The organism is Acidiluteibacter sp. (genome assembly GCF_055129545.1).
In genome coordinates this window covers 115,343-162,566 of sequence record NZ_JBSRUB010000006.1, presented here as the reverse complement: position 1 = coordinate 162,566, position 47,224 = coordinate 115,343, and the positions used below count along the sequence as shown (strand labels likewise).

The 47,224-nt window shown below is 36.3% G+C and carries 35 protein-coding genes (1 of these 35 only partly in view); 17 read left to right on the top strand and 18 right to left on the bottom strand.

Translation table 11 applies throughout. The features are described from left to right. From ACTB0X_RS02660 to ACTB0X_RS02620, 9 genes are all read left to right on the top strand, one after another. The coding region (locus ACTB0X_RS02660; protein WP_463023436.1) for a TolC family protein at positions 1-1,549 on the top strand (1,549 nt) is incomplete at its 5' end. Between the two features lie 11 nt (positions 1,550-1,560). Further along, entirely contained in the window at positions 1,561-2,694 is a 1,134-nt protein-coding gene (locus ACTB0X_RS02655) for an efflux RND transporter periplasmic adaptor subunit (protein WP_463023435.1), read from the top strand. A 19-nt stretch (positions 2,695-2,713) separates the two neighbouring features. Beyond that, the gene (locus tag ACTB0X_RS02650; protein WP_463023434.1) at positions 2,714-3,160 is read left to right on the top strand and encodes a thioredoxin family protein; all 447 of its coding nucleotides are present in this window, start codon (positions 2,714-2,716) and stop codon (positions 3,158-3,160) included. Beyond that, on the top strand, positions 3,157-4,137 hold the full coding sequence (locus ACTB0X_RS02645; RefSeq protein WP_463023433.1) for an FAD:protein FMN transferase: 981 nt from the start codon (positions 3,157-3,159) through the stop codon (positions 4,135-4,137). Before ACTB0X_RS02650 ends, ACTB0X_RS02645 begins: the two co-directional genes overlap by 4 nt. Beyond that, positions 4,134-4,346: a DUF4266 domain-containing protein gene (locus ACTB0X_RS02640; RefSeq protein WP_463023432.1), complete on the top strand. Its 213-nt coding sequence runs from the start codon at positions 4,134-4,136 to the stop codon at positions 4,344-4,346. The genes ACTB0X_RS02645 and ACTB0X_RS02640 overlap by 4 nt, the downstream gene beginning before the upstream one ends. A gap of 11 nt (positions 4,347-4,357) precedes the next feature. Further along, a complete protein-coding gene (locus ACTB0X_RS02635) occupies positions 4,358-5,680 on the top strand; it encodes a DUF3570 domain-containing protein (RefSeq protein WP_463023431.1) in 1,323 nt (440 codons plus the stop codon). Between the two features lie 70 nt (positions 5,681-5,750). After that, positions 5,751-7,658, top strand: a complete 1,908-nt coding sequence (gene acs / locus ACTB0X_RS02630) for an acetate--CoA ligase (RefSeq protein ID WP_463023430.1) — start codon at positions 5,751-5,753, stop codon at positions 7,656-7,658. Between the two features lie 109 nt (positions 7,659-7,767). Continuing rightward, on the top strand, positions 7,768-8,508 hold the full coding sequence (locus tag ACTB0X_RS02625) for an MlaE family ABC transporter permease (protein WP_463023429.1): 741 nt from the start codon (positions 7,768-7,770) through the stop codon (positions 8,506-8,508). Next, complete coding sequence (locus ACTB0X_RS02620; RefSeq protein ID WP_463023428.1) at positions 8,509-9,264, top strand: ABC transporter ATP-binding protein; 756 nt, start codon at positions 8,509-8,511, stop codon at positions 9,262-9,264. A 7-nt stretch (positions 9,265-9,271) separates the two neighbouring features. Here ACTB0X_RS02620 and ACTB0X_RS02615 read toward each other — a convergent pair whose 3' ends face one another. From ACTB0X_RS02615 to gcvP, 8 genes are all read right to left on the bottom strand, one after another. Beyond that, on the bottom strand, positions 9,272-11,125 hold the full coding sequence (locus ACTB0X_RS02615; RefSeq protein ID WP_463023427.1) for a T9SS type A sorting domain-containing protein: 1,854 nt from the start codon (positions 11,123-11,125) through the stop codon (positions 9,272-9,274). Positions 11,126-11,132: 7 nt separating this feature from the next. Then, positions 11,133-13,028: a T9SS type A sorting domain-containing protein gene (locus ACTB0X_RS02610; protein WP_463023426.1), complete on the bottom strand. Its 1,896-nt coding sequence runs from the start codon at positions 13,026-13,028 to the stop codon at positions 11,133-11,135. A gap of 171 nt (positions 13,029-13,199) precedes the next feature. Further along, positions 13,200-15,092: a T9SS type A sorting domain-containing protein gene (locus ACTB0X_RS02605; RefSeq protein WP_463023425.1), complete on the bottom strand. Its 1,893-nt coding sequence runs from the start codon at positions 15,090-15,092 to the stop codon at positions 13,200-13,202. Positions 15,093-15,262: 170 nt separating this feature from the next. Then, a complete protein-coding gene (locus ACTB0X_RS02600; RefSeq protein WP_463023424.1) occupies positions 15,263-17,155 on the bottom strand; it encodes a T9SS type A sorting domain-containing protein in 1,893 nt (630 codons plus the stop codon). 161 nt (positions 17,156-17,316) lie between these two features. Further along, positions 17,317-19,230, bottom strand: a complete 1,914-nt coding sequence (locus ACTB0X_RS02595) for a T9SS type A sorting domain-containing protein (protein ID WP_463023423.1) — start codon at positions 19,228-19,230, stop codon at positions 17,317-17,319. A 186-nt stretch (positions 19,231-19,416) separates the two neighbouring features. Beyond that, positions 19,417-21,321: a T9SS type A sorting domain-containing protein gene (locus ACTB0X_RS02590; RefSeq protein WP_463023422.1), complete on the bottom strand. Its 1,905-nt coding sequence runs from the start codon at positions 21,319-21,321 to the stop codon at positions 19,417-19,419. Positions 21,322-21,506: 185 nt separating this feature from the next. Next, positions 21,507-23,405, bottom strand: coding sequence for a T9SS type A sorting domain-containing protein (locus ACTB0X_RS02585; RefSeq protein WP_463023421.1), 1,899 nt, complete (start codon positions 23,403-23,405; stop codon positions 21,507-21,509). Positions 23,406-23,516: 111 nt separating this feature from the next. Beyond that, positions 23,517-26,399, bottom strand: coding sequence for an aminomethyl-transferring glycine dehydrogenase (gene gcvP / locus ACTB0X_RS02580; protein ID WP_463023420.1), 2,883 nt, complete (start codon positions 26,397-26,399; stop codon positions 23,517-23,519). A gap of 286 nt (positions 26,400-26,685) precedes the next feature. On the opposite strand from gcvP, the gene ACTB0X_RS02575 reads away from it, so the two are divergent. From ACTB0X_RS02575 to ACTB0X_RS02560, 4 genes are read left to right on the top strand one after another with little or no spacing between them, the layout of a single operon-like run. Continuing rightward, the gene (locus ACTB0X_RS02575; protein WP_463023419.1) at positions 26,686-27,555 is read left to right on the top strand and encodes a UbiA prenyltransferase family protein; all 870 of its coding nucleotides are present in this window, start codon (positions 26,686-26,688) and stop codon (positions 27,553-27,555) included. 51 nt (positions 27,556-27,606) lie between these two features. Continuing rightward, positions 27,607-28,884: a kynureninase gene (kynU, locus tag ACTB0X_RS02570; protein ID WP_463023418.1), complete on the top strand. Its 1,278-nt coding sequence runs from the start codon at positions 27,607-27,609 to the stop codon at positions 28,882-28,884. 4 nt (positions 28,885-28,888) lie between these two features. Beyond that, complete coding sequence (locus ACTB0X_RS02565; protein WP_463023417.1) at positions 28,889-30,223, top strand: FAD-dependent oxidoreductase; 1,335 nt, start codon at positions 28,889-28,891, stop codon at positions 30,221-30,223. A 1-nt stretch (position 30,224) separates the two neighbouring features. Next, a complete protein-coding gene (locus ACTB0X_RS02560; protein ID WP_463023416.1) occupies positions 30,225-31,025 on the top strand; it encodes a hypothetical protein in 801 nt (266 codons plus the stop codon). On the opposite strand, the gene ACTB0X_RS02555 is transcribed toward ACTB0X_RS02560, so the two are convergent. Then, on the bottom strand, positions 31,026-31,667 hold the full coding sequence (locus tag ACTB0X_RS02555) for an MBL fold metallo-hydrolase (RefSeq protein WP_463023415.1): 642 nt from the start codon (positions 31,665-31,667) through the stop codon (positions 31,026-31,028). It lies immediately after the preceding gene. A gap of 70 nt (positions 31,668-31,737) precedes the next feature. On the opposite strand from ACTB0X_RS02555, the gene ACTB0X_RS02550 reads away from it, so the two are divergent. Both ACTB0X_RS02550 and ACTB0X_RS02545 read left to right on the top strand, forming a co-directional pair. Further along, complete coding sequence (locus ACTB0X_RS02550; RefSeq protein ID WP_463023414.1) at positions 31,738-34,998, top strand: hypothetical protein; 3,261 nt, start codon at positions 31,738-31,740, stop codon at positions 34,996-34,998. 11 nt (positions 34,999-35,009) lie between these two features. Continuing rightward, a complete protein-coding gene (locus ACTB0X_RS02545; protein WP_463023413.1) occupies positions 35,010-36,203 on the top strand; it encodes a M20 metallopeptidase family protein in 1,194 nt (397 codons plus the stop codon). A gap of 58 nt (positions 36,204-36,261) precedes the next feature. Here ACTB0X_RS02545 and ACTB0X_RS02540 read toward each other — a convergent pair whose 3' ends face one another. Both ACTB0X_RS02540 and ACTB0X_RS02535 read right to left on the bottom strand, forming a co-directional pair. Then, on the bottom strand, positions 36,262-37,116 hold the full coding sequence (locus tag ACTB0X_RS02540; RefSeq protein ID WP_463023412.1) for a Cbp1 family collagen-binding glycoprotein adhesin: 855 nt from the start codon (positions 37,114-37,116) through the stop codon (positions 36,262-36,264). A gap of 181 nt (positions 37,117-37,297) precedes the next feature. After that, entirely contained in the window at positions 37,298-37,870 is a 573-nt protein-coding gene (locus ACTB0X_RS02535) for a DNA-3-methyladenine glycosylase I (protein ID WP_463023411.1), read from the bottom strand. 102 nt (positions 37,871-37,972) lie between these two features. On the opposite strand from ACTB0X_RS02535, the gene ACTB0X_RS02530 reads away from it, so the two are divergent. Further along, a complete protein-coding gene (locus tag ACTB0X_RS02530; RefSeq protein WP_463023410.1) occupies positions 37,973-38,812 on the top strand; it encodes a transporter substrate-binding domain-containing protein in 840 nt (279 codons plus the stop codon). On the opposite strand, the gene ACTB0X_RS02525 is transcribed toward ACTB0X_RS02530, so the two are convergent. The 7 genes from ACTB0X_RS02525 to rlmN form a co-directional block, all read right to left on the bottom strand. Next, a complete protein-coding gene (locus ACTB0X_RS02525; protein WP_463023409.1) occupies positions 38,809-39,336 on the bottom strand; it encodes a hypothetical protein in 528 nt (175 codons plus the stop codon). The genes ACTB0X_RS02530 and ACTB0X_RS02525 overlap by 4 nt on opposite strands. Positions 39,337-39,386: 50 nt before the next feature. Beyond that, the gene (locus tag ACTB0X_RS02520; protein WP_463023408.1) at positions 39,387-41,087 is read right to left on the bottom strand and encodes a chloride channel protein; all 1,701 of its coding nucleotides are present in this window, start codon (positions 41,085-41,087) and stop codon (positions 39,387-39,389) included. A 120-nt stretch (positions 41,088-41,207) separates the two neighbouring features. Further along, positions 41,208-42,074 (bottom strand): mechanosensitive ion channel family protein, encoded by an 867-nt coding sequence (locus tag ACTB0X_RS02515; RefSeq protein WP_463023407.1) that lies wholly within the window; start codon positions 42,072-42,074, stop codon positions 41,208-41,210. 4 nt (positions 42,075-42,078) lie between these two features. Then, positions 42,079-44,037: a DNA primase gene (gene dnaG, locus ACTB0X_RS02510; protein ID WP_463023406.1), complete on the bottom strand. Its 1,959-nt coding sequence runs from the start codon at positions 44,035-44,037 to the stop codon at positions 42,079-42,081. A 47-nt stretch (positions 44,038-44,084) separates the two neighbouring features. Then, positions 44,085-44,495: a toxin-antitoxin system YwqK family antitoxin gene (locus ACTB0X_RS02505; protein WP_463023405.1), complete on the bottom strand. Its 411-nt coding sequence runs from the start codon at positions 44,493-44,495 to the stop codon at positions 44,085-44,087. Positions 44,496-44,497: 2 nt separating this feature from the next. Then, a complete protein-coding gene (locus tag ACTB0X_RS02500) occupies positions 44,498-45,475 on the bottom strand; it encodes a polyprenyl synthetase family protein (protein ID WP_463023404.1) in 978 nt (325 codons plus the stop codon). Positions 45,476-45,534: 59 nt separating this feature from the next. Continuing rightward, the gene (gene rlmN / locus ACTB0X_RS02495) at positions 45,535-46,605 is read right to left on the bottom strand and encodes a dual-specificity RNA methyltransferase RlmN (protein WP_463023403.1); all 1,071 of its coding nucleotides are present in this window, start codon (positions 46,603-46,605) and stop codon (positions 45,535-45,537) included. Positions 46,606-46,819: 214 nt separating this feature from the next. Between rlmN and ACTB0X_RS02490 the strand changes: the two genes are divergently transcribed. Next, a protein-coding gene (locus ACTB0X_RS02490) for an amidohydrolase family protein (RefSeq protein ID WP_463023402.1) crosses the window boundary here: on the top strand, positions 46,820-47,224 show its 5' portion. Its footprint extends 768 nt past the window's final position; the window shows 405 of its 1,173 coding nt (coding positions 1-405); its start codon is at positions 46,820-46,822; the stop codon falls past the right edge of the window.

Genomic DNA, 47,224 nt, shown 5'->3' with positions numbered 1-47,224 from the left:
TTTTAGTATTTCTGCAGGTATCGGTTTTATTGCATTGTTTGGAATTGCCGTTCTGAATGGAATTGTGCTCATCGAACACTTTAAGGAACTTAAAAAAGAAGGAGATTTCAAAGGAGATGAAATTATCATTCACGGATCTAAAGATCGACTGCGGGCAGTATTACTGACTGCTTCTGCAGCTGCATTGGGATTTTTACCAATGGCCATCTCCACTAACGCTGGTGCGGAGGTGCAACGACCATTAGCAACGGTTGTAATCGGAGGATTGATTACAGCGACCATATTAACATTGGTTGTTTTACCTATCCTTTACTCCCACTTTAGTTCCGGTAAAAAATTAAAGAAAATTAAAATGAAGAAAGCGTTTTTAACATTACTAGTCGGATTACTTATTGGTCTCTCTCCTGCAATGGCTCAATCGCCCACTTATGGCATTGGCCAACTAGAAAAGCTAATGCTGGAGAATAATAGTCAACTCAAGTCGGCTGCCTATACCGTAGATGAACGGAAAGCGCAGGTAAACACTGCTTATCAGTTTGAAAAAACAGGTATCTATTATGGTTATGACGAAAATAATTTAGCGTATAATAACCGGCCGCTTGATGTAATTGGAATTGACCAAAACTTTGCTTTCCCAACCATTTATGGAGCTGAGCGAAAACTTAATCAGGCAAGTCTTCAATTAGAAAAAAGTGGATTTGAGATTCAAAAGAATCAGTTGCAAAAAGCATTGTGGAGTGGATATTACCAATATCAATTTGAAATCAATCAGTTAACAGTTATTCAATCGTTGGATAGTTTGTATCAAAACTTTTCGCATTTAGCCAATCGTAGGTTTGAATTGGGGGAAACTTCCTACTTAGAAAAGGCGACTGCTCAATCCAAGCAACGGCAAGTAAATACGCTTTACAAACAGGCCAATGAAGATGTAAAAAGCGCTAAAGAACAGCTCATCAATATTGTTCAAGCTCCTGATTCATTTCAAATCGCAACCGAAAAGTTAACAGCGTTACAACCTCAAATTAATTCATTGGAAGAGAATATAACCAACCAATACTTTGAAAATAAAACGATGGTGTTGCATCGAAAGAACACATTGGCAAAACAACAGTTGCTTCCGGACATCTCGGTGAATTATTTTCAAGGAAAAAACAGTGGGTTAAATGAATCGCTTTACGGTTACCAAGTGGGACTTAAAGTTCCCTTACTTTTTGCAGGACAGAAAGCTAAAATAAAAGCCTCTAAAGTTGCATTTCAATCTACTGAGCAGGAGGCAATCGATTACCAATTTCGATTGAAATCAAAATACAATCAATTGATTAATCAACTCGCCAAGTATCAAGAAGCAATGAATTATTATGAATTGGAAGGAAATCGATTGGCACAAGAAATTACCAAAGCTGCTGAAATGAGCTATAAAACTGGTGAAATTGATTTCTTTCAATACATACAGAGTATTGAAAATGCACATCAGATTAAATTGACGTATCTAAAAAATTTAAATGGATACAACCAAACAGTTATTTCAATTAACTATTTAACACTTTAAAAATAAACCCAATGAAAAAATATATCATAACTATCGCTATCCTTTTTGCACTTGCATTGTTTCAATCTTGTGCCAATAAAGCTGAAGAAATAGTCACAACTGAAAGTACAGCAATAAACGAAATAGTGGTATCAAAGGAACAGTTTGAGTACAACAAAATGACTTTGAGCAAACCTGAAAAACAACCATTCAGTACAACTGTCCAAACGACTGGACAAATTGATGTACCGCCACAAAACAAAGTATTGGTGAATGCCAAAATGGGTGGATTCATTAAATCTACTCCACTGCTTTTAGGTGACTATGTGGAAAAAGGAGCTACTTTGGTAGTGATTGAAAATCCTGAATTTATTACTTTACAGCAGCAATATTTAGAACAGAAACAACAAATCAATTACCTTGAAGCAGAGTACAACCGACAAAAAACGTTGAACAATGAACAAATTGCTTCAGAGAAAAATTTCTTAAAAGCAGAAAGCGACTATAAAAGCACATTAGCCACTGTAAAAGGTCTTGAGAAAACATTGGGACTAATTGGAATTTCAACGGCTTCATTAAGTAAGGATAATATTAGTTCAACTTCAGTTATTACAGCTCCTATAAGTGGAAATATATCGGCACTAAATGTGACTACCGGGAGTTATGTTTCGGCGACAGATCCAATTTTGCAGATTACTAATTCGGACCACATGCACTTGGAGCTAGAAGTATTTGAAAAAGATGCCCTAAAAATTAAGAAAGGACAACGTTTGATTTTCTCTATTCCGGAAAGTGGCGAGACAGAATATTCTGCTGTAGTTCATTTAGTTTCCAATACCATCGATGCCAATAAACGAACTGTTAGAGTGCATGCACACGTCAATGACAGCTTACAAAAATATTTTGCTGTTGGAATGTATGTTTCCGCTCAAATTGACGTTTCAGAAAGAGAATTTAATGCACTTCCAATTACAAGTATTTCAGAATTTGGAGACAATAGTTATGTCTTAATGCTTAACAAAAGTGACAACGAAAACTATTACTTTTCAAAAAAGAAAGTTGATGTATTGGAAAAGTCCAGTAGATTCGCAGCTATTGATCTCCCAATTAATGACAATCAATATTTAACAAATGGAGTTTATTCCCTCATTCACGAAGAAGAATAAAACATATAAATCAAACATTATGAAAACATTCACCCTTACAATGGTTGCATTCTTTACACTCCTTGGTGGAGCATATGCACAAAACTGGAATACCAATTTTGAAACAGCAAAAGCGACTGCAAAATCAGAGAACAAGCCAATCATTCTTGTATTTCAAGGATCTGACTGGTGTGCTCCATGCATCAAACTAGACAAAGAAATCTGGAGTTCAGAAACGTTTAAAGCATATGCCGCTAAAAATTACGTCATGATGAAGGCAGACTTTCCGAGAAGGAAAGCCAACGCGCTTCCTGAAGAGCAACAAAAGCAAAACAATCAACTTGCTGAAAAGTATAACCTCAACGGATATTTTCCTTTTGTAGTGATCTTAGACGCGAATGGGAAAAAAGTTGGTGAAACGGGTTATAAAAAAATAACTCCTCAGGAATACATCGAATTGATTAATAAATTCACTGCAAAGAAATGAGAACAATTTTCATCCTTAGCTCATTATTGTTGGTTCAGTTCGCCAATGCTGCAGGCACTTTTAAGCGAACCTTAAAATTAATGGGTAGTCGATTTGAAATTACTGTAGTTGCAGAAAATGCGGAATTAGGCGACCAATACATTGATGATGCAGTAGCAGAGATCTCACGAATTGAGCGATTAATCTCCTCATGGGATCCACAATCACAAACGAGTGAAATCAATCGGCAAGCAGGAATAAAGCCAGTAAAAGTAGACCCTGAATTGTACCAACTTATTGAACGAGCAATTGGAATTTCAAAACTTTCAGATGGTGCTTTTGACATCAGCTATGCCTCCATGGATCGGATTTGGAAATTCGACGGAAGCATGACTGAGATCCCATCAGAAGAAGCGATTAAACAATCCGTTTCAAAAGTAGGCTACGAAAAAATCAAACTCAACCAGTCAGACACGACTGTGTTTTTAACTGAAGAAGGAATGAAAATTGGCTTTGGCGGCATTGGTAAAGGGTATGCCGCTGATCAAGCAAAAGCACTCTTGATTGAAAAAGGAGTCAAGGGAGGAATCATCAATGCTTCTGGAGATATGAATACTTGGGGAAAACAAACCAACGGAGACGATTGGAAAGTGGCGATTACCAATCCTTTGAACAAAGACAAAGCAATTGCACTTTTTCCTCTAAACAACAGTGCAGTGGTTACTTCGGGCGACTACGAAAAGTACATTGAATTGGAAGGAAGAAAATTTGCCCACATTATAGATCCAAGAACTGGTTATCCGACTTCAGGAATTATAAGTGCTACCGTTTTTGCCCCAAAAGCTGAGTTAGCTGACGCCTTGGCCACTTCCATTTTCGTAATGGGAATCACTGCAGGTATTGATCGAATGAACCAACTCCCAAACATAGAATGCATCATCATCAATGATGAAGGCAAAGTTTTTACTTCCGCTAATATTAAAATTGAAAACAAATGAAAAAGTATTGTATAGGACTCATTATGATTCTTGCTCTTTTCAGCAGTTGTACTGTAGTAAAGGAGTATGAAAAAGTCAACTTAAACGATCCAGATATGGCATTGACCACCAAAAAATCTGATCGATTCGAATCTAATTTTCATTCCTACAGAGAAGCTGCAACTGGTGCAAACGGTGGCAAAACTGGTGGAGGTTGTGGTTGCAATTAAATTTATAAATCATGAAAAAGATACTTTCAATCTTCACTTTTCTCTTGAGCCTAACTCTTTTTGCTCAAGACCCTCCTCCAGCAGATTCTTTAGTCGTTTATAAAAAACGTGTTTTGGAAACAACTGAGGTAGATTTCCTCATGAGTTATTACACCCAAGATGGAAAAAATGCTGCCGTTTCGGGTGGTATCGGCACTGAACAATTACAAGATGTCACTCCCACAATTGTAGTTTCTATGCCGTTGAATGATGACGATGTATTGACAATAGATGCAGGAATATCTGCCTACACATCTGCATCTTCTAGCAACATCAACCCATTTGACTCTAGGGATCCCGATGCATTTCAAGCTTCAACAGGAGCCTCAAGTGGAGATGTTTGGGTCAATGCTGTTATCTCCTATTCTCATAGCAGTGATGACCGAAATAAAATCTACTCAGGAAAACTATCAGTTGCGAATGAATTCGATTATTTCTCTGTTGGAGTTGGTGGGTCATACACTCAGTTATTCAATCAAAAGAATACAGAGTTAAGCTTAAGCGGTAATGTATACATTGATAAATGGAACGCCATCTACCCTTATGAATTAAGAGGTTTTGACACAGGTGGCCCAGGTTTAAATAGTCGTTTATTTCTTGTAAATCAAATTTCTGGAAATGCCAATTATGCGCCAGACTTTAAATCTTTTGATAGCGAAAATAGAAACTCATATTCTTTCGGTGCGAGTTTTTCTCAAATTCTGTCTAAACGCCTTCAAGGATTAATTGTCGCTGATGTCGTTTACCAAAGTGGATTACTGTCTACTCCTTTTCAGCGTGTTTACTTTGCAGATGTTGCAGACAGTTATATTGGAAATTTTCAATTGGCTGACAATAATGAACAACTGCCTGATCAACGATTCAAAACAGCCATTGGTGGTCGATTAAACTATTACCTTAACGAACGAATGGTTCTACGGACTTTTTATAGATACTATACGGATGATTGGGGAATCAATTCGCATACTGCAAGTTTAGAAGTGCCTGTCAAAATCAGTCAAAAATTTACGATTTATCCGTCTTATCGTTATTACTTCCAAAGTGCTGCCGATTACTTTGCAGGATATGAGCAACACCTTTCCACTGAGAAGTATTATACTTCAGATTATGATTTATCTAAGTATACGGCCAATCAGTATGGTTTTGGAATAGAATACACTGATATTCTGACTTCAAAAAAGATCGGAAAACTAGCGTTAAAATCGATTAATTTAAAATACAATTATTATGAACGAAACTCTGGTTTTAAAGCCAACTTAATTGCAGGAGGGGTAAAATTCATAATTGACAAATAAGCCAAGAATTTATTTTCAAATCCTTTACGAATAAAGTAATTTTAGGAATCTATTTTTAAGATCAACTACTATGAGTAACTATAGCATCAAGCATTTCGAGGAATACTTTCAAGTTTACCGTAAATCAATTAGAGACCCTGAATTATTTTGGGAAGAAATTGCGGAAGAGCATTTTGTATGGCGAAAGAGATGGAGTTCAGTGCTTAAATGGGATTTTAAAAAACCAGAAATTAAGTGGTTTGATGGTGCTCAATTGAATATTACGGAAAACTGCATAGATCGACACTTAAGAACTAAAGGAGACAAAACAGCAATCATTTTCGAACCGAACGATCCTACAGAAGAGGCATTACATATTTCTTACAAAGAGCTGCATGACAGAGTCGCTAGGATGAGTAATGTTCTTAAAGACAAAGGCGTTCAAAAAGGAGATCGAGTTTGTATTTACTTGCCGATGATTCCTGAATTGGCAGTTGCATTATTGGCCTGTGCACGAATCGGTGCGATACACTCCGTCGTTTTTGCAGGATTTTCTTCAACAGCATTGTCCACTCGAATAAATGACAGCGATTGTAAAGTAATCATTACCTCTGACGGCTCATACCGCGGCAATAAAACGATCGATTTAAAAGGAATAGTAGATGAAGCATTAGAGAAATGTCCGTGCATAGAAACCTCATTGGTGGTAAAACGAATCAATAGTGAGGTCTCCATGAAAAGTGGTCGTGACCATTGGATTCAACCGCTTTTGGATCAAGCAGTGCCTCACTGCGAACCAACGATTATGGAAGCAGAAGATCCATTATTCATCCTCTACACTTCAGGATCTACAGGAAAGCCTAAAGGAATGGTTCATTCTACAGCTGGATACATGATTTATTCAGCCTATACCTTTAAAAATATTTTCAATTATAAGGATCAAGACATCTATTGGTGCACAGCTGATATTGGCTGGATAACTGGGCATAGCTATATTGTATATGGCCCATTGGCGAACGGAGCCACAACGCTCATGTTTGAAGGGGTTCCATCTTATCCTGACTTTGGAAGATTTTGGGAAATTGTAGAAAAACACAAAGTCAATCAACTGTATACCGCACCAACTGCCATTCGTGCATTGGCGAAAGAAAATATTTCCTTCATCGAAAACCACGATTTATCCTCATTAAAAGTATTGGGCTCTGTAGGAGAACCAATTAATGAAGAAGCATGGCATTGGTACAACGACAACGTAGGAAAAAAGAAAAGTCCGATTGTGGACACTTGGTGGCAAACAGAAACTGGAGGTATTATGATTTCACCGATACCTTATTGCACTCCTACCAAACCAACCTATGCCACCCTTCCCTTTCCAGGAATTCAACCAGCTTTAATGGATGAAAAAGGAGTTGAAATAAAAGGCAATCAAGTCGATGGTCGATTATGTATTAAATTTCCATGGCCTTCCATTGCTCGTACCATTTGGGGCGATCATCAACGGTATAAAGAAACTTACTTTACGGCTTACGAGAACATGTATTTCACTGGAGACGGGGCTTTGCGTGATGAAGTAGGTTATTATAGAATTACAGGACGAGTAGACGATGTGATCATTGTATCAGGTCATAATTTGGGAACTGCACCGATTGAAGATGCGATCAATGAACATCCTGCAGTAGCAGAATCTGCCATTGTCGGTTTTCCACATGACGTGAAAGGAAATGCGTTATACGGATTTGTAACACTCAAAGAAGCTGGCGAATCAAGAGTTCATGACAATCTGAGAAAAGAAATTAATCAAATCATCACTGAACACATTGGCCCAATCGCTAAATTGGATAAGATTCAGTTCGTGACAGGTTTACCAAAAACACGTTCCGGCAAAATAATGCGTAGAATATTACGAAAAATAGCTGGGAAAGACATTAGCAACTTAGGCGATACTAGCACTTTATTGAATCCTGAAGTAGTGGATGATATTATTAAGGAGGGATTATAATAAAACATCCCGATTAAAATCATGATTTGGGTAATTTAGCCCAACTGAATTCTGATGATGTGAATTCAACATTTAAATAGCATTTCACTACTTTAGTAAAAAAAAGCAAATGAATTTACTTACCCACATGGGTCAATTCTCTATCCTGATGGTTAGAACATTTAAAAAGCCTGAAAAAATGAAAATTTTTTATCGGCAATTGATGTTCGAAATTGATTCCTTAGGAATAGGATCGTTAGGTATTATTACCATCATTTCTTTTTTTATGGGGGCTGTGATTACCATTCAAACTGCTTCAAATATTGACAGCGCTTTGATTCCTGCGTATACCGTAGGATTCACCGTTCGCGAATCCATGATTTTAGAATTTGCTCCAACTATTATTGCGTTGATATTAGCCGGAAAAGTAGGATCAAATATTGCTTCAGAAATCGGTACAATGCGGGTTTCTGAACAAATTGATGCGTTAGAGATTATGGGAATCAACTCCGCTTCTTACCTTATCTTACCTAAGATAACTGCTGCAATGTTGATTAATCCATTTTTGGTAATCATCAGCATGTTCATCGGTATGGGGGGTGGATATTTAGTTTCATGGGGAACAGGAATGATTCCAAGCTCTGAATATATCTACGGTTTAGAATATGGTTTCAAAATTTATAGTGTCTATTATGCCCTTGTTAAAACGGTCTTTTTTGCATTCATTATCACTGCCGTGCCTTCTTATTATGGTTATTATACCAAAGGTGGATCTCTAGCAGTTGGAACAGCTAGTACAAAAGCGGTTGTTGCTAGTAGCATTATCATCCTAACAATCAACTATATTCTGACACAACTTTTATTGGTATAAATGATTCGAATTGAAAATGTAAGCAAAGCCTTTAACGGCGAACAAATTCTTTCTGACATCAGTGTGACCTATGAAAGAGGTAAAACCAACTTAATCATAGGCGCCAGTGGATCAGGAAAGTCAGTATTGACCAAATGTACAGTCGGATTAATTAAGCCAGATTCAGGAAAAGTGTTTTTTGATGACCGTGAGTTTACTTCGTTGAATTTACAGGAGCGTCAAGAAGTGCGCACGGAAATAGGCATGCTTTTTCAAGGGAACGCACTATTTGATTCATTAACAATCGAACAGAATGTGATGTTTCCACTTCAAATGCACTCTGAGATGAGCCCTGAAGAAATGAAAGAGCGAGTAGACTTTTGTCTTAAACGAGTTCAATTAGAAGGAATAAATCACAAATACCCAGCTGAAATTAGTGGAGGAATGCAAAAACGAGTAGCGTTGGCAAGAGCTATAGCTATGAAGCCGAAATACCTTTTTTGTGATGAACCAAATTCAGGATTAGATCCTCAAACCTCCATTGTGATTGATCAATTAATCAGTGAAATCACTAAAGAAAATAACATGACAACTATTATTGTGACTCATGACATGAACTCTGTGATGGAAATCGGAGAAAAAGTAATCTTTATTCACAAAGGACAAAAATGGTGGGAAGGTGACAACGAAACTATCTTAACTACTGACAATCAAGAATTATCAGACTTCGTATTTGCTTCTAGTGTCATGAAAAGATTGGCTAGAACTAGCAAATAGCCTTTACCTATTTTAGAATTACTTTTTGAACACCCCTTCCATTTTCAGATTTCAAAACCATAAAATAGATTCCTTTATCTAAATGTGATAAATCTATATTGTGGGTGGACTCATTCGATAAAAACTGGCTCACAAACATGGTTTGACCAAGCATATTAATCACTTCCAACTGTTTAAACTTAGATTTATCGCTAAAATTGAATTGAACTACTCCATTCGTTGGATTCGGAAATACTTGAAAATAAATTTCATTTTCAATCTGCTTCTTTAATCCTACATTATTTTGTCCAAAATGCATGCGCATCATTGGTTGTCTGGCCATCCAACCCCAAGATGGATTGGATGTTTTTATAAAAACATAAGTTCCAAATTCATAATTTTCTGGATGAAACTTTTCTGTAATCAGTGATCTTCCAAGTGTCATTTCCCGGTTAATTGAATCCCCAAAAGTTTGTTTCATAGCTAAAATATACTGCCCCGAATCTAACAGAATGGGTGGATTAACTTTAAAATCTAACCAACTCTCTAAATCTGAACTGTCCAAGGTATATTCTTGACTCTCAAACTTCATCCCCGGTATCATAATCGCATCATTAATGGAAGCATATGAGGTATCAAATCCCCACACTTGTGCTTTTACACCTACTCCAATATTCCAAGTACTTGCGGAAATAAAGTAAGAGACAGTCGTTAATAAATTGGTTGAGTCGATGTGAAAACGAGTTCCTAATATTCCTTCATCTGTTGGCGTTCCAAAACCAAAAGCTCCGACAGATCCTATTGGTGAACCAATATCCTTTGCATAAACAGAATCTGTAATTTCATAATGAATAGTGTCCTCATCAAACAATTCGTTGATTGAGTCGGCAGACAGTGAATAAATCAATTGATATTTTCCAATTCCATCTTTATTGGCATAAATAGCACTTGATATCACAGTTACCGAATCTCTCTTTAGCGTATCTAATGGAACAGGTGGAACCGAATAAACAAGGACATTGTCTTTTAACACCCTCATATCTAGCCTTAAATTACTGGCTGACTCTCCGCCAGCATTTCTAACATCTGCTGTTAACTGAATAGGAGTTGACATCCCTTTAGGTACTTTAGTATAGTATTCAAATCGACCTGCTCCATCTGAAATTCCTACTTTATCGATTACTACTGCATTATTATAACCTTCTACTAACGCAATATCATCAATCATCCAATAGTAGTGAGATGCAGATTGAAAGAATCGGATGTAAATGGTGTCTTGATTGGCAGCAACTGAAGAAATATCTACTTCCATAAAAGTGTATGTTGCAGAATTGGGATTTCCATTTGGTTTTGCATTGAAGCTCGTCCAATTCAACTTATCAAGACTCACTTGTAATTCTAATTTCGAAGTAGTTGCATTGCAGCAATACCTGTAAGCTTGTTGCCACTGCAACTTCACACTCCTTTTTGGAGCAATGACAATTGCTCCTGATGTTAGATAAGCCTGCATATCCACGAATCCTGTACTAGGAGTTGGAGTATTGTACATATCAGCCGGCAAAGAAGCAAAACCATTGGAATCAGTTGTGGAATGTATTCGAGGAATAGTATTTGAATATTGTCCACCAGGCGCAGCTGTGGTATAAATCCAGTCAAAACCCAACCCAGTTAAGTCTGTGGAAACCCATCCATTCGGAACAAACCCACTCCCAAAATCTTCATACCACAAAGTATCCCCAGCAGATTTATCAAAACTAGTGCTAGATTTGATTTGCTCTTGATGAGACAATGACGACTCTATAGTGTAGCTAAATTCTTGGGCTTTTGCAAAAGCAGATATAAACAGAAAAACTAATACTATATGAATCTTTATATTACTCATCGTCTCTTTACTGTATGATTATTTTCTTTGTAACAACTCCTTTATTCGAATTCATTCGGATGAAATAAAGTCCTTTTGGGTGTTCGCTTAAATCCAAATTTATTTGACCCAAAGATTCTGAAATTTTTCTTTGCTCTACTGCTTTTCCATCAATTCCATAAACAGCAATTGATTGAATGGTACTATTTATTGGTAAGTCAATTACGAATTGTCCAAGAGAAGGATTGGGATAAACTTGAATCCCTGTATTTAACCCAGCTTCTTCAATTCCTACTGGCGAACAAATCCCACTAGTAGAAAGGTTTTTAACATTTAACCGGATCATAGGCATGGAGGTAATGAATCTCCAACTGGGTGCAAAACCACCATTTGCAAAAATAAATGAAATTAAATCTTTGTTAAAACTTTGATACGCTTCAGCTGATACATCTCGACCTAAACGCAATTCCCTATTGTTTTGAAAACCATTAGACTGCTCTACAACAGCAATGTATTTTCCTGCTGGAACTGACGTACTTGGCAACAATGGAATACTTATCCAACTTCCTAAATCTGTTGATTGAATGAGGTAAGGCACTGGATTTTGGGCAACTACATTAGCAAATGCTCCATTTAAATTACTAGCAGAAGTATCAAAACTACGAACACTCACCTTCACACTAGCTCCTAAATTTAAGGTGTTATTAGAAACATAAAAAGAGATGGAACTTAATGTTTCTGTGTTAAATAGATCATAAGCAAGTGCTATTCTTGAGCCATTCACATTGCCACCAACAAAACTGCCGGGACCAATGTCAGCAGTAGACTGACCATAATCTCGCGCATAAACAGTATCGGTAATACTAAATTGATAGCTCGCCGAATTAATATTTTGGCTCAACAAATCCGAACTCGTTTTATACACCACACGATAATCTCCTTGCGACAATTGACCATTAATGGGACTTTGCATGGACAGAATACTGTCTGCATTTTGATTCAATAGGGAAACATTTTTTGAGGCTCCCGTATAAAACACGCCAGCTCCTGAAACTAAAGCTGATTTTAGTTGTAAATTAGTAGCAGGTGCACTACTTTCATTCTTAACTATGGCAGCGGGATAGAGCGATTGACTAGCTGCACACGGAATCATAGTATATGACCCTCCCTGATTCGGATAATTGTACAAATAAGTCTGTGGAATTGTAATTCCATTTGAGCTTGATCCTACACCTTCAACTAGGGCAATATCGTCAACCATCCAATAATAGTGAGATACATCATTATAAAATCGAAGATAAATGGTCGTTTGGTTTGATGCAATAGCAGATATATCAACTTCTTTTAATTCAATATTAACTAATGCATTTGGTATTGTAACCCCTTTCACATCAAAAGAGATCCAGTTTAGGTTGTCTACACTAACCTGCAATTCCATGGTACTTGTTACAGCATTACAACAATATCGAAACGCTTGTTGCCATCGAACTAAAACAGAAGATTTGGGAGGAATAGTAATCGCCCCAGAGCTTAAATATTCTGAGATAATCGAAAACCCACCAGCTGGTGTCGGAGTGTTATAAAAATCTGACCGTAAAGAAGCAAAGCCATTAAAAGAGGTTGTGGACTGAATAGGAAGTGTATTGGCGGAATATTGTCCGCTAGGTGCCTGTGTAGTATAAATCCATGGAGTTGACCCTGAGGAAGTCCATTGATTAGTAGCAAAACCATTTCCAAAGTCCTCATACCATAATGTATCACCAGGTGCTTTATTTAAATTGGGCAAAACTTGTTTAGAAGTCAATTTTTGAGAAGCAGGCGTCAATTGAACTTTCGCTTCTTCTGCTGTTTTTACATTGACTTGACTCCATACTTGGGAACAGAGCATTACGGAAACAACTAAAAATGTGGAATTTTTTTTCATGGTGATGCATTTTGTTAAATCAAGAAAATCAGAATACTAAAGTTAATTAAAAATTATAGAAGAACTGAACTTCCCCATCTTAAAACTAAAATCTATTCTAGCAAGACACCCATAAATAGAAAAACTTCCTTGAAAAAAAATCAAGGAAGTTTTTACAGTATGTATTGTTTATTATTTTACAATAACTTTTTCAACTTTTCTAGTTGATCCATTGATCAATGTAATAAAATAAACTCCTTTATCAAATGAGGTTAAATCAAAATTTTTGGTAAATGTATTTGTAATAGATACATTATCAGTATACACTTCTTGTCCTAAGACATTCGCAACTGATAAAACATAGTTCCCTTGATCCGCTATAATATCCAATTTAAATTGTCCATTCGTTGGATTAGGAGAAATATTAAATTGATGAATTGACGATGAATTTTCATCGACTTTCGTGAATCTTTCAATATTCATACGAATCATTGGCTGAGCAAATATATTCCCCCAAGAAGGAGCTGCAGCACCATTTGCATAAACCATGGATGAATATTGAATCCCGTAGGGTTGAAATTCTTCTGAATCTCTAGCACGACCAATACGTAACTCTTGTGAATTAGCATTTCCACTTGACTGCTCAATAGCAGCTACATAATAACCTGCAGGAATTAAAGGCTTTGGTAGCATTGGTATGGTTAACCAAGTCCCTAAATCAGCCGCCTGAATAATGTATGGGATAGGGTTCTGACCAACAATACCTCTAGCATTAAGTGCTGCATCCAACGAAGTTTGTGAGGTATCCATCCCCCATACTTTTGCCTTTATTTCTATGCCTACATTGGCCGTAAGGTTGGAAATATAATATGATACTGATCCTAACTTCATTGGACTTTTTACATTAAATTTCGTTCCTATTCTTGATCCATCCACATCTCCATCTACATAAGATCCTGGCCCAATAGTGCCATCAGAAATGCCATAATCTTTTGCAAATACAGAATCTGAGACTTTATAAGGAATGGTATATACTGCCTTCACTTGATCAGCATTTACGGAATCTGATTTTGCAGTAAAAGAGATTGTGTAATCTCCCATCCCATCAGTATTTTGATAAACGGAAGGGATATCAAAGGTATCTGAAACTTGTTTTAAAAGTGAAGCAATTTTTACAGAAGAGTCTTGAAAAACAACTGTAGTTCCTTTCTCCACCTTAACCTTCAATCCAACATTTGCAGCATTAAAACCCCCGTCATTTTTAATAGATGCAGAGAAACCTAAAACATTTGTATGACTAACAGGCACTTGAGTATAAAACCCTTCTCTAGGATCAGTTCCAAACGTAGTAAACCCTTCTTCTGTGATTAACTGATTTCCTGAACCTTCCACTACAGCAATGTCATCAATCATCCAATAGTAGTTTCTAGATCCACCTTGGTACCATCTGATGTAAATGGTGTCTTGATTAGCTGCAACTGATGAAATATTAATTTCTGCTGACTCTACAACTGCGGTGTTTGCTCCTCTTCCGAATCGTGCATCAAAATTTGTCCAATTTAAATTATCAATACTAATTGAAAGTTCTAATGGGCTAGTGCTAGCACAACAAAAACGTTGAGATTGCTGCCACCTAACCAGAACATTAGAAACCGGAGTGATCACAATTGGACCTGATGTTAAATAAGCATCCATGTTGATCCACGATGGCGGTGTAGGCGTATTGTAAAAACTTGACGGCAATGAAGCAAATCCATTTGAACTGGTTGTTGAAGGAATTGCAGGAACATTAGTTGCATACTGCCCGCCTGGCGCCTGTGTAGTATAAATCCAATTAAATCCATTGCTTGCTGCATCAAAGGCAACCCAACCATTGGTTGAAAATCCTGTTCCAAAATCTTCGTAAAACAACGTATCTCCAGCAGCTTTTAATTGATTCTGATGAGTTAAAGCGAATTTCATTTCTTCAGCAGAAACAGCCTCCTCAACCATTTCTTGAGACTGATATTTTTGCTTACTTTCTTGAGCGAAGACTGGGCTAAGGCTTAAGAACAGTAGTGGCAATAAAAGGTAATTTTTTTTCATATTATTTAGATTAGTGTAAGTTAAATATAAGACATTGAAAGCAACTATCAATCAACTCGCATACAAATTATTACAATGTTTTTTTAAATAATTCATCCATTTCTGGAATTATAAAATTAAAAATGCCTCCAACACAAAGATTAGAGGCACTTCTTCAATTTATTTTATTTTTACTTCACAATCACTTTTTGAACTTCTTTATAAACTCCATTCTCAAGAATCACAAAATAGACTCCTTTGTCCAGATGAGACAAATCAATATTTTGAATTAAAGAATTGTTTACTAAAATAGCTTCATTATAAACTACTTGACCAACCATATTTCTAACAGAAAGTTTAAATTGGGAACTTTCTGCAATTACCTCAATTCTGAATTGACCATTATTAGGATTGGGAGATACTTTAAAATTACTTATGGCAACTTTCGATTCATTGATACCAACAGGCAGTAAGTCACCAAAATTCATTCTAATCATCGGTAATGCGTTAATGAAACCCCAGTTTGCAGCTGCTCCACCGGCAGTATAGACGAAGCTACTCAAGTAGGCTGTTTGAGCATTTGGCTGCAATGCTTCAGAAGCTCTAGATCTTCCCAATGTGAAATCAACAGCCGAGGTATTCGCTAAAGTTTGCTCTGCAACAGCGACGTACATTCCGGGAAGCAGCAAAGAATCTATTGGAATGGTTACCCATGTACCCAATTCTGAAGCTTGAATAGTATAAGAATTTTGATTTTGAGCGAACAGCACAATTGCTCCATTAAGTGTACTCTGAGATGTATCAAAATAATAAACTTTAGCCTTGAATTGTGCACCAACATTTAGTGTAGAATTGGAAATAAAATAGGATACTGAAGTCAATTTTGCCGCCTTATCAATGTTAAATCTAGTTCCAATCATTGAGCCTGCGGCATCTCCATCAACATAATTGCCTGAACCGATGGCACCGTTTGCAATGTTATAATCCTTACCAAAGATAGTATCTGTCACCTTATAATCAATTGAAGTCATTTCTAAAGTTGGGTTATAACTTGGAGTAATCCCTTTCGCAATATAATTAATGGTATAATCTCCAACCCCATTTGTATTATTATATGCATTTAACAAATTAAAGGTATCAGTAACTAAAGGAGCTATACTAGATACCATAGCAGAAGAATCATTAAACATTATTGCAGAGTTTTTACTAACGCCTACTTTTAACTTTACATTATTTGCAATCAATCCTCCACTATTCCTAATTTCTCCCCCAAAAGTTAACGGCTGAGTTAATGCCTTTGGCACCATCGTGTAAAACCCTTCTCTGTTTATTGGACCAAATGAATTTAGTCCCCTCACTAATTCCAGCTGATTCGCAGTTCCTTCCACCACAGCTATATCATCTACCATCCAATAGTAGTGACTCGCATTCATGTAAAACCGAATGTATACCACACTCTGATTCGCTGCCACTGATGATATATTCACTTGAAATGTCCCAGAAACACTTGTGCTTGGACTAACTCCCGGTTTCGCATTGAATGAAGTCCAATTCAAATTATCTGAACTCACTTGAACCTCCAAAAGAGCTGAACTCATGTTACAACAATAACGGTATGATTGCTGCCATTGAAGAATAATATCTCCCTTTGGATTCAAAGTGATCGGTCCTGAAGTTAGGTAGGAATCCATGTTAATGAATCCTCCTGCAGGTGTTGGGGTGTTATAAAAGTCAGCTCTCATAGAAGCAAACCCGTTCGATCCCGTTGTAGAACCAATTGGAGGAACAACAGTTGAATATTGCCCTCCGGGAGCTGCTGTGGTATAAATCCAATTAAATCCATTACTTGAAGCATTAAATGACACCCAGCCATTGGTAGAAAATCCACTCCCAAAGTCTTCGTACCACAAAGTATCTCCTGGCGACTTAGTAAGGGTTTCTATGTTGTTCAAATTCTTTAACTCTTCAATTGAAATTTGAGAGGGCTTCTCATCAATTATTTCGCCTATCATTTTATTTTGCTGCCCATGAATTAGGAAACAACCCAACAAGAAGACTACTGTTAAAAGATATTTCTTTTTCATACTGTGTCTGTTTAGATAATTTTTAATTGAATATTATAAAACCAAACTTAATACATCTTCTTTAGAGCAATAGTCTAAAGTTCACGAATAGGTATTAATTATTCATATTCGACTGAAGAATTGAATTGATATTTTTACTTCAGGTATTTATATTTTGAGCATTAATTTACAATCACTTTTTGAACTTCTCTGTTCACTCCGTTTTCAAGAATAACAAAATAGATTCCTTTATCTAAGCTTGACAGATCAATACTCTTTGTCAATGAATTACTAACTGAGATATTTTCATTATAAACTACCTGACCAATCATGTTTCTGATTGATAAATTGATTTTTGCATGAATGTTCATAAATTCCAATTTGAAATCACCATTATTAGGGTTTGGAATTATTTTGAAACTACTAAACAACTCTTCTGAATTATTGACTGATACAGTTTGACAGCTATTAAACATTGACGTGTTAATTCTTATCATTGGTAAAGCTGTTATCCATTTCCATTCTGGAGTGGTGGCTCCAGCGGGATAGACAAAACTACTATAACTGGCAGTTTGGTCATTAGGCTGTAAATGTTCTGAGGCAATTGAACGACCTAAACTCAATTCCACCAATGGAGCATTTGCATTTAACTGCTCAATCACTGCCACATACATACCTCCAGAAATTCTAATGTTATTACAAACATTCAAGGTTACCCAAGTTCCCAGGTCACTCGCTTGTATGGTATATGGCGATGAACTTTGTTTTAATCCTCCAACATTAAAGGCTCCATTTAATGTTGATTGCGATGGGTCAAAACCCCAAATTTTTCCACTAACCACAGCTCCAATATTTAAAGTAGAGGTGGATACATAAAAAGAAATAGTAGGAATAACAGTACTAGAGTTAAAACTATATCGAGTTCCTATACTAGAACCATCAGCATCTCCTCCTGTGTAGGAACCAGGTCCAATTGCACCGCCTGAAATTCCATAATCTTTTGCAAAAACAGTATCTGTGATAGAAAAAGGAATAGATTGAGAGGCAAGAGAGTCTGAAGTATTTAGAGAATCTGAAGCTGCAAAATAATTAATTATGTAATCTCCTGGTCCGTCAGTCAATGAATAAGGGTATAGGATACTCGTAGTATCAAATCCATTTTGATTTAGAATAGGCTTGGAAAAACTAGAGTCGGAATAAACGAGTGTACTCCCCTTATTTATATTGACTTTCAACTTTGAATTAGTAGATACAGCAGCACCTACATTCTTAATTTCTCCGCTAAAACTTAATGGCTGTGTTAAAGACAAAGGAATTTTTGTATAAAATCCTTCTCGATTAATAGTTCCAAAAGTGCTTAAACCTCTTACTAACTCCAATTGGTTATCAATTCCTTCTATAATAGCTATGTCATCTATCATCCAAAAATAATGACTTGCATTCTGGTAAAATCGAATGTAAAGTGTATCCTCATAAGAAGCAATTGATGTTAAATTGATTTGTTTCGTCTCATTAACTAGGACATTTTGCGCAAATCCCTCTTTTGCGTCAAAAGTGACCCAATTTAGACTGTCTGTACTTACTTGCACTTCCATTCGCTCTGTACCAGAATTACAACAATACCTAAACGACTGTTGCCATTGAAGCTTTACTACTTTAGTTGGAGTAATGACTATAGGACCAGAAGTCAAATAACTATCCATATTTACGAATCCTCCTATTGGCGTTGGTGTGTTGAAAAAATCAGATCGCAATGAAGCAAATCCATTGGCTGAAGTTGTGGATGGAATTGGTGTGGAAATTAATGAATATTGCCCTCCAGGTGCTGTAGTAGCATAAATCCAATCAAATCCATTATTGGAAGAATCCTTAGAAATCCAGCCATTTGCTGAAAATCCTCCACCAAAATCTTCATAGAACAAAGTGTCGCCTGCAGACTTGGCAAGGCTGTGCGTTATTGTATTCTTATTCAATTCCTCTATTGCAATTGGAGCCTGTTTCTGACTAATGATTTTTCCTATCATTTGGTTTTGCTGTGCCACAGAATAAACTGATATCAGAATTAGAAATATGGACAAAAAGTAGTTTTTTATCATAGTATTGAAGTTTAGTTCAATATAAATATAACACATTCCATTCAATTAGCAATCAACTTACAAACCCTTTCCTATATTGTAAAAGCAACATCTCTCTAAAAGAACCGTAAATGTTAACAATTTGAATTCAAAAAAATGTCTCAATGAGTAATCGTTGAGACATTTGATTATACATTCATAGGTAAATTATTGGATAATCACTTTTTGAACTTCTCTTTTCACTCCATTTTCTAGAGATATAAAATAGATTCCTTTATCTAAGTTTGTCAGATTAATACTCTTTGTCAATGAATTAATAACTGAGATATTTTCAATGTAAACTACTTGACCAATCATGTTTCTAACTGATAAAATCAATTGGGCACTTTCTGCAGTGATTTGAACATTAAACTGTCCAGAACTTGGGTTTGGAGAAACCACAAAGCTGTTGATCATTTCTTCCGTTTCATAAATACCAACAGGTAACAATTCACCAAAATTCATTCTAATCATCGGCAAAACAGTAATAGGACCCCAAGTAGGAGCAGCTGAACCAGCGGTATAAACATAAGAACTATAGTTACTATTTTCGCTATTGGGCTGTAATCCTTCAGAAGAAGTTGATCTACCTATAGTAAAATCAATTGTAGAAGAATTAGCATTATTTTGCTCTACTGCTGCCACATACATTCCCATTGGCAATAAAACAGGAGCTGGCAAAATATTAAAAGTCACCCAAGTTCCTAAATCGGATGCTTGAATAATGTAAGGTATTGGATTCTGTGCTTTTATACCAGGTACATTAATGGCATCATTCAATGATGCTTGTGAAGTATCAAATCCCCAAACTTTCGCTTTTATTTCAGCTCCAATATTCAAAGTAGAGGTAGAAATAAAATACGACACAGAAGTCAATTTAGCTCCTGCTTTAAGATTGTATCTTGTTCCAATTCTAGAACCAGCAGCGTCACCATCTACGAAAGAACCTGGCCCTATTCCTCCTCCTGACAAATTGTAATCTTTACCAAAAATAGTATCCGTTACTGTAAAGTCTATAGATCTTTTAGTTCTTGAAATATCAGCACTTGCAGTATTCGATTCTGCACTATAGTTGATTTCATAATCTCCTGTTCCATTGGTATTATTAAATGGTCGAACAATATCAACAACAACAGACTCCTGTGGAAGCAAAATCGGTTTAGTGGCAACAGAATCACTATAAACCATCGCATTATTTTTGGTTACGTTTACTTTCAACTTAGTATTGTTGGCAATCAAACCACCGTCATTTTTAATTTCCCCTCTAAAACTTAATGGCTGTGTCATCAGAGCAGGAACAAGTGTAAAAAAGCCTTCTCGATCAATTGGTCCAAATGAGCTTAATGATCGTGTTAATTCCAATTGATTCGGAGCACCTTCAACAATGGCAATATCATCAATCATCCAATAATAGTGGCTTGCATCTTGATAAAAACGAATGTAGAGCGTTCCTTGGTTTGCAGCTGCAGCAGAAATATTCACTTGAAAGGATCCTGTGGTTGCCGTATTGGCGTTTGCACTTGCTTTGGCTGAGTAGTTGGTCCAATTGATACTATCAGGACTCACCTGCACTTCTAGAGCAGCAGAAGTAGCGCAACAATACCTAAAAGACTGTTGCCATCTTAACAAAATATTGGATTTAGGTGAAATCACAATTGGCCCAGAGGTTAGGTAGGTATCCATATTAAAAAATCCTCCTGAGGGAGTGGGCGTATTGTAAAAATCTGATCGTAGTGAAGCAAAACCATTGGCACCAGTCGTCGATGCAATTGCTGCTATATTACCTGAATATTGACCACCTGGTGCAGCTGTGGTGTAAATCCAGTCGAATCCATTCTGAGAAACATTATTTGAGACCCAGCCGTTGGTAGAAAATCCAGTTCCGAAGTCTTCATAAAACAGCGTATCTCCCGGTGCTTTAATCAAAGAAGAATTTTCTATTAACTTCAATTCTTCTAATGAAGTTGTTTTTAATTTCAATTCAACTTCTCTTCCTGTCATTTTCTCTTGTTGAGCAAAGGTGAAAAAAGAAGCCAATGTAAATGTGATTGTAAGAACAAATTTAGATTCCATAATGAGTTGGGTTAAGGTGAGTACTAAATATCAGCCTCAAATTTAGTCTACCAAGCCCACTACATCTCACTAAAATTCACATATAGTAAAATATAATTCATAGTCAACCTATAAATGAAAGTTCAAAAAAAAAGCCTCCTTGATTTCTCAAGGAGGCTCCTAAAAATTTTAAGCAATTTTATCAATTACTTGATAACCACTTTTTGTACTTGTCTGTTTACTCCATTCTCAAGAGAAACAAAGTAGATACCTTTATCAAGGTTAGACAAATCGATAGTCTTAGTTAATGAATTACTAACTGAAATATTTTCATTGTAAACCACTTGACCAATCATGTTTCTAACAGAAAGGTCGAATCTTGCATTTTCTGCAAGTACTTCTACCTTAAATTGACCATTATTTGGGTTTGGAGAGATAACGAAGCTATTAATAGCTTCTTTAGTTTCTGTTATTCCTTTTAATAAACCAAAGTTCATTCTAATCATTGGTAAAGCAGTAATGTATCCCCATGATGGAGCGGCAGCACCAGCAGCATAAACAAAAGTACTCAAGTTGCTATTATCAAGATTAGGCTGTAAATTCTCAGAAACGGTTGCTCTACCTAACGTAAAATCAATGGCAGCAGTATTGGCATTACTTTGTTCCGCAGCAGGAACATACATTCCAACTGGTAACGCTACAGGTGGTAACATTTTAAATGTTACCCAAGTACCTAAATCCGAAGCTTGAATAATATATGGTATTGGGTTTTGAGCCTTAATACCAGGAACGTTCATTGCATCGTTCAAAGAGGCTTGAGATGTATCAAATCCCCAAACTTTAGATTTAATTTCTGCACCAGTGTTCAATGAAGAAGTACCGATAAAATAAGAAACAGAAGTTAATGTTGCAGGAGCTCCAAGATTGTATCTTGTACCTACTCTTGAACCAGCAGCGTCACCGTTAACGTATGAACCTGGTCCAACTGCACCACCTGAAACATTATAATCCTTACCTAGAATAGTATCCGTGATAGCAAAATCAATTGAAGTCATTGCTCTAGACATGTCTGAACTAGCTGCATTTGCCACAGCACTGTAATTCATTTTATAATCTCCTGTACCATCATTATTACCATAAGCAGTTACAATTTCTACTGTATCTCTCACTTGAGGAGAAAGAGACGCAACAGCACTAACTGAATCGCTGTATACTACAGTAGATCCTTTCGTTACATTTACTTTCAACTTTGTGTTTGAAGCAATTGAACCACCGTCATTCTTAATGATACCACCAAATGATAGTGGCTGTGTCAATTGAACTGGAACTTTAGTAAAGAAACCTTCTCTATCAATAGGACCAAAAGAACTGAATGCTTTAGATAATTCTAATTGATTAGATGCACCTTCTACTACTGCGATATCATCAACCATCCAATAGTAGTGACTCGCATTTTGGTAAAAACGAATGTAAATCGTATCCTCATTTGCAGCTACAGATGAAATATTAAGTTGTTTATTTCCAGCCCAAGCAGCATTTACAGCTGCAGGAGCCTTTGCATCAAAATTTGTCCAATTTGCGTTGTCTGAACTAACTTGCACTTCTAGAGCAGCAGTATTAGCATTACAGCAATAACGCAAAGATTGGTTCCATCTCAACAAAACATTTCCTTTAGGTGGAATAACAATAGGTCCAGAAGTTAAATAAGAATCCATGTTAATAAAACCACCACCAGGAGTTGGAGTGTTGTATGCATCAGAATTAAGAGCAGCAAAACCATTCGCTGCAGTAGCCGAAGTAATTGCAGCTGTATTTGTAGAATACTGACCTGTCGGTACAGCTGTCGTATAAATCCAGTTAAATCCATTCGATGAAGCATCTAAAGCAACCCAACCGTTTGTAGAAAATCCCGTACCGAAATCTTCATAAAACAATGTATCGCCTTCTGCTTTGTTAAAATTTTCAGATGCTTTGAATTTCAATTCATCTGCTGAAGCTGGCGCATATTTAGCATCTAGAACCTTTCCAACCATTTTCTCTTGCTGAGCAAATGTGAAAGTTGAAGCTAAAACTAGCGCACCTGTTAAAAAGTAATTCTTTTTCATTGTGTGTGTTTTTAGTTAAACAATTTTTATCAACCCTAAAGTTAAGACTTTTTTTATAAATCAACTGATTTTTACAAAAAGATTATATTTATGTTATCATTTTAAACGGCATTATTCGCTTAAGACTGGCTCTTCATAATCTTGAATGGGCGCACAACTACAAATTAAATTTCTATCGCCATAAGCATCATCCACACGTTTAACTGTTGGCCAAAACTTATTGGCTTGAATGTATGACAATGGAAAAACAGCTTTCGTTCTAGTGTAAGGGTAATCCCAAGATTCACTAACAACTTCACTTAAAATATGAGGCGCATTCTTTAGGACGTTATTTGCCTTATCAGCTACTCCGTTTTCTATGCCTTCAATTTCATTGTAAATAGAAAGCATTGCTTTGATGAATTGATCCAATTCCTTTTTGCTTTCGCTCTCTGTTGGCTCAATCATTAAAGTTCCACTAACAGGAAATGATACTGTAGGCGCATGATATCCATAATCCATTAATCGTTTGGCAATGTCTACAACTTCAATTCCAGATTTTGCTTTAAATCCTCTGCAGTCCAAAATCATTTCGTGTGCCACAAAACCATTTTCACCTTTATATAGGACATCAAATTTTTCTTCTAACAATACACGCATGTAGTTTGCATTTAGAATCGCAAATTCAGTGCTATTTCTCAATCCAATTGCACCAAGCATTCGGATATAAGCATAAGAAATAGTCAAAACCAGAGCACTTCCAAAAGGAGCACCTGAAATGGCCGTAATGGCCTTATCACCACCAGTGGTTACCACAGGATTAGAAGGTAAGAAAGGTGCTAAATGAGCCGCAACTCCAATTGGTCCCATACCCGGACCACCGCCACCATGAGGAATGGCAAACGTTTTATGCAAATTCAAGTGACACACATCAGCGCCAATTTCAGCCGGATTGGTTAATCCCACTTGTGCATTCATATTGGCACCATCCATATACACTTGTCCACCATGCTGGTGAATAATTTTTGTAATGTCTTTTACAGAACTTTCGAAAACACCATGAGTAGATGGATAAGTAATCATCAAACAAGACAATTCATTGGAGTGCTTCTCTGCTTTTTCCTGCAAGTCAGCCACATCAATATTTCCTCTTTCATCACATTTCACTACCATCACTTTCATACCAGCCATCACTGCTGAAGCAGGATTGGTTCCATGCGCAGATGATGGAATTAAAGCAATGTTTCTATGGTGATCTCCTCGATCTAAATGGTAAGCTCTGATCACCATTAAACCAGCATATTCTCCTTGTGCTCCAGAATTCGGCTGTAATGAAGTTTGAGCAAAGCCTGTAATTTCAGACAAATAACGCTCTAAATTATGCAACATAATGGTATAACCTTCTGCCTGATCAATTGGCACAAAAGGGTGTAGATTATTGAATTCAGGCCAGCTTAGAGCAAATAACTCACTTGCTGCATTCAATTTCATGGTGCATGAACCCAATGCTATCATAGAGTGAGTCAAAGACAAATCTTTATTCTCTAAACTCTTAATGTATCGCATCATATCCGTTTCAGAATGATTCTGATTAAACACTTCGTGCGTTAAAAAAGGAGTCGTTCTTTGAATGGATGAATTGATCGAAATAGGCCCGATTTCATCCCTAGAGATAGTAGCATCTGAACCAACCAATTTTGCAAATACATGTAACAGTTCGTTCAAATCGTCTAGCTCTACTGTTTCATCCAAACTGATGGACACAGTGGAATCGTCTACTTTTCGGATGTTAATTTCTGCTATTAATGCTGCTGCTACTATTTGATCTGCTGTATATTTCGCAGTATTAATTTGAATGGTATCAAAAAAGTCCGTGTTTAAATTCTTAAATCCAAGCTCATTTAATTTAAGGCTAAGTGCATTGGCGTATTTGTGGATATTGGTAGAAATGGAACGAATACCTTCTGCTCCATGATAGCAAGCATACATTCCTGACATTACTGCCAATAATACTTGTGCTGTACAAATATTTGAAGTTGCTCTATCTCTTTTGATGTGTTGTTCTCTAGTCTGCAGTGCCATTCTTAATGCTCTGTTTCCACTTGCATCAACGGACACGCCTATAATTCTACCTGGAATGTTTCTCTTGTATTCTTCTTTTGTGGCAAAATAAGCTGCATGAGGCCCACCATAACCCATCGGAATACCGAAACGCTGTGTTGTCCCAACGACTGCATCTGCCCCCCATCTACCAGGTGCTTCTAAAATAGCCAAACTCATAATATCAGCTGCAACTACTAGAAAGGCATCGTTATCTTTTACTTTTTGAGCAAATGATCTGTAATTGTACACTTCTCCATTTATCGCTGGATATTGAACAATGGCACCAAATGTTTTGGATGTAAACTCAAAAGTTTGATGATCTCCAATAACCAATTCAATGTCTAAAGGCTCAGCTCTTGTTTGCAACAATGAAATAGTTTGTGGCAACACTTCTTGTGAAACAAAAAACTGATTGGCTTGATTTTTCTTTGCGTCTTTACTTCTACTGCTGTAGAACATGATCATTGCCTCTGCAGCAGCAGTAGACTCATCTAATAAAGAAGCATTGGCGATTTCCATACCTGTCAAATCAGTGACCATGGTTTGAAAATTTAATAAAGCCTCTAATCTACCTTGCGCAATCTCTGCTTGATATGGTGTATATGCTGTATACCAACCCGGATTCTCTAATATATTTCGCTGAATAACACCCGGAAGTTTCGTACCGTGGTATCCTAATCCTAAATAAGACTTATACAACTTATTCTTTCCACCAAGCGCTTTTAAGTGCTTTATGAATTGAAATTCACTCATTGCTTTCGGAACATTCAACTCTCTGTTTAATCGAATGTTTGAAGGAACGGTTTTGTTTATTAATTCTTCAATTGAACTCACTCCTATCACTTCCAACATTTGTTGGATTTCAGCATCACGTGGGCCAATATGTCTTGATTTAAACTCAGCATTTGTCATCTGTAGTCTGGTATTTAAGTTAAAAAATTAGTGGACAAATATACTCATATCGAAATGCTTCTATGCTTATTTTTGGCTTATTTTAAAATGAAAAAATAAGTCGAAAACAAAACGCGGCATCCATAATCATATTATTAAATTTCAACACTTTATAGAAGGTTGATTTCTTTTCTTTGTTGTTGAGTAAACACTAAAATTTAAAAAGAGTTTTTCACAGAAAGAATAACAGCAATTAAAATTGACAATTTGCCCTTAGGAAGCTAATTTTAGAGTTTATTAATTCAATTTGAAAACAGCCACACAATATTTCTTTCGATTTCTATTATTTGGGAACGTATTTGTTTCACTTTGTGCGGCTAGCCTTACATACATAAATGCCCTTTATTTTGAGCTGATCGAAATTGCTTTCCCGCTAAGCATTTTTATTTATTGCTGCACCAACATCGCTTATAACTTTCAACGCCTTTTTAGAATTAGAAAAACATCAAGTGAAAGAAATTCAATTCGCTTAACATGGATTAAAGAAAACAAATTCTTATTGCTTCTTTCAAACTATCTACTTTCAGGAATCGCCGGTTTTTTACTTTTGTTTCTCCCGAAAACCACTTTTCCATTCTTAATACCTATCGGGCTCATCTCCCTTTGGTATGTTGTCAGTTTTAAGAAAATCCCTGCTCTAAGAACCATTCCTTTTGTAAAATTATTTGTGATCGGATCCATTTGGGGACTTTCTACTTTTGGATTGCCCTTATTTTTATCTCAAACTGCATCTTGCTCGCTAAATCAACTCCTCACATTTACAGCGATTAGCTTTTTCATCATTTTTCAAACCATCCCTTTTGACATTAGAGATATAAACTATGACAACAACTTTCGTATCAAAACCCTAGCCCAGCAATTGGGATTGCAAAAAAGTAAGTATTTCTCCATTTTTGGATTTGGAGTGCTTTCTCTACTGTTTTTTTGGTTAGACCATCAAGAGCCTAAAAATTTAGCTTCAACCATACTATTTTCTTACAGTATTTCTTCGCTTTTAGCCATCCCAATTATTATAAGAATAAATGCCAGTCGTAAAGAGATTTATTATTCAGGAGTGGTAGAAAGCATTCTTCTATTTCCTTTCTTAGTCTATCTTTTTTTGATGAATGCAATTTGAAGTTATTATATCAATAATGAGCTTTGTATCTTTGAGGCAAAAGATAGACGCATGAATTATATCAACTCCATTGCATTTGCGAAAGAACAAGACGAAAAGGATCCGTTAAAACATTTTCGATCAGAATTTCACATTCCTAATTTCAATCCGAATGGATGTTATTATTTTACAGGAAATAGTTTAGGATTAATGCCTAAACGAGCAAAAGCAGCTATTGAACAAGAGCTTGACGATTGGGCTAAATATGGTGTAGAAGGTCATTTTGAAGCTAAAAATCCTTGGTTTTCATATCATGAAAATTTTAAAAAAGGAGCTGCTTTAATTGCAGGAGCTAAAGAAAGTGAAGTAACTGTGATGAATGGATTGACAACCAATCTTCATTTATTGATGGCTTCCTTTTATCAGCCAAAAGGCAAACGGTATAAAATTTTATGCGAAGCTAAGGCGTTTCCTTCTGATCAGTATGCACTGGAAAGTCAGGTAAAATTTCATGGATTTGATCCTGAAGAGGCCATTATTGAAATCCCTCCGAGAATAGGTGAACACACCATCAACCACGAAGACATTTATGATGCTTTAAAAATTCATGGTGATCAGATTGCCCTTGTAATGATTGGAGGTGTAAATTATTACACCGGACAGGTATTCGACATGAAAACCATTACAGAAAAAGGACATCGAGCTGGTGCCATAGTCGGATTTGACTTGGCGCATGGAGCAGGGAATATCGAATTAAAATTACACGATTGGGGCGTTGATTTCGCCGCGTGGTGCTCGTATAAATATTTAAACTCTGGACCAGGAAGTGTTTCGGGAGTTTTTGTACATCAGCGGCATGAACAAAACAATGAATTAAAACGTTTTGCAGGTTGGTGGGGAACACCTGCTGAAGGTCGATTTAAAATGGCAAAAGGATTTGAACCAGCAACTGGGGCGGATGGATGGCAATTGAGCAATGCACCGGTTTTGGCAATGGCTGCGCACAAAGCGTCATTGGATTTATTTGAAGAAGCTGGAATGGAGAATATTTTTGCAAAACGTGATGCACTAACTGGTTATTTAGAGTTTATCATTAACGATATTTCTGAAAGAAATCCTGCTGCAAATTTTGAAATTATAACACCAAAGACAGTCAATGAAAGAGGATCACAAATTTCAATATTAACACACGGAACGGGTAAAGACCTATTTGATTATATCACCGAAAAAGGAGTAATAGCAGATTGGAGAGAACCGAATGTAATACGCATGGCGCCAGTGCCTTTGTACAATTCTTTTGAAGATGTGTATCAATTTGGACAATTATTAGAAGCAGGATTAAAAAATTAAGAAGATGGAAAAAATTGCAATTGTTGGTGCAGGATTAGTAGGCTCATTAGAAGCTATATTGTTGGCAAAAAAAGGATATCAAGTAGAAGTTTTTGAACGTCGACCAGATATGCGATTTGTAGAATTAAGTGCAGGAAGATCAATAAACTTAGCACTTTCGGATAGAGGCTGGAAAGCGTTAAAAATGGCCGGAGTGGATGATAAAATTATGGATACTGCCATACCGATGTATGGTCGCATCATGCATGCAGTAGATAGCACTTTGACCAATCAACCTTATGGAAAAGAAGGACAAGCCATTTATTCGGTAAGTAGAGGTGGATTAAACCAAACCTTGATGAACATAGCAGACCAACAAGACAATGTCACTTTTCATTTTAACAAAACGTGTGATGACATTGACTTAAATCACAATGAATTGCACTTTACCGATACTGAAACACATCAAACTTCTACCTTCAAAGCTGATCGAATTTTTGGAACAGATGGAGCATTTTCAGCAGTGAGGTTGCGATTACAAAAAACACCTCGATTTGACTTTTCGCAGTCGTATTTAAAACATGGCTACAAAGAATTAAGTATTCCTCCAAATGCCGATGGAACACATAAACTAGACAAAAACGCATTACACATATGGCCAAGAGGCGAGTTTATGATGATTGCCTTACCAAACATGGATGGTAGCTTCACCTGTACTCTATTCTTTCCATTTGAAGGAAAACCTTCTTTTGGATCGATAAAAACAGAACAAGATGTACTCGATTTTTTCAACAGCACTTTTGCTGATGCAGTCGATTTGATGCCAAATTTGGTTGCTGACTATTTCGAAAATCCAACATCTCCATTGGTAACTGTAAAGTGTGCTCCTTGGAATTATAAAGATAAAATTATTCTAATGGGAGACGCTTCTCATGCCATTGTTCCTTTTTACGGACAAGGAATGAACAGCGGATTTGAAGATTGCTCTGCATTTGAAGAAATGTCTGCCGACTTCAAGGGAGACTGGAGCAAACTGTTTGCAGATTTTGCACGTGAACGCAAACCAAATGGAGATGCAATTGCAGATTTAGCCATTCAGAACTTCATAGAGATGCGTGATAAAGTGGCAGATGAAAGTTTCTTGTTGCGCAAAAAAATTGAGAAAAAAGTATACTCCAAATACCCAGAAAAGTGGATGCCGCTTTATTCACAAGTTACCTTTAGTCACATTCCATACAGTGTAGCTCTGGCACAAGGCAAGAAACAAGAAAAAATCATGGATCAAATTATGGCCAATCCAGAAATCGAAAAAAAATGGGACAGCGATGAAATAGAACATGAGATTTTAAGTTTAATCTAGTATGAAAAACATCCTCACAATTGTTTTATTGGTTGTTTCATTTGGCAGTATGGCGCAAATGCGCAAAGAGCGTGGTGAAGTATTTCCATTGGATCGAGAGCTTAGAAATGGTGGCTTCATGTTAGCTCCTGGACTCACGTATACTTTTGCCCCTAAAGAAAGTGGAACATCAATTGAGACGGATTCATTGAATGTTTCATACGAAGCAAATGCCAGTGGAAAACTCGGTGGATTTGTTCATGCAGGATGGTTTCACAGTTTTGAAGATCCATCAATTATTCACTTTATTGATTTTGGTGTAAGCTACAAGCTTTTCAGAGGAGAAACGGCTGAAAAAAACACCATCAGAACTGGACTAGACTCCATGTCAATTGAAAACAATGTCTATTCTTACTCAGATCATAACCTTGGGTTATATTTCAATGCAACACATGCCACACACCTTGGCTTGAATACTTTCTTAAGTAATTCGTTAGGTGTTAACGCAGATTATATTTTTATAAAAGATAGAACGTATTCAGGCGACTCACCTGCTGCAAACCCATTTACTCCAGATGATTTAACTGTGCAGTTGCATTATAAATTTGGAATTGGATTTAGAGCTTTCAAAAAACTACTCATTGTTCCGAGTATTGAAACGCCAATTCTTACATTATTCCCTTTTGACAATGGAAAGTCTACGTTGAATTATTTCAGTAATAATTACCGACCGATATTGATAAGTATTCAGTTTTACTTTTTACGGGATGATCCGGTTAATTGCGCCTCTCCTACATACAATGGGCCAGATTATGGCATGTAATTAATTGTTCAAAAACGGATTGTACTTCCGTTCAAAGCCAATAGTCGTTTTTTGACCATGACCAGAATAAACGGTAAAATCATCACCCAAAGGGAATAATTTGGTTTTAATGGACTTAATCAAAGTATCATGGTCACCACCTGGCAAGTCAGTTCGTCCAATACTGCTGTAAAACAACACATCACCACCGATGATTACCTTTTCCTTTTGCGCCACAAACACCACGTGACCAGGTGCATGACCAGGAGCAAAAATGACAGCTAATTTAGTGTCTCCAAAAGAAATCACATCTCCTTCGTCTATAAATTTCATTTCACCACCAAAGGCTGGCACAGAAAATCCATACATAGAAGCATAATTTGGAACTGCCTCTAATACTGGCAAATCATCTTTGTGAAACTGAACAGGTAATTTATATTTATCACAGACAAAGTCTAATCCCAACACATGATCAATGTGGCAGTGTGTATTTAAGATATGCACAACTTCTATTTGATTTTCCTCAATAAAACGAGAAAGTTCCTTTTCCTCTGAAGAATTAGAACAACCTGGGTCAACAATTACCCCTTTTTTGGTGTCATCAAACAGCAAATAGGTGTTTTCTTGAAAAGGATTGAAGGTAAATATTTTAATCTTTAACATAACTCGTCTATTTAGAGAGAACAAATATAATGGTTAACGTAGATTTTAGTTAATTTTATGCCACTATAATATGAAACGAACCTGTCATTCCATTCCATTTAATTTTTTTATTAGCTTCATTGGATTAGCTATTCTCTTGCTATCGAGCATTGAGAGTACTGCACAATTCTATACCGGAAGCAATATGGATTTTGGTAAAAATCGGGTTCAATACGAAGAATTTGAATGGAAATTTTACCGTTTTGATAAATACGAGACCTACTTCTACACCGGTGGAAAAGAAATAGCTGAGTATACTGCAGAATATGCGCACCAACAAATTAAAAAGCAGGAAGCCTTCTTTGACTACGTTTTGGATGAAAAAATACAGTTTGTTATTTACAACAAACATTCTGATTTCAAACAAAGTAATATTGGCTTAACCTCTGATGAGACCTATAGTATTGGAGGTGTTTCTAGAATTGTAGGCTCAAAGGTTTTTTTATATTTTGAGGGGGATTATGAAAAATTGAATCAACAGATTAATGCAGGGATAATTGAAGTGTTGATTTATCAAATGATGTATGGGGGGAATTGGAAAGATGTGATTAAAAATTCTGCACTCCTTACCCTGCCTACGTGGTATGTAAATGGATTAATATCTTACCTCACCAAAGGAGATGATCCGGCTATTGTAAATCAGATAAAAAATGGAATAATTGTAGACAAATACGAAAAATTCAATCGATTAAACACAAAAGAAGCTACCATAGCTAGTCATGCCATGTGGAGTTATATTACCGATAAATATGGCCCAACTACAATTAGCAACATTCTTTACATGACCAGGGTAACTAGAGATATTGAAGATGGGTTTTTATATGTAATTGGCGTCAACTTTGACGATTTAAAGGACAGTTGGATCAAGTATTATCAGAACAATTATATGAATGATGGAGGTTTAGATTATGTCAAAACCAATCCTCAACTCGACTTCAAGCCCCGAAAAAATCGTACCTACCAGCAATTAAAAGTTTCATCTGATGGAAATAAAGTCGCTTATAGCACGAATCAGCGGGGGCAATATAAAGTTTTCTTCTACGATAGAGAAACCGAAAAACGAAAACGAATTTTTAAAGACGAACATAAATTAGATCGAATTGTAGACTACTCCTACCCTGTTTTAAAGTGGCATCCAACCGGAAAGTTGCTTTCATTTTTTAGGGAAGAAAAGGGGCAGGTATTGCTTTGTACCTATAATTTGGAGGAAGAGCAATTGTATCAAAAACCAATCTTCAACTTGGAAAAAGTGTTGAGCTTTGATTATTCTCCAGATGGAAAGCAAATGGTGCTTTCTGCTGTTTTCAATGGACAAACCGACTTATACATCTATAACATTGGAGGAAATACCCAGAAAAAAGTTACAGATGATATCTATGACGAGTTAGATCCGGCATTTGTGGAAGGGGGAGAGGCAATTACTTTTGCAAGCAATCGTATTTCTGACAGTTTAAATCCAACAAATTTTGAAATAAATGACCTTTCTTATAAAAGAGACATTTTTGTAATTGATTATAAATCAAAGGAACCTCGCTTAGTTCGTGTTAACTCAACACCTAACTTAACAGAAAGAATGCCGATAAATTACAATGGCTCAATCGCTTATTTAGGTATTGAGAATGCCACTTATGGCAGGCACATTGCTAAATTTGACAGCGCAGTTAGCCGCATAGATACTATCATTCATTATGACTACTTCTACACTAAGGAAGGATCAACCACCTATAAACAGAATATATCAGAGCATAGCAGCTCTTTAGGTGGCTCTAATTACAGTGAAATTGTCATTAATGAAAAGAAATATTTGTTATCAGTATTGGATTTCAATGCAACTCAAAGTGGAACTAAAACTGAAAAGAAAAATAGAAAATCGACGACCTTGTTTCCATCAACTGACCTGCAAACAACAAATGAAAATATAATTGTCCTGCGATCTAAGAAGAATGAATCGAGCAAATCTGAGGAAAACTTTGACATAGATAACTATCAATTTGAAAATCAGAAAAAGGCTAAACGAACAGTAGTTCCAATAACTACAATGGACAATTCTGCTAATACCCAGATTGAAGAACCCCCATTTTCATTAACTAATCAGCGGAATTATAACCTGAACTTTAAAATAGACAACTCTGATATACAGCTAAACAGCACCTTTTTAAATGGTCAATATCAAATTTTTACCGGACGACCTTATGAAAATCCAGGCTTAGGTGCTACTATGCGAATAGGTGTTGTTGACTTAATGGAAGATTATCGCGTTTATGGAGGATTTAGGTATTCAGGAAACAGCCAAGAGTATCTACTTGGATTTCAGGATTTAAAAAAGCGACTAGACAAAGAGTACATCGTTAGTCGAATAAAGAGTAGTTCACAAATATCCAATAGTCCAGCAGATATTTTTACTTTACAGGGGACCTATTCTTTAATTTATCCATTTAGTGAGGTAGCTAGCTTACGCGGAAAGATATCTGGTCGAAACGACCGTGTAGTGCCTTTATCTACAGGTGTGAGGGCATTAGAACTACCAATTCGAAATGAGGCTTGGGGAAGTTTGAAGGCCGCCTATGTTTTTGACAATACTAGAAATATTGCGTTGAATATTAAATACGGTACTCGCTTGAAAGTGTTTGGTGAATATTACCAAAAAGTATTTGATCAGAATAAAAATAACTCAGATGGTAATTTATATGTGGTTGGATTTGATATTCGTAATTACCAAAAAATTAGTCGTCAATTGATTTTTGTAACTCGACTGGCAGGAAGCACTTCTTTTGGAAAAGACAAGTTGATCTATTATATGGGTGGTGTTGACAATTGGTGGAAAACCTCCAATAATTTTGATGATACCAAAATAGATTCGACTCAGAACTATCGTTTTCAAACGATTGCCACCAACATGAGAGGTCATCTTCAGAACATCCGCAACGGGAGTAGCTTTATGGTTTTCAACAGTGAATTGCGCTTTCCTGTTTTTTCTTATTTCATAAGAAAACCGATCCAATCTGAGTTTGTAAAAAACTTCCAGATTATAGGATTTGCGGATGTAGGTACTGCATGGGCAGGCAAAAGTCCTTTTGAAGCCAAAAATCCTTCAAATACTGAAAACATCCCTAAGAAGCCATTTGATATTAATGTATTCAACTTAAATGATCCAATTGTTGGCGGATACGGGTTCGGATTGAGAACAATGCTATTGGGATATTTTGTTAGAGCAGATTGGGCTTGGGGAGTTGAAAATGGTGTGGTTAGTGATAAGCCTATTTTCTATTTATCATTGAGCATGGACATTTAAAACACAGAGCAGTGAACATTTTAAAGAAGATCAAAGAAAAAGCAGGAGCAAATTACAAGGAGGTTCTATCCATTAGACAGCATCTACATCAATATCCTGAACTTTCATTTGAAGAGGAAAAAACAGCTCAATTTGTTCAGAAAAAATTGGATGAATACGGCATTTCGTATCAGAAAAATATTGCCGGCTTTGGAATTATTGGCATTATCGAAGGAAAGAATCCAACAAAAAAAACAATTGCGCTGCGAGCAGACTTAGATGCATTGCCAATAGAAGAACAGAATGATGTACCATATAAATCCAAGAATAATGGTGTGATGCACGCTTGCGGACATGATGTACATACTTCTTGTTTGCTGGGTTCAGCTAAAATTTTAAATGAAATAAGAGATCAATTCGAAGGAACCATTAAACTCATTTTTCAACCAGGAGAAGAGAAATTACCTGGAGGTGCTTCCCTAATGATAAAAGAAGGTGCATTAAAAAATCCGGATGTCGAAGCCATAATAGGACAGCATGTTTATCCTGAATTAGAAGTTGGAAAGGTTGGTTTGAGAAGCGGAATGTACATGGCCAGCGCAGATGAAATTTATGTAAAAGTAATCGGAAAGGGTGGACATGGAGCTTTACCTCAACATACGGTTGATGCAGTTTTAATGGCCTCAACCATAATAGTGAATTTACAGCAAATTGTAAGCAGGAATGCTCCCCCAACAATTCCAACGGTATTGAGTTTTGGAAAAATCATTGGCAACGGAGCCACGAATGTATTACCAAGTGAAGTAAATATTGAAGGTACTTTCAGAACAATGAATGAAGAGTGGCGTAGCGAAGCTCACCTTAAAATGAAAAAATTAGCAGAAAGTATCGCTGAAGGAATGGGTGGAACCTGCGAGTTTGAAGTAAGAAAAGGATACCCATTTTTATGTAACGATGAATTGACGACTGCAAAAACGTACAAAGCTGCGCAAGAATATTTAGGCAGTGAGAATGTGATTGATTTGGACTTGCGGATGACGGCAGAAGACTTCTCCTACTATACACATCACACAAAGGGCTGCTTTTATAGATTAGGAACTGGAAACACAGCAAAAGGAATTACTCACAAAGTACACCATCCACAATTTGACATTGATGAAAGAGCGTTAGAAATAGGCATGGGGTTTATGGCCTATCAAGCCATTCGTCAAATCCAAGAAGCATAAAAAAACCGAAGCTAGCAAAGCTAACTTCGGCAAATCTATATCTTATCAGATTGGTTGATTAATCCACCAATACCACCATGTATTTTGATGCTTTCCAGAATGCTTCCTGATCAATAATTACCAAACTGTCTATTCTTTTATCGTCACCTACAAATTTGTACGACTCCTTTGGATGTTTTGTAACTAGCTCAGCCTTTTTACTATAGATTAGAAATGACTTTGTTTTAGTTTTATCAATTATACTGAAATACTCAGAATTAAACCCGTCTTTCAGCGCTTCTTGCTTACCTAAACCTAAAAATCCACCTTCTTTAGTTAATACATTCTTACTGTTCAATTCCTCATAAGTACCGTATGCAAAGTAAGCTGTATTCAACTCGTCGATATTTGCTTCTAACTCTTTTTGCTTTCTCATGTTCTCTAAAGCCAACTCATCAATGGATTGATTCAATTCCTTTACCTTAAAGTTCATTCCTTCTAATTCGTCTTTAAGTGTAGAAATCTCACCATCTTTATCCTTCACTCGCTTATTCAAATTGGCGATCATTCGTTCGAATTCACTAAGCTTAGCACCTGATGCCTTTGACTTTTTGTTTAATGCTTCGATCAAGTTTTTATTCTCTATCATCAACTGATTAATACGTTGCAAATCTCTGTTGATCTTTTCAGTTTTTCCCAGGCTTCTTTCTGCATCGCCATCTGTATTGATCTCTACTAGATTCTCTCTGCGTTTAATTTCATCTAAATTTTCTTGAATGATGTTAAAAGTTGCCATCATTTCATTTATGGTTGAGTCTTTTGTGATTGTTTGACTCTCTAAATTTGCATTGTCTTGATTTAATTTATCTACTTCTTCTTGATTACATGCAACTGTGAATGCAATAATCATAGCTCCTAATACGTACTTCTTCATAATTCCAGGTTTTAAAATTTATAGATGGTACTTGAAAATTGTGCCAACCTGGAGCAAAGCTACAACTTATTATATATCAATAAATAAATACTCAATTTAAAAAAAATAAACTTTTTAATTGTAGAAAATAGTCACACATTTCGATCAAAAAATTGAGGTTTAGTGGATTTTTATATTCATTTTACGTTGGAGATAAAAAACATTTGGCAGTATGGTCATTCACCATTCCAGACGCTTGCATAAAAGCGTAACAAATGGTTGGTCCGCAAAATTTAAATCCTCTTTTCTTGAGGGCTTTACTCATTGCTTCTGCTTCAGGTGTAGTAACCGGAATATCAGTATGAGATTTATTCTGATTTATAATTGATTGATTATTCACAAAACTCCAGACAAATTGGCTAAAATTTAAGGACTCGTTTTCCATCTCCAAAAAAAGAGTCGCATTGATAATTGCTCCATTTACTTTCAATCGATTTCGAATGATTCCAGGATCATTTAGTAATTCTTGTATTTTCTGATCTGAATACTTTGCAATTTTAATTGGATCAAATCCATCAAATACTTCTCTAAAATGGGCTCTCTTTTTCAATACTGTTATCCAGCTTAGACCTGCTTGAAATCCTTCCAAAATGAATAACTCAAATAATTTTTGATTGTCTTTTAATGGTTTTACCCATTCATTATCATGGTAATCAATATAAATGGGGTCTTGATTTACCCAGTCACATCTTTGGATGGTTTTGATTTCTTTCATTGAATTATAAATAGGTGAAAGAGAAATTTAACCATTTAAAAAGTTTTCTCACCATCGAAAGAATTTGCTATCTTGGAAAAGTTTAATTAAACCAAATAAATTATGAAACTAATCACATTTAGTATTGCAGTGCTTCTCGCCTTTTCAGGACTGTATGCGCAGTCTACTTATGAAAGTGCGCTAAAAACAAAAGAAGGAAAATTAACAATAGCCTATTTTGAAAATTCTCCAATGGCATATGCTCATCCTAAAAATGGGATGGCAGGGATAGAAGTAGACATTTTAAATGCTTTTCAAAACTGGATTTTTAAAAACAAAGGCATCAAACTATCAATAGATTATAAACCCTACAAGGATTTTGAAGAAATGTTATTGGCGGTAAAAAAAGGTGAAAACAACATTGTTGGTGCCGGAAGTATAACCATTACGGATGAACGTTTAAAAGAATTAAAATTTTCTGCTCCATACCTCAAAAATAACTCAGTCTTCATTACAAAAGGTAATATTCCTACAATCAAAAACGAAGAGGAATTTCATAAAGCCTTCAGTGAATTAAAGGGAGTAGCAGTCCAAGGAAGTTTGCATGAACTTTACTTTAAGGAGCTAATTTCAAAGTATAATACTACACTTCAAGTGGATTATTTAGAGAACACCAATGATGTACTTTCTAGCTTAAAAAATGGAGATGCATCATTTGCCTTCCTGGACGTGCTTTCTTTTTGGACGTTTATGAAAGATTCAAAAGAATTTTTCAAGATTCAAAAATTTGTTAATTCTAAAGATGAATATTTTGGATATGCCTTTCCAAAAACGAGTGACTGGGATACCGCTTTTAATGAATTTTTTGAAATTGGGTTTGGCTTTACATCCACCAAAGATTACAGAAAAATTCTAGAAAAACATTTGGGTTATGAAATCATCGAAAAAGTAGAGATGGATTAATCTTCTGACTTACTAATTATCTTATTCAATTTCTTCATTACTAATCGATAATCATACACTTTCATCTCATCCAAATCAAATAATATATAGATATCGCCAGTAGTGAGGTCTTTGATGTAAAAATCATAAATTAATAAAACCCCTGACTCTGGCGAAGTCATTAATCGTTGATTGTCGAAACAGTTGCACTGAAGTACATACTTATAACCAGCTTGCACCAAAGTTTCATAGCTAGAATGATTGGCAATGGCATACTTATATGGATAATCCAATGCAGCAGTTCTTAAGTAATCATTAGCCTGCTCAGTAGCCATATTGTGTTGTTCTTTGCGATCACGGATATACTCCTCTTCCTTAGAACTTGGTTTTTCAGATGAAATATTAATGGGCTCGTAATTGAGGAAAATAATTTTTTGTTGATCTAAGTCTTCAGGAATACCTTTAAATTCTTTTTGAGCAAATCCAATTACTGGAGTTAATGCTAATACAAAAATTGCAATCAATCTCATTTTAAAATTCTTCATTTTCCTTTTTATAATTTAAAACCAAAGTACATCATTTTTTTGAAAGTAGGTTATTCTGAAAAATCCATCAAAATTTTTCGATAAGCATTGAACAATTTTGATTTAGACACAAATCCAACATATTGGCTGTTATCGATTACAGGCAAATTCCATGCCCCTGTTTTTTGAAACTTTGACATTACGCTATCCATTGTATCAGTAGAAGATACCCAATCAGGATAGTCCGACATTACCTCAGCAACTGTAATCGTTTCGTATAAAGTAGGGTCAAACATTATCTTTCGAATATCATCCAACAACACGATACCAACCAAGCGTTTTTCTTCATCCAATACAGGAAAAATATTCCGCTGTGACTTGGCCACTATCTTTACTAATTCGCCCAACTTTAAATCAGGATGAACAGTTAGAAAATCCATCTCCACTTCCGACTTTAATTTCATTAAAGTCAGAACCGCTTTGTCTTTGTCGTGGGTAATCAACTCTCCTCTTTTTGCCAATTGCATGGTATACAAAGAGTGTGGAACAAAATATTTTGCGGTTAAGAAACTAGTTGCCGCAGTTAACATTAATGGTGTAATGAGCTCATAGGAAGCCGTTATTTCAGCAATTAAAAACAGTGCTGTTAAAGGAGCATGAAGCACTCCTGCTAACAATCCACCCATACCCACTAAAATAAAGTTCTTTTCAGAAACAGTTATAAAATTGAAGTAATTCAAAATTTTTGCAAAAACAAATCCAGCCGTAGATCCTAAAAATAATGAGGGAGCAAAGATTCCTCCAATTCCTCCGGCTCCGAATGTAACTGCAGTCGCGATTGCTTTAAATGCCATCATTACAAATAATAACCCGATGGCCACTACAATATTTTCACGATACTCAAACAGCATAGATCCATCAAAAATATTAATGTAATTACCAGAGAGCAATTCATTAATGGTGATAAACCCTTCTCCATACAATGGTGGAATCATAAAGATTAATCCTCCTAAAATAATCCCTCCAATCCAAAGCCGATGAAATGGATTCTGAATTCGATCAAAACGCTCTTCAATTGACCAATAAACTTTGCTAAAATAAACAGAGACTAATCCTGAGAATATACCTAATAGTATAAAATATGGAGTATCTGATAGTTTAAAAAACTCTGTAATCTCTACATTAAACAAGACTGAATCACCTGCAATAAAACGAGAGGTTAATGCAGCAGAGACAGACGCCAGGAGTAGAGGAATTAATGAACCTGCCGTCAAATCAAGCATGATGACTTCCAAAGCAAAAACAATAGCGGCTATAGGTGCATTAAAGATACCAGCCATTGCCCCAGCTGCACCACAGCCCAATAACAAAGTAGTTGCTTTGTAATTCACCTTCCCAAGTCTTCCGACATTGGATCCAATGGCTGAAGAAGTGCTCACCGCAGGACCTTCAAGACCTACTGATCCTCCAAATCCAACTGTTAATACACTTGCCACCACTGAGGCGTACATATTGTAACGTGCAATAATTGAACTCTTAGTAGAAATTGCATAAAGAGTAGATGGAATACCGTGACCTACCTTTCGTTTCAGTATGTATTTAATAAAAATTAGGGTAAGAAAAATCCCTAAAATTGGATAGATAAAGTATAAGTAATTGTGATATTCCTTTACAAACGAATGAGTTAATAAGGACTGAACCAAATGAACCAAGTTCTTCATAATTACAGCGGAAAGCCCACCGGCAAACCCCACAACAATGCTCAATATCATGATCCATTGTTTGTTGTTAATCTTTCGCCTTCTCCAAAGCAAAATCCTTGTAATTATTTTACGATTACTCATGGCGGCAAAAGTAATAGTTCTCAAGTGAAAGCAAGCAAAAACTTTTGGTTATTCAACGTTCTTTCTTTTATCAGAAATAATATGTAAATCTCTCTGAGGAAAAGGGATTTGAATTTGGTGCTCTAGGAATAATCGATTGATCTCAAACCTTAAACTACTCTTTGTACTTTCTATTCGCCAAACCTGTTCTGACCAAAAATGCAATTCGAAATCTAAAGAACTTTCACCAAAATCAGAGAACCTAACAAAAGCTGGAATTCTCTTGGTTATCGTTTCTTCCTTTTTAGCGACTTCTAATAATACATCTCTTACTTTTTCTACATCAGTGCCATACGCCACACCAACTTTTACATGAAATCGTGTTAATTTATTGCTATTGCTCCAATTAACTACCCGCTTATTAATCAATTCCGAATTGGGTACCACCATCATAATTCCATCTCTAGTCCTAACTTTAGACGTCCTCAAATTAATCACTTTCACTACTCCAACGATTCCATTATCCATTTCGATAACATCGGCAACTTGTACATTCCCCTCGAACAATAAAATAATTCCTGAAACTAAATCCCTGAATGCTTCTTGCAATCCAAAACCCAAACCAACAAAGAGTGCAGTAGACCCAAAGATTACAACTGTGATGTCCAACCCAATGCTTTTCAAACCGATCACAATACCGGCAGCATACATTAAGTATTTAGCAATTTGAATGATGGCAAATTGTTTCCCCTCATCAATCCATTGCTTGCCGCTCACTTTTCGCTTTACAAACATCTCCATGGCTTTCACCATGACGCGGACGAATATAATGATACCAATAAATAGCAGTAAATGGTAAAGTGTTAGAGAGTAGTCTGATACTTCTACTATTTTAAACTCTAAAATGGATTTTAACTGAACTAAAAGTTCCTTCATAGTTTTAATCTGAAATTACAATTCCTAAAATCTTAGCTAAATTCTTTCTAGAGGTATCAATTTTAATAATATCCATTAGCACATCGGTATATTGCTCTGATTCTGTTGCTTCCATAAGCAACTTTCGCTTTTCATTTTTTAAGGCATTCAATTTCTTAAACTTAAAGTAATTCAAACCAGATTGAATGGTTTTGAACAAATCATCTGTTTCTCTTTGTGTTAGAATTTGATGTTTTTCCTCCCATTGTTCACTCAATTCATAAGGTTGAGAAATTAAATCTATCGAGACTTTTCGAATACTTTCATCCAAATGATGAATAAAATGTTTTTCCTCCAACAAAATTTCTTTGTCAAATGCTACAATAAATTCGTTGTAGATCAAATCATAAATGGGATCATCAAAAGTTATTTCATCCTGCTGAAGATCAGATAAAATAACTTCTACCAATTTAAACGGTTCCTTGATTGCATTTCCTTTTTCATCTTTATCCACCTCCAACTCTATTTCGTGCAATCCATATTGAATCATCAATCGGATAATATCCCGTTCTTGGTAATTTACCTTTTTTGAAGATTTTTGTTGTCCATCTTCTCTAGGAATATATTCTGGTACATTTATTTGTGGCGATGAGTCATTTGATGCCCCAATCTTCTTATTGATTTTTTGTTTTCGAGATTTGTTTAACTCAGTCAACAACATACCCTCCTCCATGTCCATCATGCTACTGCATTCTTGGATATAGACTGAACGAATAATTGGATCAGGAATCAGTGCAATACTTTCGACAATGTCTTTAATCAGGCCAGCTTTTTTTATCGGATCTTTTCCGGCCTCTTTAAGTAATACATCTGTTTTGAACTTGATAAAATCCTTGGATTCTATTTCTAAGAATTCATTAATCTCTGCTTGAGTATGCTTTTTAGCAAATGAATCTGGATCTACACCATCAGGAAATAGCACTACTTTCACATTCAAACCCGCTTCCAAAATCATATCTATCCCACGAAAAGAGGCTTTTAATCCAGCTGCATCTCCATCAAAAAGCATGGTAATGTTTGGTGTATATCGCTTAATTAAGCGTATTTGTTCAGTCGTTAATGAAGTTCCACTTGATGCCACTACATTTTCCACACCGCTTTGGTGCAATGAAATCACATCAGTATATCCTTCAACTAAATAACAAGCATCTTTCGCAACGATTGATTTCTTGGCATGAAAAATACCGTAAAGCACTTTACTCTTATGGTAAATATCACTTTCAGGTGAATTTAGGTATTTAGCTGCTTTTTTATCGTTGGATAGAATCCGACCTCCAAACCCCAACACACGTCCAGATATATTTTGAATCGGAAACATGACTCGACCTTTGAAACGGTCAAATTTCTTATCATCTTTTACGATGGTTAACCCAGTTTTGTCGAGGTAATCCAGTTGATATCCTTTCTCTATAGCAGCGTCTGTTAGAGCTGTCCATTCATCGGGGCTGTAACCCAACTGGAACTTTTTGATCGTTTCTTCAGAAAATCCTCGTTCTTTAAAATAGCTTAACCCTATCGCTCTTCCTTTTTGTGTTTGGGTGAGTTGTTCTTGAAAATAATCGGCAGCAAATTGCGAAACGATATATAAACTCTCTTTTGCATTTAATTCTTGTCGCTGATCAGCGGATAGCTCCTCTTCCTCAATTTCAATGTTGTATCTTTTCGCTAAAGATCGCAATGCTTCAGGGTAGCTTAACTGCTCATAATCCATTAAGAAATTGACCACATTTCCTGCCTTTCCACAACCAAAACATTTATAGATCCCCTTTGCAGGAGAAACTGTAAATGAGGGTGTTTTCTCGTTATGAAACGGGCAATTACCGAGCAAATTTGCACCTCTCCGCTTCAATGTCACGTGGTCTTCAATGACCTCTTCGACTCGAGCAGTCTCAATTATTTCAGCAACTTTATCTTGTGGAATCAAATTCTGATTTTATTTAGCATAGCTAAATTTACGAAAGTAAATTTATTTTATTCAAAAGGGAAACCTTCCTTATCAACGTCAATCTCCTTAACAAGCTCACCATTATCAGACCAATACTTCCAAACTCCAAAAGCTTTTCCATTTTTGTATTCGCCTTGAATTTTCTTCACCCCATTTTCATGGTAAACCATGGAATATCCATCTCTCACTCCATTTTTATAAACTCCTTTACTCCAAGTGAATCCATTATCGTAGTAATACTCCCAAATTCCATCTCGCTTACCTTCATTCAGGTACCCTTTTATTTTCAATTTCCCATTTGGGTATTGCTCCTGAAATATTCCTGTAGAATCGCCATAACCAGCATCAGTAGTTACCTTATCTAATTCACTTTTTGGTGCAGAACCACCACATGCTACTAATACCGTAACAATTACTACAAACAACATTCTCTTCATCTTTACTTTACTCTTTCGGTGGTGTACATTACTAATTCTTCTAAACTTTGTCGCGCTGGATTGTCGGGAAATTCGTGTAAAATAGTTAACGCCTTTAAGCGATATTCATACATCTTCTCTGTTGCATACTCTATTCCTCCACTTTGCAATACAAAGTCTATTACCTCTTGTACCTTCTCTGACTCCTCACTGTGATTTTTAATAATTCGAATCATTTTTCGGCGCACTAATTTACTGCAATTATTCAATGCGTATATCAAAGGCAACGTCATTTTTTTCTCTTTTATATCGATGCCCACTGGCTTGCCGATATCCTTGTAACTTCCGTAGTCAAATAGGTCATCCTTAATCTGAAAGGCGATGCCAGTCAACTCACCGAAATCGTGCATTTTGTCCACAATTTCTTTAGGTTGCCCCACTGAAGCTGCACCTGTGGCACAACAAGAGGCAATCAAAGTCGCTGTTTTCTTAGTAATGATGTCGAAATAAATCGGTTCTTCGATGTCTAATCGTCTCGCCTTTTCAATTTGTAGCAATTCGCCTTCGCTCATTTTTCGAACAGAATCCGAAACGATGCGCAATAAATCAAACCCATTGTTATCTACTGACAATAACAGCCCTTTCGACAACAAATAATCTCCAACCAACACCGCTATTTTATTCTTCCACAACGCATTGATAGAGAAAAATCCTCTTCGTTGATACGATTCGTCCACCACATCATCGTGCACTAAAGTAGCGGTATGCAACAATTCAATTAGAGAAGCTGCGATGTAACTTTTCTCAGTGGTTTCACTGAAAAGTTTGGCTGACAAAAAAACAAACATCGGACGCATCTGCTTCCCTTTTCGCTTGATGATATAATGTGTGATTTTATCCAGCAAAGCCACCTGAGATTTCATGGAGTCTCGAAAATGACTTTCGAACGTATCCATCTCTTTAAGAATGGGAGCCTTTATTTTAGTTAAGGAATATTGCATTGTTTGGTGCCCAAAAATAGGTATTAAAGCTGTATTAATAAACTAACCTGAGTCGATTATTATTTGAGCACTTTGTGAACAGCTGCTTCGTTTTTATTGGCCAATTGACCACAGGCTGCATCTATGTCTTTCCCTCTGCTTCTACGGATATTAACGACAATGTGCTTACTTTCTAATAGCGCCGCAAATGCATCCACTTTGGCACTGTCTGCTTGTTGCAATTCACCATCATCAATTGGATTGTATTCAATGATATTTACTTTACAAGGAATGTGCTTACAAAAAGCAGCCAATTCTCTTGCGTCCTCTAGCTCATCATTAAAATCTTTAAATATGATGTATTCATAAGTTACGCGTGTACCAGTTTTTTCATAAAAATACTTTAACGCTTCCGCCAAGACTTCTAGATTATTTTGCTCGTTAATGGGCATAATCTGATTCCGCTTTTCATCGTTTGCAGCATGCAATGAAAGTGCTAAATTAAATTTCACTTCATCATCGCCTAGCTTAATAATCGCCTTCGCAATGCCGGCGGTAGAAACTGTAATTCTACGAGGTGACATTCCCAATCCTTTTGGAGAAGTAATGCGCTCTATGGATTCCAACACACTTTTATAATTTAGCAATGGCTCACCCATCCCCATGTATACAATGTTGGTCAGAGGGGTGTTGTAATGCTCTTCTGCTTGCTGCTTGATGTGCACCACTTGATCAAAAATCTCATCGGCATCAATGTTTCTCAGTCGCTTTAAACGACCAGTAGCACAAAACTTACAACTTAAACTGCAGCCTACTTGAGATGAAATGCAAGCTGTCATTCTGGTGGTGCTCGGAATTAAAACCCCTTCTGTAATGTTGCTATCGTAAAGCTCAAAAGCATTTTTTATGGTGCGGTCGCTGCTGATTTGTTTTTCTGCCACTTTCACTCCATGAATGGTGAAATGCTCTTTCAGTTTTGAACGTAACCCTTCCGATAAATTGGTCATTTCGTCAAAGGTTCTAACCCCTTTTTGCCACAACCATTCATCTACTTGCTTGGCGCGAAATGGCTTCTCACCAATGGTGGTAAAAAAGTCCGCCATTTCAGCAGCAGTTAAGTCCCTTATGTTCTTTTTTGTCTCTTTCTCCATTGCAGCGCAAAGTTACCAAGACCCTTGCAATAATATATCTTTTCAACTTACTAAAGCATTTTGACCGTATTCTACTTCCTTCTCATAATATCTGAATCCTCACAACCAGTAGGTTGCTGTGGTTCATCTATTAATCAAGCGTTGTATAATTTAATCAAAATGCTTTTGCAACGGTCTATGTATTGTTTATTTTTGTCCTCCTTCGGTTAAGCGTATGAGATATCTAAGTGCAAACTTCATTTTCCCAATCAGTTCAGCTCCCATTATAAATGGCGTTATTTCCATTGATGAAAATGGTGAAATAAAAGCCATTTCAAGGGCGGAAAATAATATTGATCCCAATCAGATTGAATTTTTCGAAGGAATCCTTTGCCCAGGATTTGTGAATACCCATTGCCATTTAGAATTGTCGCATTTAAAAGGAAAGATTCAGGAGCACACCCACATTGATGGATTTGTAAAAGAGTTGCAGTCGAAACGAGGCGCTACTGAAATAGCAATTCAAGAAGCAATTAAAACAGCTGATGCACAGATGTGGAAAAACGGAATTGTAGCGGTTGGCGATATTTCCAATGGAAATTCCACTTTTGAGACAAAAGCCAAAAGCACTATTTACTAC

Excerpts from the sequence above, each read along its gene's own strand:
- ACTB0X_RS02655 (WP_463023435.1), top strand. The coding sequence starts at position 1,561 with ATGAAAAAATATATCATAACTATCGCTATCCTTTTTGCACTTGCATTG.
- ACTB0X_RS02650 (WP_463023434.1), top strand. The coding sequence starts at position 2,714 with ATGAAAACATTCACCCTTACAATGGTTGCATTCTTTACACTCCTTGGT.
- ACTB0X_RS02645 (WP_463023433.1), top strand. The coding sequence starts at position 3,157 with ATGAGAACAATTTTCATCCTTAGCTCATTATTGTTGGTTCAGTTCGCC.
- ACTB0X_RS02640 (WP_463023432.1), top strand. The coding sequence starts at position 4,134 with ATGAAAAAGTATTGTATAGGACTCATTATGATTCTTGCTCTTTTCAGC.
- ACTB0X_RS02635 (WP_463023431.1), top strand. The coding sequence starts at position 4,358 with ATGAAAAAGATACTTTCAATCTTCACTTTTCTCTTGAGCCTAACTCTT.
- acs (WP_463023430.1), top strand. The coding sequence starts at position 5,751 with ATGAGTAACTATAGCATCAAGCATTTCGAGGAATACTTTCAAGTTTAC.
- ACTB0X_RS02625 (WP_463023429.1), top strand. The coding sequence starts at position 7,768 with ATGAATTTACTTACCCACATGGGTCAATTCTCTATCCTGATGGTTAGA.
- ACTB0X_RS02620 (WP_463023428.1), top strand. The coding sequence starts at position 8,509 with ATGATTCGAATTGAAAATGTAAGCAAAGCCTTTAACGGCGAACAAATT.
- ACTB0X_RS02615 (WP_463023427.1), bottom strand. The coding sequence starts at position 11,125 with ATGAGTAATATAAAGATTCATATAGTATTAGTTTTTCTGTTTATATCT.
- ACTB0X_RS02610 (WP_463023426.1), bottom strand. The coding sequence starts at position 13,028 with ATGAAAAAAAATTCCACATTTTTAGTTGTTTCCGTAATGCTCTGTTCC.
- ACTB0X_RS02605 (WP_463023425.1), bottom strand. The coding sequence starts at position 15,092 with ATGAAAAAAAATTACCTTTTATTGCCACTACTGTTCTTAAGCCTTAGC.
- ACTB0X_RS02600 (WP_463023424.1), bottom strand. The coding sequence starts at position 17,155 with ATGAAAAAGAAATATCTTTTAACAGTAGTCTTCTTGTTGGGTTGTTTC.
- ACTB0X_RS02595 (WP_463023423.1), bottom strand. The coding sequence starts at position 19,230 with ATGATAAAAAACTACTTTTTGTCCATATTTCTAATTCTGATATCAGTT.
- ACTB0X_RS02590 (WP_463023422.1), bottom strand. The coding sequence starts at position 21,321 with ATGGAATCTAAATTTGTTCTTACAATCACATTTACATTGGCTTCTTTT.
- ACTB0X_RS02585 (WP_463023421.1), bottom strand. The coding sequence starts at position 23,405 with ATGAAAAAGAATTACTTTTTAACAGGTGCGCTAGTTTTAGCTTCAACT.
- gcvP (WP_463023420.1), bottom strand. The coding sequence starts at position 26,399 with ATGACAAATGCTGAGTTTAAATCAAGACATATTGGCCCACGTGATGCT.
- kynU (WP_463023418.1), top strand. The coding sequence starts at position 27,607 with ATGAATTATATCAACTCCATTGCATTTGCGAAAGAACAAGACGAAAAG.
- ACTB0X_RS02565 (WP_463023417.1), top strand. The coding sequence starts at position 28,889 with ATGGAAAAAATTGCAATTGTTGGTGCAGGATTAGTAGGCTCATTAGAA.
- ACTB0X_RS02560 (WP_463023416.1), top strand. The coding sequence starts at position 30,225 with ATGAAAAACATCCTCACAATTGTTTTATTGGTTGTTTCATTTGGCAGT.
- ACTB0X_RS02555 (WP_463023415.1), bottom strand. The coding sequence starts at position 31,667 with ATGTTAAAGATTAAAATATTTACCTTCAATCCTTTTCAAGAAAACACC.
- ACTB0X_RS02550 (WP_463023414.1), top strand. The coding sequence starts at position 31,738 with ATGAAACGAACCTGTCATTCCATTCCATTTAATTTTTTTATTAGCTTC.
- ACTB0X_RS02540 (WP_463023412.1), bottom strand. The coding sequence starts at position 37,116 with ATGAAGAAGTACGTATTAGGAGCTATGATTATTGCATTCACAGTTGCA.
- ACTB0X_RS02535 (WP_463023411.1), bottom strand. The coding sequence starts at position 37,870 with ATGAAAGAAATCAAAACCATCCAAAGATGTGACTGGGTAAATCAAGAC.
- ACTB0X_RS02530 (WP_463023410.1), top strand. The coding sequence starts at position 37,973 with ATGAAACTAATCACATTTAGTATTGCAGTGCTTCTCGCCTTTTCAGGA.
- ACTB0X_RS02525 (WP_463023409.1), bottom strand. The coding sequence starts at position 39,336 with ATGAAGAATTTTAAAATGAGATTGATTGCAATTTTTGTATTAGCATTA.
- ACTB0X_RS02520 (WP_463023408.1), bottom strand. The coding sequence starts at position 41,087 with ATGATATTGAGCATTGTTGTGGGGTTTGCCGGTGGGCTTTCCGCTGTA.
- ACTB0X_RS02515 (WP_463023407.1), bottom strand. The coding sequence starts at position 42,074 with ATGAAGGAACTTTTAGTTCAGTTAAAATCCATTTTAGAGTTTAAAATA.
- ACTB0X_RS02505 (WP_463023405.1), bottom strand. The coding sequence starts at position 44,495 with ATGAAGAGAATGTTGTTTGTAGTAATTGTTACGGTATTAGTAGCATGT.
- ACTB0X_RS02500 (WP_463023404.1), bottom strand. The coding sequence starts at position 45,475 with ATGCAATATTCCTTAACTAAAATAAAGGCTCCCATTCTTAAAGAGATG.
- rlmN (WP_463023403.1), bottom strand. The coding sequence starts at position 46,605 with ATGGAGAAAGAGACAAAAAAGAACATAAGGGACTTAACTGCTGCTGAA.